The 56,684-nt window shown below is 66.7% G+C and carries 51 protein-coding genes (1 of these 51 running past the window's edge); 25 read left to right on the top strand and 26 right to left on the bottom strand.

The features are described 5' to 3' along the window. From fabG to CAL25_RS04730, 6 genes are all read right to left on the bottom strand, one after another. Positions 1-428, bottom strand: partial view of a 3-oxoacyl-ACP reductase FabG gene (gene fabG / locus CAL25_RS04755; protein WP_094798809.1) — the 5' portion only. Its footprint begins 325 nt before the window's first position; only the first 428 of its 753 coding nucleotides appear in the window; the start codon lies at positions 426-428; its stop codon lies beyond the left edge, outside the window. Position 429: 1 nt separating this feature from the next. Next, positions 430-1,365: an ACP S-malonyltransferase gene (fabD, locus tag CAL25_RS04750; protein ID WP_094798808.1), complete on the bottom strand. Its 936-nt coding sequence runs from the start codon at positions 1,363-1,365 to the stop codon at positions 430-432. 104 nt (positions 1,366-1,469) lie between these two features. Beyond that, positions 1,470-2,456, bottom strand: coding sequence for a beta-ketoacyl-ACP synthase III (locus CAL25_RS04745; RefSeq protein ID WP_094798807.1), 987 nt, complete (start codon positions 2,454-2,456; stop codon positions 1,470-1,472). Next, positions 2,456-3,499, bottom strand: coding sequence for a phosphate acyltransferase PlsX (plsX, locus tag CAL25_RS04740; protein ID WP_094798806.1), 1,044 nt, complete (start codon positions 3,497-3,499; stop codon positions 2,456-2,458). Before plsX ends, CAL25_RS04745 begins: the two co-directional genes overlap by 1 nt. A 60-nt stretch (positions 3,500-3,559) precedes the next feature. Continuing rightward, positions 3,560-3,742, bottom strand: coding sequence for a 50S ribosomal protein L32 (gene rpmF, locus CAL25_RS04735; RefSeq protein WP_094798805.1), 183 nt, complete (start codon positions 3,740-3,742; stop codon positions 3,560-3,562). Positions 3,743-3,794: 52 nt separating this feature from the next. Further along, a complete protein-coding gene (locus CAL25_RS04730) occupies positions 3,795-4,355 on the bottom strand; it encodes a YceD family protein (RefSeq protein ID WP_249278957.1) in 561 nt (186 codons plus the stop codon). A 342-nt stretch (positions 4,356-4,697) separates the two neighbouring features. Here CAL25_RS04730 and CAL25_RS04725 point away from each other — a divergent pair, with 342 nt between their 5' ends. The 3 genes from CAL25_RS04725 to CAL25_RS04715 are packed head-to-tail and all read left to right on the top strand — an operon-like array spanning position 4,698 to position 6,837. After that, positions 4,698-5,330 carry a Maf family nucleotide pyrophosphatase gene (locus CAL25_RS04725; protein ID WP_094798803.1) on the top strand — a complete coding sequence of 211 codons (633 nt, stop codon included), beginning with the start codon at positions 4,698-4,700 and terminating at the stop codon, positions 5,328-5,330. Continuing rightward, entirely contained in the window at positions 5,327-6,040 is a 714-nt protein-coding gene (locus tag CAL25_RS04720; RefSeq protein WP_094798802.1) for an SAM-dependent methyltransferase, read from the top strand. Before CAL25_RS04725 ends, CAL25_RS04720 begins: the two co-directional genes overlap by 4 nt. Continuing rightward, complete coding sequence (locus tag CAL25_RS04715) at positions 6,037-6,837, top strand: N-acetylmuramoyl-L-alanine amidase (RefSeq protein ID WP_249278952.1); 801 nt, start codon at positions 6,037-6,039, stop codon at positions 6,835-6,837. The genes CAL25_RS04720 and CAL25_RS04715 overlap by 4 nt, the downstream gene beginning before the upstream one ends. Positions 6,838-6,861: 24 nt before the next feature. Here CAL25_RS04715 and msrQ read toward each other — a convergent pair whose 3' ends face one another. From msrQ to CAL25_RS04695, 4 genes are all read right to left on the bottom strand, one after another. Beyond that, a complete protein-coding gene (gene msrQ, locus CAL25_RS04710; protein WP_094798800.1) occupies positions 6,862-7,506 on the bottom strand; it encodes a protein-methionine-sulfoxide reductase heme-binding subunit MsrQ in 645 nt (214 codons plus the stop codon). A 22-nt stretch (positions 7,507-7,528) separates the two neighbouring features. Then, the gene (gene msrP, locus CAL25_RS04705) at positions 7,529-8,473 is read right to left on the bottom strand and encodes a protein-methionine-sulfoxide reductase catalytic subunit MsrP (RefSeq protein WP_094798799.1); all 945 of its coding nucleotides are present in this window, start codon (positions 8,471-8,473) and stop codon (positions 7,529-7,531) included. A 244-nt stretch (positions 8,474-8,717) separates the two neighbouring features. Beyond that, positions 8,718-9,380, bottom strand: a complete 663-nt coding sequence (locus CAL25_RS04700) for an HAD family hydrolase (protein WP_094798798.1) — start codon at positions 9,378-9,380, stop codon at positions 8,718-8,720. A gap of 1 nt (position 9,381) precedes the next feature. Next, positions 9,382-10,341 carry an RluA family pseudouridine synthase gene (locus CAL25_RS04695; RefSeq protein WP_094798797.1) on the bottom strand — a complete coding sequence of 320 codons (960 nt, stop codon included), beginning with the start codon at positions 10,339-10,341 and terminating at the stop codon, positions 9,382-9,384. A 591-nt stretch (positions 10,342-10,932) separates the two neighbouring features. On the opposite strand from CAL25_RS04695, the gene CAL25_RS04690 reads away from it, so the two are divergent. Continuing rightward, positions 10,933-13,977, top strand: coding sequence for an Rne/Rng family ribonuclease (locus CAL25_RS04690; protein ID WP_094798796.1), 3,045 nt, complete (start codon positions 10,933-10,935; stop codon positions 13,975-13,977). A gap of 185 nt (positions 13,978-14,162) precedes the next feature. Here CAL25_RS04690 and CAL25_RS04685 read toward each other — a convergent pair whose 3' ends face one another. From CAL25_RS04685 to argE, 5 genes are all read right to left on the bottom strand, one after another. Beyond that, complete coding sequence (locus CAL25_RS04685) at positions 14,163-14,708, bottom strand: acyloxyacyl hydrolase (RefSeq protein WP_094798795.1); 546 nt, start codon at positions 14,706-14,708, stop codon at positions 14,163-14,165. A gap of 249 nt (positions 14,709-14,957) precedes the next feature. After that, positions 14,958-15,836, bottom strand: coding sequence for an acetyl-CoA carboxylase, carboxyltransferase subunit beta (gene accD / locus CAL25_RS04680; RefSeq protein ID WP_094798794.1), 879 nt, complete (start codon positions 15,834-15,836; stop codon positions 14,958-14,960). 29 nt (positions 15,837-15,865) lie between these two features. Next, a complete protein-coding gene (gene trpA / locus CAL25_RS04675) occupies positions 15,866-16,726 on the bottom strand; it encodes a tryptophan synthase subunit alpha (RefSeq protein ID WP_094798793.1) in 861 nt (286 codons plus the stop codon). Positions 16,727-16,736: 10 nt separating this feature from the next. Beyond that, the gene (gene trpB / locus CAL25_RS04670; protein ID WP_094798893.1) at positions 16,737-17,936 is read right to left on the bottom strand and encodes a tryptophan synthase subunit beta; all 1,200 of its coding nucleotides are present in this window, start codon (positions 17,934-17,936) and stop codon (positions 16,737-16,739) included. A 162-nt stretch (positions 17,937-18,098) separates the two neighbouring features. Continuing rightward, on the bottom strand, positions 18,099-19,247 hold the full coding sequence (argE, locus tag CAL25_RS04665) for an acetylornithine deacetylase (RefSeq protein ID WP_094798792.1): 1,149 nt from the start codon (positions 19,245-19,247) through the stop codon (positions 18,099-18,101). 120 nt (positions 19,248-19,367) lie between these two features. On the opposite strand from argE, the gene CAL25_RS04660 reads away from it, so the two are divergent. Further along, a complete protein-coding gene (locus tag CAL25_RS04660) occupies positions 19,368-20,657 on the top strand; it encodes an MFS transporter (RefSeq protein ID WP_094798791.1) in 1,290 nt (429 codons plus the stop codon). A gap of 67 nt (positions 20,658-20,724) precedes the next feature. Here CAL25_RS04660 and CAL25_RS04655 read toward each other — a convergent pair whose 3' ends face one another. Beyond that, the gene (locus CAL25_RS04655) at positions 20,725-22,992 is read right to left on the bottom strand and encodes a RelA/SpoT family protein (protein ID WP_094798790.1); all 2,268 of its coding nucleotides are present in this window, start codon (positions 22,990-22,992) and stop codon (positions 20,725-20,727) included. Positions 22,993-23,090: 98 nt separating this feature from the next. Between CAL25_RS04655 and CAL25_RS04650 the strand changes: the two genes are divergently transcribed. Together CAL25_RS04650 and CAL25_RS04645 are read left to right on the top strand one after the other, a co-directional pair. Continuing rightward, positions 23,091-23,924 carry a zinc-dependent peptidase gene (locus CAL25_RS04650; protein ID WP_094798789.1) on the top strand — a complete coding sequence of 278 codons (834 nt, stop codon included), beginning with the start codon at positions 23,091-23,093 and terminating at the stop codon, positions 23,922-23,924. After that, complete coding sequence (locus CAL25_RS04645) at positions 23,921-24,442, top strand: NAD(P)H-dependent oxidoreductase (protein WP_094798788.1); 522 nt, start codon at positions 23,921-23,923, stop codon at positions 24,440-24,442. The genes CAL25_RS04650 and CAL25_RS04645 overlap by 4 nt, the downstream gene beginning before the upstream one ends. Before the next feature lie 64 nt (positions 24,443-24,506). Here CAL25_RS04645 and CAL25_RS04640 read toward each other — a convergent pair whose 3' ends face one another. Both CAL25_RS04640 and pncB read right to left on the bottom strand, forming a co-directional pair. Continuing rightward, positions 24,507-24,860 carry a RidA family protein gene (locus CAL25_RS04640; RefSeq protein WP_094798787.1) on the bottom strand — a complete coding sequence of 118 codons (354 nt, stop codon included), beginning with the start codon at positions 24,858-24,860 and terminating at the stop codon, positions 24,507-24,509. Positions 24,861-24,909: 49 nt separating this feature from the next. Then, positions 24,910-26,085 (bottom strand): nicotinate phosphoribosyltransferase, encoded by a 1,176-nt coding sequence (pncB, locus tag CAL25_RS04635; RefSeq protein ID WP_094798786.1) that lies wholly within the window; start codon positions 26,083-26,085, stop codon positions 24,910-24,912. A gap of 180 nt (positions 26,086-26,265) precedes the next feature. On the opposite strand from pncB, the gene fdxA reads away from it, so the two are divergent. The 13 genes from fdxA (at position 26,266) to CAL25_RS04570 (ending at position 39,650) form a co-directional block, all read left to right on the top strand. After that, positions 26,266-26,589, top strand: a complete 324-nt coding sequence (fdxA, locus tag CAL25_RS04630; RefSeq protein WP_094798785.1) for a ferredoxin FdxA — start codon at positions 26,266-26,268, stop codon at positions 26,587-26,589. A 91-nt stretch (positions 26,590-26,680) separates the two neighbouring features. Then, positions 26,681-27,478 carry a ferredoxin--NADP reductase gene (locus CAL25_RS04625; RefSeq protein WP_094798784.1) on the top strand — a complete coding sequence of 266 codons (798 nt, stop codon included), beginning with the start codon at positions 26,681-26,683 and terminating at the stop codon, positions 27,476-27,478. A gap of 145 nt (positions 27,479-27,623) precedes the next feature. Then, complete coding sequence (locus CAL25_RS04620) at positions 27,624-28,850, top strand: polyhydroxyalkanoate depolymerase (protein WP_094798783.1); 1,227 nt, start codon at positions 27,624-27,626, stop codon at positions 28,848-28,850. Positions 28,851-28,897: 47 nt separating this feature from the next. After that, positions 28,898-29,539, top strand: a complete 642-nt coding sequence (gene rsxB, locus CAL25_RS04615; RefSeq protein WP_094798782.1) for an electron transport complex subunit RsxB — start codon at positions 28,898-28,900, stop codon at positions 29,537-29,539. Positions 29,540-29,555: 16 nt separating this feature from the next. After that, positions 29,556-30,191: an endonuclease III gene (gene nth / locus CAL25_RS04610; RefSeq protein ID WP_094798781.1), complete on the top strand. Its 636-nt coding sequence runs from the start codon at positions 29,556-29,558 to the stop codon at positions 30,189-30,191. A 321-nt stretch (positions 30,192-30,512) separates the two neighbouring features. Next, positions 30,513-31,286 (top strand): ABC transporter ATP-binding protein, encoded by a 774-nt coding sequence (locus tag CAL25_RS04605; protein WP_094798780.1) that lies wholly within the window; start codon positions 30,513-30,515, stop codon positions 31,284-31,286. Then, positions 31,283-31,996, top strand: coding sequence for an ABC transporter ATP-binding protein (locus CAL25_RS04600; protein ID WP_094798779.1), 714 nt, complete (start codon positions 31,283-31,285; stop codon positions 31,994-31,996). The genes CAL25_RS04605 and CAL25_RS04600 overlap by 4 nt, the downstream gene beginning before the upstream one ends. Before the next feature lie 58 nt (positions 31,997-32,054). Continuing rightward, positions 32,055-33,269, top strand: a complete 1,215-nt coding sequence (locus CAL25_RS04595; RefSeq protein WP_094798778.1) for an ABC transporter substrate-binding protein — start codon at positions 32,055-32,057, stop codon at positions 33,267-33,269. Between the two features lie 84 nt (positions 33,270-33,353). After that, the gene (locus CAL25_RS04590) at positions 33,354-34,241 is read left to right on the top strand and encodes a branched-chain amino acid ABC transporter permease (RefSeq protein ID WP_094798777.1); all 888 of its coding nucleotides are present in this window, start codon (positions 33,354-33,356) and stop codon (positions 34,239-34,241) included. Next, the gene (locus CAL25_RS04585; protein WP_094798776.1) at positions 34,238-35,221 is read left to right on the top strand and encodes a branched-chain amino acid ABC transporter permease; all 984 of its coding nucleotides are present in this window, start codon (positions 34,238-34,240) and stop codon (positions 35,219-35,221) included. The genes CAL25_RS04590 and CAL25_RS04585 overlap by 4 nt, the downstream gene beginning before the upstream one ends. Positions 35,222-35,399: 178 nt before the next feature. After that, complete coding sequence (locus CAL25_RS04580) at positions 35,400-36,410, top strand: ABC transporter substrate-binding protein (RefSeq protein WP_432759225.1); 1,011 nt, start codon at positions 35,400-35,402, stop codon at positions 36,408-36,410. A 164-nt stretch (positions 36,411-36,574) separates the two neighbouring features. Beyond that, on the top strand, positions 36,575-37,420 hold the full coding sequence (locus tag CAL25_RS04575; protein ID WP_094798775.1) for a branched-chain amino acid aminotransferase: 846 nt from the start codon (positions 36,575-36,577) through the stop codon (positions 37,418-37,420). A gap of 100 nt (positions 37,421-37,520) precedes the next feature. Then, a complete protein-coding gene (locus CAL25_RS04570; RefSeq protein WP_094798774.1) occupies positions 37,521-39,650 on the top strand; it encodes a phosphocholine-specific phospholipase C in 2,130 nt (709 codons plus the stop codon). A 64-nt stretch (positions 39,651-39,714) separates the two neighbouring features. Here the strand turns inward: CAL25_RS04570 and CAL25_RS04565 are convergent, their stop codons facing one another. The 4 genes from CAL25_RS04565 to CAL25_RS04550 form a co-directional block, all read right to left on the bottom strand. Beyond that, positions 39,715-40,467: an ABC transporter ATP-binding protein gene (locus tag CAL25_RS04565; protein WP_094798773.1), complete on the bottom strand. Its 753-nt coding sequence runs from the start codon at positions 40,465-40,467 to the stop codon at positions 39,715-39,717. After that, complete coding sequence (locus tag CAL25_RS04560; RefSeq protein WP_094798891.1) at positions 40,464-42,302, bottom strand: branched-chain amino acid ABC transporter ATP-binding protein/permease; 1,839 nt, start codon at positions 42,300-42,302, stop codon at positions 40,464-40,466. Before CAL25_RS04560 ends, CAL25_RS04565 begins: the two co-directional genes overlap by 4 nt. A gap of 11 nt (positions 42,303-42,313) precedes the next feature. Then, positions 42,314-43,351, bottom strand: a complete 1,038-nt coding sequence (locus tag CAL25_RS04555) for a branched-chain amino acid ABC transporter permease (RefSeq protein WP_094798772.1) — start codon at positions 43,349-43,351, stop codon at positions 42,314-42,316. A gap of 159 nt (positions 43,352-43,510) precedes the next feature. Next, a complete protein-coding gene (locus CAL25_RS04550; protein WP_094798771.1) occupies positions 43,511-44,674 on the bottom strand; it encodes an ABC transporter substrate-binding protein in 1,164 nt (387 codons plus the stop codon). A 349-nt stretch (positions 44,675-45,023) separates the two neighbouring features. Here CAL25_RS04550 and msrB point away from each other — a divergent pair, with 349 nt between their 5' ends. From msrB to CAL25_RS04530, 4 genes are read left to right on the top strand one after another with little or no spacing between them, the layout of a single operon-like run. Continuing rightward, a complete protein-coding gene (gene msrB / locus CAL25_RS04545) occupies positions 45,024-45,425 on the top strand; it encodes a peptide-methionine (R)-S-oxide reductase MsrB (RefSeq protein ID WP_094798770.1) in 402 nt (133 codons plus the stop codon). Next, positions 45,422-46,012, top strand: a complete 591-nt coding sequence (locus CAL25_RS04540) for a septation protein A (RefSeq protein WP_094798769.1) — start codon at positions 45,422-45,424, stop codon at positions 46,010-46,012. Before msrB ends, CAL25_RS04540 begins: the two co-directional genes overlap by 4 nt. A 4-nt stretch (positions 46,013-46,016) precedes the next feature. Further along, the gene (locus CAL25_RS04535; protein WP_094798768.1) at positions 46,017-46,325 is read left to right on the top strand and encodes a BolA family protein; all 309 of its coding nucleotides are present in this window, start codon (positions 46,017-46,019) and stop codon (positions 46,323-46,325) included. 16 nt (positions 46,326-46,341) lie between these two features. Continuing rightward, positions 46,342-47,118, top strand: coding sequence for a peptidylprolyl isomerase (locus CAL25_RS04530; RefSeq protein ID WP_094798767.1), 777 nt, complete (start codon positions 46,342-46,344; stop codon positions 47,116-47,118). A gap of 141 nt (positions 47,119-47,259) precedes the next feature. Here CAL25_RS04530 and ligA read toward each other — a convergent pair whose 3' ends face one another. Genes ligA through smc form a run of 3 tightly spaced genes read right to left on the bottom strand, consistent with a single transcriptional unit; the run spans position 47,260 to position 54,064 of the window. Beyond that, entirely contained in the window at positions 47,260-49,362 is a 2,103-nt protein-coding gene (gene ligA, locus CAL25_RS04525) for an NAD-dependent DNA ligase LigA (protein ID WP_094798766.1), read from the bottom strand. Next, positions 49,362-50,489 (bottom strand): cell division protein ZipA C-terminal FtsZ-binding domain-containing protein, encoded by a 1,128-nt coding sequence (locus tag CAL25_RS04520; RefSeq protein WP_094798765.1) that lies wholly within the window; start codon positions 50,487-50,489, stop codon positions 49,362-49,364. The genes ligA and CAL25_RS04520 overlap by 1 nt, the downstream gene beginning before the upstream one ends. A gap of 44 nt (positions 50,490-50,533) precedes the next feature. Beyond that, positions 50,534-54,064, bottom strand: coding sequence for a chromosome segregation protein SMC (smc, locus tag CAL25_RS04515; RefSeq protein WP_094798764.1), 3,531 nt, complete (start codon positions 54,062-54,064; stop codon positions 50,534-50,536). Between the two features lie 255 nt (positions 54,065-54,319). Here smc and lplT point away from each other — a divergent pair, with 255 nt between their 5' ends. Next, positions 54,320-55,636, top strand: a complete 1,317-nt coding sequence (gene lplT, locus CAL25_RS04510; RefSeq protein WP_094798763.1) for a lysophospholipid transporter LplT — start codon at positions 54,320-54,322, stop codon at positions 55,634-55,636. Between the two features lie 221 nt (positions 55,637-55,857). On the opposite strand, the gene CAL25_RS04505 is transcribed toward lplT, so the two are convergent. Beyond that, positions 55,858-56,637 carry a uracil-DNA glycosylase gene (locus CAL25_RS04505; protein WP_349290545.1) on the bottom strand — a complete coding sequence of 260 codons (780 nt, stop codon included), beginning with the start codon at positions 56,635-56,637 and terminating at the stop codon, positions 55,858-55,860. Positions 56,638-56,684 lie beyond the last annotated feature (47 nt).

Raw genomic sequence — 56,684 nt, 5'->3', positions numbered from 1 at the left:
GTCACGTTGATGATGCGGCCCCAGCGGGCCTTCATCATGCCGCGCAGCACGGCGCGCGACAGACGGAATACGGCCGCGAGGTTGGTGTCGATCACGGCGTCCCAGTCGTCGTCTTTCATGCGCATGGCGAGCGTGTCACGCGTGATGCCGGCGTTGTTGACGAGGATGTGCGGGCCGCCGCCCTCTTTGCCCAGCGTCTCGATGAGCGCTTCGGCAGCCTTGGTATCGGTCACGTCGAGCACCACACCGCGGCCGCCCAGCGGAGCCAGCGCTTCGTTGATGGTCTGCGCGCCGGCCTCGGACGTGGCCGTGCCGACGACGGTGGCGCCGCGTGCCGCCAGCTCGGCGGCGATGGCCTTGCCGATACCGCGCGTCGCGCCGGTCACCAGGGCAATCTTGCCCTCGAGTTCGTTCGAGTGTTTTTCCATGTCAGTTTCCGTGCACCACCGCGAGGGCGGCTTCCAGGGAGGCGGGATCGGTGATGGCCAGGCCCGTGAGCTCGCCGTCGATGCGCTTGGTCAGGCCGGTAAGCACTTTGCCGGGACCGCATTCGATCACATGCGTGATGCCCTGCGCCTTCATGGCCTGGAGGGTTTCGACCCAACGCACAGCATGCCATGCCTGGCGCACCAGCGCATCCCGGATCGCGTCCGGCGTATCCACGGTCGCGACATCCACGTTGTTGATGAGGGGCACCTGCGGGGCCACGACGTCGATGTCGGCGAGCGCGGCGGCCAACACCTCGGCGGCGGGCTGCAGCAGGCTGGAGTGGAACGGCGCCGAGACCGGCAGCAGCAGCGCGCGCTTGGCGCCGGCGGCCTTCGCGGCCTCGCAGGCACGCTCGACGGCGGCCTTGTGGCCCGCGATCACGACCTGAGCCGGTGCGTTGAAATTCACGGCTTCCACGATTTCGCCCTGAGCGGCTTCGGCGCAGGCGGCACGCACCGCGTCGTCGTCCAGGCCCAGGATGGCGGCCATGGCGCCGGTACCGACCGGCACGGCGGCCTGCATGGCGTCGGCGCGCACGCGCACCAGGCGCACGGCGTCTTCGAGCGCCAGCGCGCCAGCGGCCGTCAAGGCGGTGTATTCGCCGAGGCTGTGGCCGGCGACCAGCGCCGGCATCGGGCCACCGGCGGCACGCCACGCGGCGAAGCAGGCCATGCCCGCCGTCAGCATCGCGGGTTGCGTGTTGGTGGTGAGATTGAGCTGGTCGGCGGGACCCTGCTGGATCAGCGCGGCGAGGTCCTGACCCAGCGCGGCATTGGCACGCGCGAGCACATCGGCGACGGCGGCGTTACCTGCCCACGCATCGAGCATGCCGACCGCTTGGGAACCCTGACCGGGAAATACGAAAGCGACTTTCATGGATGTCCGTGATTTATGTTCGTTTCAATCGGGGCGTGTGACGCCCGGTTGCGGCGGACAGCGGGACACCGCTCGGGCGCCCCGCTCGCGCGGACGATCTGAACCTACATTCGGGCGAGCACAGAGCCCCAGGTGAAGCCACCGCCCACGCCCTGCATCAGCACGTGCTGGCCGGGTTTGATGCGGCCATCGCGGCGCGCCAGATCGAGCGCAAGCGGCACGCTGGCCGCCGACGTATTGGCGTGCTGATCGACCGAGATGACCACGCGGTCCGTGGAGATCTCGAGCTTCTTGGCAAGGAAATTGAGGATGCGCACGTTGGCCTGGTGCGGGACCAGCCAATCGAGCTGGTCGACGCCGATGCCGGCTTCCGCGCACACGGCGCGTGCCGAACGATCGAGCACCGTGACGGCCTGCTTGAAGACGGCCTGGCCATCCATGCGCAGGAACGGATCGCCCGTGACTTCGCCGTAGGCCACATTGCCCGCGGCACAGAGAATCTTGGTCTGGCTGCCGTCCGCATGCAGATGCGCGGCCAGAATACCGGGTTCGTCAGAGGCCTTGAGGACCACGGCACCCGCGCCGTCGCCGAACAACACGCAGGTGGCGCGGTCGTTCCAGTCGAGGATGCGGGAAAACACTTCGGCGCCGATCACTAGCGCGTTGCGCGCACGACCGGCACGCACGAAGCTGTCGGCGGTGGTCAGCGCGTAGACGAAGCCGGAGCAGACGGCCTGCACGTCGAACGCGGCGCCACCCTTCGCGCCGAGATTGGCCTGCACCAGGCAGGCCGTGCTCGGAAACACGAAATCGGGCGTGGAGGTCGCGACGATGATGAGGTCGAGGTCGGCGGCTTCGATGCCGGCGTCGGCGAGCGCGCGGCGCGCAGCCTCGGTGGCGAGCTGGCTCGTCGTCACGCCGCGTTCGGCGAGATGGCGCTGGCGGATGCCCGTGCGCTCGACGATCCACTCATCGGAAGTGACGATGCCACGCTCGGCCAGCTCGGCGGCCAGGGCATCGTTGGAGACGACGCGTTCGGGCAGAAACGAACCCGAGCCCGCGATCACGGAGTATTTCATGGACTTATCCATCAGGCATTGCCTCCTGCCGCATCACGCAACTGCACGCGCTCATTGATCTGCGCGACGGTCTGAGCCGTGCGCTCGAGCAGCTTGCTGACCACGGCTTCGCGTGCGCGTTGCAGCGCGAAACCATAGGAATACGCGTCGGCCGAGCCGTGGCTCTTGATGACCACGCCGCGCAGGCCCAGCAAGGCCGCGCCGTTGTAGCGCCGGTTGTCGACGCGGCGACGCAGGCGGTTGAGCACCGGCGTGGCCACGGCGCCGACCAGCAGCGTCACGATGTTGCGCTTGAATTCTTCGCGGATCACGCTGGAGAGCATCTTGGCCAGGCCTTCGACGGACTTCAGCACCACGTTGCCGACAAAGCCATCGCAAACGACGACGTCGACCGTGCCCTTGAAAATATCGTTGCCTTCCACGTTGCCGTGGAAGTTCAGCGGACTCGCGCGCAACAGCTCGGCCGCTTCCTTGACCACTTCGTTGCCCTTGATGACCTCTTCACCGATGTTGAGCAACCCCACGGTGGGGTTCTCGCGGTGATCGACGGCCTGCGCCAGCGCGGCACCCATGATGGCGAATTGCATCAGGTGCTCGGCGGTACAGTCGACGTTGGCCCCCAGATCGAGCACCGTGGTGGCGCGGCCGGTCTGGTTGGGAATGGAGGTGGCGATCGCCGGGCGGTCGATGCCGTCCAGCGTCTTGAGTACGTAGCGCGAAATCGCCATCCAGGCGCCGGTATTGCCGGCCGACACGCAGGCGTCGGCGCGGCCATCCTTGACGGCCTGAGCCGCCTGGCGCATGGAAGAATCTTTTTTGCGACGTAGCGCGACCTCGACCGGGTCGTCCATCGAGACGACCTCGGAGGCCGGTACGATTTCGAGGCGGTCGCGCGGCACCGAGCGTTGCTCGGCCAGCGCAGCCTCGATGGCATCGGGCAGTCCGACCAGCAGCAACCGGGTATCCGGGAACTGCCGGGCGAACTCGATCGCGGCCGGTATCGTAACGGGCAGACCGAAGTCCCCGCCCATGCAGTCTATGGCGATGCGTATCACGGGTGCCAGATCAGCGTCGAGCTGAGACGGTCTACCGGTTTACGAGAGACGACGCGTGACTTATTCGTCAGCCTTGGTCTTCAGGACCTTGCGACCACGATAGAAGCCGTTGGGGCTGATGTGGTGACGCAGGTGCGATTCGCCCGTGTTGGGCTCGATGGCCGTCGGGGGATTCGTCAGGAAATCGTGCGAGCGGTGCATACCGCGCTTGGACGGGGACTTCTTGTTTTGTTGAACAGCCATGATGACTCCTAGAAACGGGCCGCATTGTACGCGAATGCGGCACGAGTTGATCTCAATTCTTGCGCTTCAGTTGTTCCAACACCGCAAACGGTGATGGACGCTTGACTTCGGGCGACTCGACTTCTTCGTCCGAAACGGCCTCCTGCCCTGGGCAGACCTCGTGCCGGGGCACGTAGGGAATGCTCAGGATGAGTTCATCCTCGATCTGGGCCAACAGATCGAAGCGATGCGAACCCACCACCTTTTCGGGTAGTCTGGCCGCGGCCTCAAAATCTTCGTCCTGCTCATCGAGGTCGCCGAGGTCGTCTTCGAGATCGTCCTCGGATGCCACGAGTTGCAGCACGACGGTGGAATCCACCGAATACACAAAGGGTGCATTGCAGCGCTGGCACACCAGAATCGGCGCGGCTTGCACATGCAATTGCAGTAGCGGCTGACCGCCGATCACCGCGCCAGAACGGCTGGTGCCTTTTCCTTGCTCGCCCTGCACGGACCAACGGACCATGCCGGCGCCGCTCTCATCCGGCCGGGCCTGCTCGGGCAGACCCTCGACAAACCGGTCGAGCCGCACAATGGGGACTTCCCCGTGCGCGTGCCCACGCTGGTTTGCCATGGCGATGGCATCGATGCGGCGCACATCGAATCGCGGGTCATCCGAGGTTGCGCTCGACTTTCCCGTATTCGCCTTATCGTTCATGAGCTTCCTGCATCGAATGCGTGATGATTTTTGCGCACAATCCGCCGGGGCTGGGTTGGCACCTGGGGGGGACCTGGGGGGACCTGAAAAGGTCCCCGGGTTGGTACCCGGGTTGGTGCCCAGGCCGGTACCCAGGTTGGTACTCAGATTGCTACCCGGGTTGCTACCCAAAAGCGGAGCCTGCCCGCTGCCTCGCACAGCAAAATGCCGCAAAACGTTAGATAATACCGTGACTTACAGCCTACCGTCAAACTTGGCATGCCCGTCACACAGTCTGCAACAGCCGATTCGCCTCCCGCCCAAACCCGCCTGATCCTCGCATCGAGCTCGCGCTACCGCCGCGAGCTGCTGGCGCGCCTGCGCCTGCCGTTCGAGAGCATTTCGCCCGATGTGGACGAAACGCCACAACCGGGCGAAGCGCCCGCGGCGCTGGCACTGCGCCTGTCGGAAGCCAAGGCGCGCGTGATTGCAGCCCGGCACCCCGATGCGCTGGTCATCGGATCCGACCAGGTCGCCACCATCGACGGCAGCCCGATCGGCAAACCGGGCGATTTTGCCCGCGCCCACGCCCAGCTGACCCAGCTATCGGGCCGCGAGGTGGAGTTTCACAGTGCGATGGCCGTGACCGACGGCACGCGCACCGAGCGTGTCGATGTGGTCACGCGCTGCCGCTTTCGCGTGCTCACGCCGGCCGCGATCACCGCTTATCTGCACGCCGAAGAGCCCTACGATACCGCGGGCAGCGCCAAGGCGGAAAGCCTGGGGATCGCCCTGATGGATCGCATCGAGAGCGACGACCCGACCGCCATCATCGGCCTGCCGCTGATTGCCCTCACCCGCATCCTGGCCGGCTTCGGCTGGGATCCGCTCGACCGCGCGGGGCAGGCATGAGCGGCGCCCTGCACCTGATCCCGGTGGGTCTGGGCGAGTCGCCCGTCGAACGCTGGCTGCCGGCGGACGCCCGGGCACTGGCCGGCAAGCTCGACCTCTACATCGCCGAAAACGCCAAGACGGCGCGCGCCTTCCTGAAGCTGATCGGCACGGAGCGCCCGCTCCAGGAGATCACCATCCATACCCTGAGCGACAAGGCCGACGCGCGCCAGATCGAAACCTGGCTCGAGCCGCTGCGCGAGGGGCGCGATATCGGACTGGTGTCGGAGGCGGGCTGCCCCGCGGTGGCCGACCCCGGCGCCAAGGTGGTGGCCGTGGCCCACCGCCTCGGCCTGCCGGTGCGCCCCTGGGTCGGCCCCTCCTCGATCCTGCTCGGCCTGATGGCGAGCGGGCTCGACGGGCAGCGCTTCGCGTTCCACGGCTACGCCCCCGTGGATCCGGCCGAGCGGGCCAAACAATTGCGCGCATGGGAACAACACTCGGCCAAAAACGATCAGACCCAGATGCTGATCGAAACCCCTTATCGCAACGCCGCCATGTTCGGCACCCTGCTCTCCGCGCTGCGCGGCGACACGCGCCTGTGCGTGGCGCGCGCCCTGACCACCGCCCAGGAATGGGTCATGACCCGCACCGTGGCGCAATGGAAGCAGAGCCCGCCTCCCGACCTCGACAAACAGCCGACGCTGTTTCTGTTCCTGGCGGCCAAATGACGGGCGCGGCACGCTTCGGCGCGGCGGCGCTCGCCCTCCTGGCCCTGGCGGGCTGCGCCAGCCGGGGTCCGGCGGGGCTCGATCTGGACACTTCCGTCACCGCGCAAGGCCAGAGCAGCCGCGCACGCTATGTGGTCCTGCATTACACGACGTCCGACGACGCCCGGTCGCTGCACATCCTGTCCACCGCGAAGGTCAGCTCGCATTACCTCGTGGCCGAGGCCCCGGCGGGCAAGGTCTATCGCCTGGTCGACGAGAATCGGGCGGCCTGGCACGCGGGCGCCAGCGCCTGGTATGCCCAGCGCTCGTTGAACTTCACGTCGATAGGCATCGAGGTCGTGAACCCCGGCTTCACCGAGGGGCCGGGCGGCGAGCGTGTCTGGCATCCATATCAGCCGCGGCAGATCCAGACACTCGTCACCCTGCTGCAGGATGTCATCCGGCGTCATGGCATCGCGCCCGAGAACGTGGTGGGCCACAGCGACATCGCCCCGCAGCGCAAGCTCGATCCCGGCCCGCTCTTTCCGTGGCGCCAACTCGCGCAAGCCGGCATCGGCCGCTGGTACGACGAGGCCGGGGCCGCGCAGCACCTGGCCCGCATGCAGACGACGGGCCTGCCCGACGTGGCGTGGTTTCAGCAACAGCTGGCGCGCCTGGGCTACGACACGCCGCAGCACGGCCAGCTCGACCGGGCGACCATCAACGTGCTGGCGGCATTTCAGATGCACTATCGCCCCGCCACCCACGACGGCCAGCCCGACATCGAAACCGCGGCCATCATGCTCGCCATGCCCTGACGGGTGCGGCGGCACCGCGGCCGCTCAGGCCGGGCTCGGCCGGCGCCGCCACCACGCGACGACGCGCCAGCCCAGCAGCACGGCGAGCACGCCGGCGTAGATGAGCGGCTCGCGCAGATCGTTCTTGCCGGCCTTGTGCCACCAGTAGTGCAGGATGGCCAGCAGGCCGATCACGTACACCGCACGATGCAGCGTCTGCCAGCGCTTGCCGAGGCGCCGCATCGCGGCCTGCGTGGAGGTGAGCGCAAGCAGGCTCATCAGCACGAAAGCGGCGAATCCCACGGCGATGAACGGCCGCTGCCCGAGGTCCTGCAGCATCGCGGCGGGATCCAGCCCGCGATCCCACCACACCCAGGTACAGAAATGCAGGCTCGCATAGAAAAACGCGAACAGCCCGCACATGCGGCGCAGCCGCACCAGGGCCGGCTGGCCCAGCAGGCGCCGCAGCGGCGTGATCGCCAGCGTGACCAGCAGGCAGACGAGCGTCCAGGTGCCGGAGGATCGCGTCAGGAACTCGACGGGATTGGCGGTGAGACCATCGTTGAACCCCAGCCAGATCCAGCGCAGAAACGGCATCAGGCCCAGCAGGAACAGAACGGGCTTGAAGCGCGCGATGGCGCGCGCCGACCAGGCGGGATGCGGCGCGGGCGCCGCGGGTGCGCGACTCACGCCCGTACTCCGGTAAACAGCATCAGTAGTTCGCCTTCAGATCCATGCCCTGGTAGAGCGACGCCACCTGGTCCGCGTAGCCATTGAAGGCCAGGGTCTTGCGCTTGGGCGTGAACAGACCGTCCTCGCCGATGCGCCGCTCCGTGGCCTGGCTCCAGCGCGGATGCGGCACGTCGGGGTTCACATTGGCATAGAAGCCGTACTCCTGCGGGGCGGCCTTCATCCACGAGCTGACCGGCTGCTTCTCGACCAGACGGATCGCCACCAGGGACTTGGCCGACTTGAAGCCGTACTTCCAGGGGACGGCCAACCTCAAGGGCGCCCCGTTCTGCTTGGGCAGCACCTTGCCGTACAGGCCGAACACCAGCATGGTCAGCGGATGCATGGCCTCGTCGATGCGCAGCGCCTCGACATAGGGCCAGTCGAGCACCGCCGAGCGCACGCCGGGCATGTTTTCGCGCTGCACCACACTGACGAACTCGACGTACTTGGCCTTGCTGGTCGGCTGGACCTGCTTGAGCACCTCGGCCACCGAATAACCGACCCACGGGATCACCATGGACCAGCCCTCGACACAACGCAGCCGATAGACGCGGTCTTCCATGGGCGCGAGCTTGAGCAGCGTGTCGATGTCGAACGTCGCCGGCTTCTCGACCTCGCCCTCGACCTTGACCGTCCAGGGCCGCACCTGCAGCTTGCCTGCATTGGCGGCCGGATCGCTCTTGTCGAGGCCGAACTCGTAGTAGTTGTTGTAGGTGGTGACGTCCTTGATGGGCGTCTGCTTTTCCATCACCGAGAAGGGCGACGCCCGGCCCGGCAGGGCGTCGCCCTCGGCGCGCGCCCAGGCCGGCAGGCTCAGGGCCGCGGCGGCGGCGCCGGTGCGCAGCATCCACTCTCTGCGGGACTGCCAGACGGATTCGGGGGTGATTTCGGAGGGCAGGACATCGCCCGGCTTGCGTACGAACATGCGTTTCTCCCGAGAACGCGACGCTCGCGGCACATGACGCGCCGCGCAGCATCCAATACAGGATAGACGGAACCGCCCAGCGATTTATTCCCGTTTCTCCCGCAACGTTCAGACAGGACGGGCACGGCGGCGTTCCCGGCACGGCGGGAACGCGGAGGCGGCCTGATGTCGACGCGCCGACTCGGGGCGCTATGCCGGCGCGCCCATCCGGGGCGCTATGCCGGCGCCCGCCGACCCGGGGGCCTTATGCCGGCGCGCCGACCCGGGGCTTGAGCCAGGCCGACATGGCGGCCACGCTGTCGACCACGGCCTGCGGGGCGCAGCCCTCCAGATCGCTGATCGGATGGGCACCGTACGAGACGCCCAGCCCGTGCACGCCCGCGTTGACGGCCATCTGAAGATCATGGGAGGTATCCCCGATCATAAGCATGTCGGCGGGCTCGGCGACGAGCTCGCGCATCAGCTGGTGCAACATCTCGGGATGCGGCTTGCTGAAGGTCTCGTCGGCGGTGCGGGTGGCATCGAACATATGACGCAGACCGGTCGCGGCCAGCACGCGGTCCAGGCCCACCCGGCTCTTGCCGGTGGCGACGGCCAGACGCACATTCTGGTTGGCCAGGTCGGTCAGCAGCTCGCGCGCGCCGTCGAACAGACGCAGCTCGGGGTCGCGCAACAGGTAATGAATGCGGTAGCGCTCCAGAAACCGCGGCAGTAGGGCCGGGGTGAGCTCGGGGACGGCACGGCGAAGCGCGCTCTCGAGCGAGAGCCCGATCACCCAGCTCGCCGCCGAAGCGGTGGGCACGGGCAGGTCCAGATCGCGACAGGCGTTCTGGATGGCGGCTACGATGCTGTGGGTCGAATCCATCAGCGTGCCATCCCAATCGAACACCACGAGGGAATAGGCCATGTCAGGCGGTCTCCAGTTGCTGCAACAGCTTTTGGCAGGCGGCCGGCAGCTCGGCCGTCAACCTGAGGGTTTCGCCCGTCAGGGGATGGGCGATCGTCAATTGGTGTGCATGCAGAAACATGCGGTTAAAGCCCATGCGCGCGAACCGGGCGCGGGTTTCATCCGGCCCGTATTTATCGTCGCCCACGATCGGAAAGCCGCTGCCGGCCAGATGCACGCGGATCTGGTGGGTGCGACCGGTGCGCAGCTCGGCGTCGACCAGGCTGTAGCCGCCGAACCGCTGCCTGAGGCTCACGATCGTATGGGCAAACTGGCCGTCGGGGTCGACGCGCACGCGGCGCTCGCCGCTCTGGGTGGTCCATTTGGTGAGACCCAGCTTGATGTGCTGGCGGTCGTTGACCCAATCGCCCTCGACCAGCGCGTAATAGTGCTTGTTGCCCTTGCCCTCGCGCAGCATGGCGTGCAGGGCCAGCAGCGCGCTGCGCTTTTTGGCGACCATCAGCAGCCCGGAGGTCTCGCGGTCGAGGCGATGCACCAGCTCCAGAAAGCGGGCCTCCGGGCGCGCCGCGCGCAGCTGCTCGATCACGCCGAACGACACGCCGCTTCCGCCATGGACGGCAACGCCCGCGGGCTTGTCGATCACCAGCAGGGCGTCGTCTTCGAACACGACCGGAAACTCTGAAGCAGGAACGGGCTTGGGCGCGCCGGGGTCGGGCAGCCGCAGCGGCGGCACGCGCACGATGTCGCCCGCCTGGACCCGGTATTCGGCTTGAATACGTCCCTTATTTACGCGAACCTCGCCGCCACGGATGGCTCTGTAGATATGACTTTTGGGGACACCCTTGCACAAACGCAGCAAGAAATTGTCGATCCGCTGGCCGGCCTGCTCGGCATCGACCTCGACCAGGCGCACCTGGGGAACAGCAGGGGAACTTTGTTTGCGCATTGCGGAAAGCGGCATATAATCGGGACAGCCTGAAGGGGCTGAACTGAGGGGGCTGACCTGCGAGAGCTGTACCAGCCGTCTGGCGTTGAGATGCGGATGTTGTTTGGAATCGCTTGAATGAATTCATTTCAAGCTTTAAAAATTCCAGCGATCCACGCGTCTCCGTCGGGCGCGTAGGCCAACATTGTACCGCCTGCTCGTTCAGCTCCGGGGTCTCTTGGTCGCCGGCTCGACCGAGTCCTGCCGGACGGTGGTGTGGCACGCTTTGCCCGCCTTCCTGGTATGACCGTCGCAAGTCGCAAGCGGCTCTGAAGCACCGCAAGAATCGTCGCTAATATTTATACGCACCAGGTGCGCGCAGGACATCCCGCCGCACCTGACGTTCACAGCAATCTTTTCGTCAACCACAATTCAGTGAAGCTGACCCCCCTGCTGAAAGAACCCCGTGCCGCACACCGGCACGACGTGCCCGCCTGACCCGCGGCGGATACGCCTGGGCGCAGCCCAGGTACGGTCCGCATTCTTCTTGCCGCTTCAGTCCGCAGCCCGAGTGACCCGAGGTCACGCGCCGATATCGGCGCGTCATGACAACGGAGAAACCCTCTCATGAAGCGCATGCTGTTTAACGCGACGCACCAGGAAGAACTGCGCGTCGCGATCGTCGATGGGCAAAAGCTCATCGACCTCGACATCGAAACCGCCGGCCGCGAACAGCGCAAAGGCAACATCTACAAAGGCGTCATTACCCGCATCGAGCCTGGTCTCGAAGCCTGCTTCGTCAACTACGGCGAAGATCGCCACGGCTTTCTGCCCTTCAAGGAAGTCGCCCGCACCTACTTCAAGGAAGGCGTGGACGTGCGCACGGCGCGCATCCAGGACGCCCTGCGCGAAGGCCAGGAGCTGATCGTCCAGGTCGAAAAAGAAGAACGTGGCAACAAGGGCGCCGCCCTGACCACCTTCATCTCGCTCGCCGGCCGTTATCTGGTCCTGATGCCCAACAACCCCCGTGGCGGTGGCGTTTCGCGCCGCGTCGAGGGCGAGGACCGCCAGGAACTGCGCGACACGATGGAACAGCTCGACGTGCCCCAGGGCATGAGCATCATCGCGCGCACGGCCGGCATCGGCCGCAACGTCGAAGAGCTGCAATGGGACCTGTCCTATCTGATGCAGCTCTGGAGCGCCATCGATGTCGCCGCCCGCGACAACGCCGCCCCGATCCTGATCTACCTCGAGTCCAGCCTGGTCATCCGGGCCATCCGCGACTACTTCTCGCCCGAAATCGGCGAGATCCTGATCGATACCGACGAGATCGCCGATCAGGCCACCGCCTTCATGGCCGTGGTGATGCCGGACAACGTCCAGCGCGTGAAGCGCTATCGCGACGACATCCCGCTGTTCTCGCGCTTCCAGATCGAACACCAGATCGAAACCGCGTACTCCCGTACCGTGCAACTGCCCTCGGGCGGCGCGGTCGTCATCGACCACACCGAAGCCCTCGTGGCGGTGGACGTCAACTCGGCACGTTCCACCCGTGGCGCCGACATCGAGGAAACCGCCCTGCGGACCAACCTCGAAGCCGCCGACGAAGTGGCCCGCCAGCTGCGCCTGCGCGACCTGGGCGGTCTGATCGTGATCGACTTCATCGACATGGAGGACAGCAAGAACCAGCGCGCCGTCGAACAGCGCCTGCGTGATGCCCTGCATTTCGACCGTGCCCGCGTCCAGATGGGCAAGATCTCGCGCTTCGGCCTGATGGAACTGTCGCGCCAGCGCCTGCGTCCGGCCCTGAACGAAGGCTCGCACATCACCTGCCCGCGCTGCACCGGCACCGGCGTGATCCGCGATGCCGAATCGAGCGCGCTGCAAGTCCTGCGCCTGCTCCAGGAAGAAGCCATGAAGGAAAACACCGCGGCGGTGCACGCCCAGGTGCCGGTCGACGTGGCCACCTTCCTGCTGAACGAAAAGCGCGCCGACATCGCCAAGATGGAAGCCCGCCTGAAGGTCAATCTGGTGCTGATCCCCAACAAGCACCTCGAGACCCCGCATCACCACATCGAGCGCCTGCGCCACGACGATCCCCGCCTGGAAGACACCAAGACCAGCTTCGAGCTGGCCGAGGCCCCGGCGACCGAAGTCGCCTGGCAGCCCAGCGAAAACGAAGTGAAGTCGCGTCCGGAAGCGCTGGTCAAGGGCATCACGCCCTCGCAGCCCGCTCCGGTGTCGACGCCGACGCCCGCCACCGCCGCACCGGCCCCGGCCGCCGGCTCGGGTCTGGGCTGGTTCAAGCGCCTGACCAACTGGCTGACCGGTGGCGGCGACGCCAAGCCGGCTCCGGCCGCCGAAGAAACCCCGGCCAAGCGCAACAGCGGTGGCCGCGGCAAGCGCGCCCATGATGGCCAGGAGCGCCGTGGCGAACGTCATGGCTCCGACCGCAACCGCAATCGTCGCGGCAATGCCGAAGGCGAAGCGGCAGAAGGCGGTCGCCATCAGGTCCGTGGTGGCCGTCGTGGTGAAGAACGCGCCGAACGCGGTGCCGAACGCGGCGAGCGTCCTGCTCGCGGCGAACGCCAGGCTGACGGCCGCGCCGAGCGCGACGCCCAGCAGGCCGCCGCCGTCCAGCAGAACCGCAACGAACGCGCCGACCGCCCGGCTCAGCCCGAGCTCAACGAAGACGGCACGCCGGCACGCAGCGGCCGCAACCGCCGTGGCCGTGGCCGCAACCGTCGCGAAGAAGGCGCCAGCGACGCGCCGATGAGCGAGCAGGAAAGCATGGTCGCCGCCCTGGCGGAAAGCGTGGCGCAGGCCCTGCCGGCCAGCACCCCCGCTGCCGCCCCGGTGGCGCCGGCTGCCCAGCCCGCTGAAGCCGCCACGGATGCCGATACCGGCGTGGATGCGATCGACGGCACCGACACCGGTGAAGCCGGTGCGGATCCGGAACGCAAGCGCCGCCGCCGCCGCAGCCGCCGTGGCCGCCGCAGCCAGGAAGACGGTACCGTGCTGAACGCCGATGGTCAGGCCGAAGACGGCGATGCCGCCGACGACGCCGCAGAAGCCCCGTTCGTGGCGCCGCAACACCCCGAAGCCACCGAAGGCGCACCGGTCACCCCGGCGCCGTCGCAGGCCGTGACCCCGGTCTCGGCACCGGTCCAGGAAGCCCCCGCCGCGGCGCCGCAAGCGCCCGTCCAGGTGGCAGCCGCCGAGGAAGCACCTGCTGCTCCCGCGCCGGTCGAGCCGGTCAAGGTCGAGGCCCCGGCCGACGCCCTGGCCGCACAGCCGGCCAGCAGCGCAGCCGCCGAACCGGCCGCGCCGGCTCCGGCGCCCGTGACGCCGCCCGCGGCGCCGGTCGAAGCGGCCCCCGCCGCTGCGGCACCGGTCGCTCCGGCTGCTCCGGCACCGGCTGCTCCGGCTGCTCCGGCACAGGCTGCCCCGGCTGCCCCGGCTGCCGCCCCGATCGTCGTTCGCGGCGAGCAGGCGCTGAACGCCGTGGTCAACGCCGCCGGCCTGACCTGGGTCCAGACCAACCCGGAACGCCACGCGCAAACGCAGCAAAGCATCGCTGCCACCCAGACGCCCGTGCGCCTGGGCCGTGAGCGCAAGCCGGTGGCTGCCGTCTCGAACGAACCCCTGGTTCAGGTCGAAACGCAGCACTGATGCGACGGCGGGCTTCCCGCCTCGCCTCTCACCGCGGCAGCGCCGCAGCGAAACCGCCCTCTTCGGAGGGCGGTTTTTCATGGGCCGCCCGAATTCGCCGTGGCGTCACCGCGGCGCGCGGCCAATAAAAAACCCGCCTCGCGGCGGGTCGGTACTGAAGCGCCGGCGCACGGGCCGGCGGGGCTTCAGAACTGGTACACGTACGTCAGCTGCGCGACGTCCAGGCCCGGGTTCGGGCGCTTGATGCCGGCATTCGAGAAATGCGAATAGCGCAGGCCGATGCGGTTGTTCTTGTTGATCAGGAAGCCCAGGCCGATGTGATCACCGAACTGGAAGGCGGTGCTGATCTTCTCGTCGGCAAAGTGCGTCGAGCTGAACACCGTGGCGCCGATACCGGCTTCGATGAAGAAGCGCTCGCCGGTCCACCAGCGGAACATCGGGATCGCGTTGGCCTGCCACACATGGCCGGGGTTGCGCGAGCCGTTGGCCTGCCAGTACGACACGCCGAGTTCGGGCGTCAGATCGAGGCGACCCCAGTTGCCACCAAACTCGTACGACCAGACCGAGGGGGTTTCGTAGTTGAGGGTCAGGCGCTTGTAGTGATCGCCGATGCCGAGGTGCAGACCCACACCTCCTTGCGTGCCCTGCTGTTGAGCCTGGGCCACGCCACACGTTGCAAGCAGCGCACCGATCACGGCAGCCAGGACATTTTTCTTGTATTTGCCTTGCATGAGAGAGAACTCCAATCTGATCAGGAAGCAACACAACTGACATTATCAGAAAAGAGCTCATAGGAACGGTCTGATTGTGTACGCCGCGCAACACCTCAAACACAAAATCGTGTGGTAGCTGGAGCAATCAAATCCATTATCCGCAAGGGTGGAATAATCCGCGGCCGCGAGCGCGCGCGAACGGGTTCGAGGCCCAAAGAAAACGGGCCGCGATAGCGGCCCGTTCGGGTCAAGCGAGAGGGGCTGCGATCAGGCCGCGGCCACCACGTCGGCCGACTGGTTGCTCAGCAAGGCCAGCAGACGCGCGATCTCTTCGCGCAACTGGCGGCGATCGATCACCATGTCGATCGCGCCCTTCTGCAGCAGGAACTCGGCGCGCTGGAAGCCCTCGGGCAGCTTCTCGCGCACGGTCTGTTCGATCACGCGCGGACCGGCAAAACCGATCAGCGCCTTGGGCTCGGCAATCACGACATCGCCCATGAAGGCGAAACTGGCGGACACGCCGCCCATGGTCGGATCGGTCAGCACGCTGATGAACGGCAGGCCCTCGGCCGCGAGGCGGGTCAGCATCGCGTTGGTCTTGGCCATCTGCATCAACGACAGCAGGCTCTCCTGCATCCGCGCGCCGCCCGAGGCCGCCACGCAGATGAAGGGGGTTTTGTGCTCGAGCGCGGCCTGAACGCCACGCGCGAAGCGCTCACCCACGACCGAGCCCATCGAGCCGCCCATGAATTCGAATTCGAAGCAGGCCAGCACCGTGGGCACGCCGCGAATCGCGCCGCTCATGACGATCAGCGCGTCGGTTTCACCGGTTTGCTTGGTGGCTTCGGCCAGACGCTCGGGATACTTGCGGGTGTCCTTGAACTTGAGCGAGTCGACCGAACGCGTGGTCTGACCGATCTCGACCCGGCCTTCGACGTCGAGCAGCGAATCGATGCGCGCGCGCGATCCGATACGCATGTGGTGATCGCACTTCGGGCAGACGTGCAGGTTGGCGGCGAGGTCTTCGCTGTACAACACCGATTCGCAGGATGGGCACTTCACCCACAGGCCTTCCGGCACGCGACGCTGGCCGCTGTCGCTGGTTTTATTGATGCGAGGCGGCAGGAGTTTTTCGATCCAGCTCATTATGGGTTCCCGTGGGGTGACGCGCCCGGTCAGGCCGGCGCGTTGATTCGTTTGACTTGATCCAGCGCCTGCCGGATCGTGGAGAGCCAGTCGCCGGCGGCCTTGACGGCGGCGTCGGCCTGCTGCGCGGCCGGCGCTTGCGCGACAGCCTGCTCCATGGTTTCGATCAGCTTGCTGCCGATCACGACCGCGTCGGCGTGTTCGGCGATGCGAGCCGCACTCTCGGCGTCGCGGATGCCGAAGCCCACGCCCACCGGAATGCTGACGTGGCGGCGGATCAGCGCGAGCCGCGCCGCCACATCGTCGGTATTGAGACTGCCCGCCCCCGTCACGCCCTTGAGCGAGACGTAGTAGACGTAGCCACGGGCGACCTGCGCGATTTTCTGGATGCGCGCGTCGGTGGACGTGGGGGCCAGCAGGAAAATCGGCGCCACGCCCGCGCGGTCGAGCATGACGGCAAAGGCGTCGACCTCTTCGGGCGGATAGTCGACCACCAGCACGCCGTCGACACCGGCGTCGTGGGCGCGCTGCGCGAAGGCCTCCTGGCCCATGCGCTCGATCGGATTCGCGTAGCCCATCAGCACGACCGGCGTTTCGGTGTCGTCGCGGCGGAACTCGGCCACGAGCTCCAGCACGCGGGTCAGGCCCACGCCCTGCGCGATCGCGCGCTCGGCGGCGCGCTGGATCACCGGACCATCGGCCATCGGATCGGAAAACGGCACGCCCAGCTCGATCACATCGGCGCCCGCGCGCACCAGTGCGTGCATCAGCGGCACCGTGGCGGCCGGCGAAGGATCGCCGGCGGCGATATAGGGAATGAGCGCCGAAGCGCGCCCGGCGGCGGACACGCGGGCGAACGCCGCGGAAATGCGTTGGTTGTCGCTAGTCATGGCGCGGGTATCAGAGTTCGATGCCGGCGCGCTCGGCGACGGTGTGCATGTCTTTGTCGCCCCGGCCGGACAGATTGACCAGGATCACCTTATCGGAGGACAGCGTGGGGGCCATCTTCACGGCTTGAGCGATGGCGTGCGCGGACTCCAGCGCGGGCATGATGCCCTCGATGCGGCAGCAGTCGTGGAAGGCGGCGAGTGCTTCGTCGTCGGTGATACCGACGTAGCGCGCACGGCCGGCGTCCTTGAGCCAGGCATGCTCGGGGCCCACGCCGGGATAATCCAGGCCGGCCGACACCGAGTGGGTTTCCTGGACCTGGCCATCGGCATCCTGCATCACGTAGGTGCGGTTGCCGTGCAGCACGCCCACCTGACCCGCGGCCAGCGAGGCGGCGTGACGGCCGCTTTCCATGCCTTCGCCCGCGGCCTCGACACCGATCAGCTCGGTGCCTTCGTACGGGATGTAGGGGTGGAAGATGCCCATGGCGTTGGAGCCGCCGCCCACCGCCGCCACCACGTAATCGGGCTGGCGGCCAATGGCTTCGGGCATCTGCACCAGGCATTCGTTGCCGATCACGGTCTGGAAGTCACGCACCATGCGGGGGTACGGGTCCGGACCGGCCACGGTGCCGATGATGTAGAACGTGTTTTCGATGTTGGTGACCCAGTCGCGCATCGCTTCGTTGAGCGCGTCCTTGAGGGTGCGCGAGCCGGAGTTGACCGGCACGACGGTGGCGCCCAGGAGCTTCATGCGATAGACGTTGGAGGCCTGACGGCGGACGTCTTCGCTGCCCATGTAGACCACGCACTCCATGCCGTAGCGGGCCGCGACCGTGGCGGTGGCCACGCCGTGCTGGCCCGCGCCGGTCTCGGCGATCACGCGCGGCTTGCCCATGCGGCGGGCGAGCAGCGCCTGGCCGATGCAGTTATTGACCTTGTGCGCGCCGGTGTGATTCAGATCCTCGCGCTTGAACCAGATCTGGGCACCGCCCAGACGTTCGGACCAGCGGCGGGCGTGATACACCGGACTGGGACGGCCCACGAAATGCTTCAGCTCGTAGTTGAAGGTCTCGAGGAACGCCGGGTCCTGGCGGCTGGCCTCATAGGCCGCGCGCAGCTCGTCCAGGGCGTGCATCAGCGTTTCCGCCACGAACACGCCGCCATAGGGGCCGAAGTGGCCTTGAGGATCTGGAAGGTCGTAAGGTTTCACAAACATCTCGCTTTCGCGGCGTTCCGGCAAGGGAAACGCCATCAAGTCGCCCAGGGGGGTCTTGCCGTGCAAGGCTGACCGGCGGCTGCCGGTCAGCAACCCGTCATTTTACCCGAGGCGGGGCATTCCTGCCCCACCCCGCCGGGCCGGACGGGCGTCGCGTCAGAGCGACTGACCCAGACGACGCAGGAATCGCTCGCAATCGGCCATCTGGTCGATCGCGACGAACTCGTCGGGCTTGTGGGCCTGCTCGATATGGCCCGGACCGCAGACCACCGTCGGAATGCCGATGCCCTGGAACAGGCCCGCCTCGGTGCCGTAGGCCACCTTGCGGGTGACGCGATCCTCGGTGAGCACGCGCACGAGTTGCGTGATCGCGGCCTCTTCGGAGGCATCCAGGCCGGGCGCGGCGGCGCCGGTCTCGATATCGATCCGCGCGCCGGCGAACTCGGCCTGCATGCGCGGCAGCAGCTCGTCGTCGACGTAGCGCTGCACCCGGGCCTGGATCTCGTCGGCCGGCATGCCCGGCAGATTGCGGAACTCATAGGAGAACTCGCACAGCTCGGGGATGGTGTTGACCGCGATGCCGCCCTTGATCTGGTTGGTGGTCATCGTGGAGAACGGCACGTCGTAGTGCTGGTCGTACGGACCCTGGGCCTTGAACGAATCGGCCACGTCGCGGATGTGACAGATCAGGCGGGCGGCGTATTCGATGGCATTGCAGCCGCGCGGGGTGAGCGAGGAATGCGCGGCCTTGCCGTGCACCTTGCAGCGGAACAGGTTGATGCCTTTGTGCGCCACCACGACCTGCATGCCGGTGGGCTCGCCCACCACGCAGCCTTCGGGCCGGATCCCGCGATCGTGCAGGTCGGCGATCATGTACGGCGCGCCGGCGCAGCCGACCTCTTCGTCGTACGAAAACGCCAGGTGGATGGGCTTCTTGCGCGGCATGGCCAGAAACTCGGGCACCAGCGCGAGCGAGGCGGCGATGAAGCCCTTCATGTCGCAGGCGCCACGACCGTACAGCTTGCCATCGGCCTCGGTGAGCTTGAACGGGTCGGTGCGCCAGTCCTGGCCGTCGACCGGCACGACGTCGGTGTGACCCGACAGCACGATCCCGCCCTGCTCGCCCTCGCTGCCCGGCAAGGTGGCGAACAGATTGGCCTTGTTGCCTTCGGGGTTATGCACCAGCCAGGCCTGCACGCCCTGCTTCTGCAACCAGTCGCGCGCGGTTTCGATCAGCGCCAGATTCGAGTTGCGGCTGGTGGTGTCGAAGCCCACCAGAGTCTCTAGCCAGGTACGCGTATTCATCTCAAAAACCCTTGGGGTAAAGATATAAGTTTAGGCCACCGGACCGCCGCGGACAAAAAGCGTTCGAAATTAGGCCTAAAATTCCGCCCTTCTTTTTCACTCAACCCAAGGGGATTCCCCGTGCAGCACCGCGCCGTACCCACCCGCAACATCGTGGCTGCCGTCATCGGCAACGCGTTGGAGTGGTATGACTTTCTCGTCTTCGCGTTCATGACGCCCATCATCGCGAAGCTGTTCTTCCCGGTGGACCCCAACGTTCCCGGCAGCGAGCTCAACTCGATCCTGATGACCACCGCCATCTTCGGCGTCGGCTTCTTCATGCGTCCGGTCGGGGGCATCCTGCTCGGCCTGTACGGCGACCGCAAGGGCCGCAAGGCCGCCATGGTGATGGTCACCTCGCTGATGGCCGTGTCGATCGCGCTGATCACCGTGGCCCCCACCTATCACGCCGCCGGCATCCTGGCCCCGATCTTCATCCTGATCGCGCGCCTGCTGCAGGGCTTCTCGGCCGGTGGCGAGTTCGGTACCTCGACCGCGCTGCTGATCGAGATGGCGCCCAAGCACCGCCGCGGTTTCTACGGTTCGTGGCAGATGGCCGGCCAGATGCTGGCCCTGCTGATCGGCGCCGCCTTCGGCACCCTGATCACCGAAGTCTTCACGACCGAGCAGATCGAAGCCTGGGCCTGGCGCCTGCCGTTCGCCTTCGGTCTGGCGATCGTGCCGCTGGCCATCTACATCCGCCGCAACGTCGACGAAACCGACGCGTTCAAGGAAATGCAGAGCGAGCAGGCCGCCGGCACCGTCGAGCGCCTGACCCTGGGCCAGATGATCGCCCAGCACACCCGCGAAACGATGATCGGCGTGGGCCTGGTCGTGACCGCCACGGTGTCGATCTACATCACCTTCACGTATCTGGTCACCTACTCGACCAAGATCCTGATGCTGCCCATGACGCAGACCTTCATGGTGCAGATGGCCGGCGCCGCGCTGATGGTGCTGCTGACGCCGTTCATGGGCGCCTGGTCCGACCGCGTCGGCCGCCGCCCGCTCGTGATCGGTTCGCTGATCGGCTACCTGCTGGTACTGTATCCGCTGTATGCCTGGCTGACGTCGGCGCCGTCGATCGAGCGCCTGCTGGTGGTGCAGCTCGTGGTCTGCCTGTTCGTGTCGGCATTCTTCGGCGTGTTCAGCACCGTGATGGCGGAGCTGTTCCCGCCGCGCGTGCGTTCGGTGGGCCTGTCGCTCGCGTATAACGTGGCCGTGATGATCTTCGGCGGCTTCGCCCAGTTCATCGTGACCTGGCTCATCAAGACGACCGAGTCGCCCATGGCGCCCGCGTACTACGTGATGTTCGGCGTCACGCTGGGCCTGATCGCGTCGTTCTTCATCGACGACAAAAAGGCGCATTGATTGCGCTGAAGTAAAAAAGCCATCCCTCGGGATGGCTTTTTTATTGGGCGCGGCGGATGCGACCAGATCAGCGTCGTGCCGCGGACGACACGCCCTGCACCTCGGCCAGCGCGTCGAGCGCCTTGCCGAGACTCTCGCCCCCGCGCACCTCGACCGTGAACACCATGTGCGCGAGCGACTGACGGCTCTGCGTGTTGACGCCCACGACATTGAGCCGCAGGCGCGCGAACACTTCGGAGAGATCGCGCAACAGCCCCGGGCGGTCGTGCGCCCGCACGCTGATGTCGACGGGATAGAAGGAATCCTTGGTTTCGCCCCACGCCACCTCGATGACGCGCTCGGGTTCGCGCTCGGCCAGGGCCTTGAAGCTGTGGCAATCCGAGCGGTGGATCGACACACCCCGCCCCCGCGTGACGAAGCCCGCGATCAGGTCGGGCGGCGCCGGACGGCAGCAGCGCGCCAGTTGCGTCAGCAACGATCCCACGCCCACCACCAGCACGCCGCTCTTGCCGGTTTTTTCGGCGCTCTCGTTGCTGGGTGCATGGCGGAAGGCCACCGGCGCCTCGGCGGGCGCGGCGGCCGGCGCCTGGAACACGCTGTCGATCTGGCGCAGGCTGAATTCTTCTTTGGCCGCGGCCACATAGAGATCGTCGGCCCGCGCAAAGCCGAGGTTCTGGGCCAGCTGCTCGAGATTGACGGCGGTTTTGCCGAGCCGCTGCAGCTCTTTTTCGACCAGGGCCTGGCCCTGCGTGATGCGCTGCGCCAGCTCGATCGCGTTGAACCACATGCGCACCTTGGAGCGCGCCCGCGGGCTCGCCAGGTAGCCCAGCTGCGGATTGAGCCAGTCGCGCGAGGGACCGCCCGACTTGGCGGAAATGATCTCCACGGTCTGGCCGGTGGCCAGCTGCGTATGCAGCGGGACCATCTGCCCATCGACGCGAGCGCCGCGGCAGCGGTGCCCCAGATCGGTGTGCAGGTGATAGGCGAAGTCGACCGGCGTGGCGCCGGTGGGAAGCTCGATCACGCGGGCCTGCGGCGTGAGCACATAGATCCGGTCGTCGTCGGGACGCGTGGCGGCCTTGGGGGCTGCCGGGGCGGACCCGGCGTTGGCCGGCGCGGCGCCACCGCCCTCGTCGACCGCCTCGACATCGCTGTTCCAGGCGAGCAGCTGACGCATCCAGGACAGCTGCCGGTCGTAGTCGCTCGACGCGGAAACCTGACCGCCGCGGGCGCCCGCTTCTTTGTAGCGCCAATGCGCCGCCATGCCGTACTCGGCGAACTGATGCATCTCGTGCGTACGGATCTGCACCTCGAACGGGCGTCCGTCATCGTCGGCCACGACGGTGTGCAGTGAGCGGTAGCCATTGGGCTTGGGCCGCGAGATGTAGTCGTCGAACTCGTCGGTGACCGGCGTCCACATTTCGTGGACCAGGCCCAACGCGGTGTAGCAGTCGCGCACGTCGTCGACGATGACGCGCAGGGCGCGCAGGTCGTACATCTCGCTGAAGTCGAGCCGCTTGACCCGCATCTTGTTCCAGATGCTGTAGATGTGCTTGGGCCGGCCGCTCACTTCGGCGTTGATGCCGGCCGCCCGCAGCGCCTGCTGCATGCGTTCGATCGCGCCGGCGATGAACGCCTCGCGCTCGACCCGCTTTTCTTCGAGCAGGCGCGCGATCTGTTTGTAGCGATCCGCATCCAGGAAACGGAAGGCGAGGTCTTCCATTTCCCATTTGATCTGCCAGATGCCAAGCCGGTTGGCGAGCGGGGTGTACAGATCGAGGGTCTCGCGCGCGAACTCTGCCGGGCACGGTGTCTTGGATTCGGCGTACCAGCGCAGGGTCTGCAAGCGCGACGCGAGGCGCATCAGCACGATGCGCAGGTCGGCGGCCATCGCCAGCAGCATCTTGCGCTGCATTTCTTTTTGCGAGCCCGATCCGGCCGCGCTGTCGCTGGCCTGGCGGGCCACGATGCCCAGGCGCAGCAGCGCGCGGGCGCCCTGCACCAGCCGGGCGATCTCGGCCCCGAACGCCGTGGCGATGGGATCGTTGCGCAGCGCGGGGGCTGGCGCGTTGAGATCGGAGGGCAGCACCGCCAGCACGGCGGCGGCGCGGGTGGCCGCGTCGGTCTGGAGCGAGGCCAGGATGCGCACCACGCCCGCGGCGTGATTGCTCAGCGGCTCGCCGGTCGGCATGGACTGGCCATCGATCTGAGGCCAGGCCCAGGCCACGACCTGGTCGAGTCCCGCCTGCGCGGCGGCGTCCAGGCCGTCGCCAGCCTGCTGGCGCCAGGTCGCGTCGAAAGGCGTGAGCGTGATGGGTTCGAGCGTGGCGGACATCGCGGCAGAAACGGCGGACAACAGGGGTCGATGGAATTCCCTACACTCTACACTAGCCGAGGGGCGACAGACCGGCCGCCCGACAAGGACGCAAAGCAATGCTGAGATGGTTGGTGGGCCGTGGGGCGGCCGATACAAAAGTACAGGAAATGCAGGCCCGCATTCCGCCGGCGCTGTGGGACGAGGTGGTCGCGGGCTATCCCTTCGTGGCGGCGCTCGGCGCCGAAGAACGCGAGGCCCTGCAGCAGCGCGTGGCCTGGATTCTGGCCAGCAAAAACATCAACGGTGCGGGCGGTCTGGAGCCCGACGACCGGATGCGGCTCGCGATCGCCACGCAGGCCGCGCTGCCCATCCTGCATCTGTCGCCCACCCTCTACGAGGGCTGGGACGAGATCATTGTGTACCCGGCCGGGTTCGCCATTCCCCGCACGATGCAGGACGCCGACGGCGTGGTGCACGAGTTCGTCGAAGACGCCGCGGGCGAAGCCTGGGAGGGCGGCCCGGTCGTGCTGTCCTGGAGCGACGTCAGCAATACCGATGGCGCCTTCAACGTGGTGATTCACGAATTCGCCCACAAGCTCGATCTGGCGGCGGGCGACGCCGATGGCATGCCCAGCCTGCATGCGCACCCCGAACTGAAGGCGCGCCAGTGGCGCGAGATCCTCGAAGACAGCCTCGAACGCTTCCAGGCCGCCGTCGACGCGGTCGAGGCCAGCATCCCGGCCGATGTCGACCCCGAGAGCGAGGCGGCCGACTACTGGTATGCGCAGCTGCCGCTGGATGCCTACGCGGCCACCGACGAGGCCGAATTCTTCGCGGTCAGCTCGGAGCACTTCTTCGCCGACCCCGAGCCGCTCGCGACCGCCCTGCCCGCCTGGTACGAACTGCTGCGCAGCTACTACCGCCAGGACACGCTGGCGCGCCTCGCATGAAACGCCTGCTGATCGTCTGGCACAGCCGCACCGGCTGCGCGCGCCAGATGAGCGAGGCGCTGGCGCAGGGCGCCCGCGCGGCGGCGACCGCGCTGGATCTGGGCCAGGCGCTCGAGGTACGCAGCCTCGCCGCCGCCGAGGCGCACGCGCGGGACGTCCTGGACGCCGACGGCTATCTCTTCTGCGCGCCTGAAAATCTCGGCTCGCTCACCGGCGCCATGAAGGAGTTCTTCGATCAGGCTTATTACGCGGTGCTGGATCAGGTGGCGGGCCGCCCGTGCGGCCTGGCCATCGCGGCGGGCAGCGATGGCGCGGGCGCGCAGCGGCAGATGGAAAGAATCTGCACGGGATGGCGGCTGAACCTCATCGGCGCCCCCGTCGTCGTGCGCAACGGCGCCCAGACCGCGGAACAGATCCTCGCACCCAAGACGCTCGGCAGCGCCGACGCGGACTGTTGCCACGAGCTCGGCGGCCTGGTGGCCGCCACGCTGCTGCTGGGCGAAGAGAGCGAGGCCTGAGCGGCGCCTGATGCGCACAAAAAAGCCGCGGCACGCCGCGGCTTTTTCGTGGGCGCCAGGCGCCTTAGCCGATCGCGGCCGTCACGACGATCTCGACCTTGAAGTCGGGATTGGCCAGACGGGCCTCGACGGTGGCGCGGGGGGGCGAATTGCCAGCGGCAACCCATGCGTCCCAGGCCTTGTTCATGCCATCGAATTCCTTGATGTTGGCCACGAAAATCTGGGCCATCAGGATCTTGGTCTTGTCGGTACCGGCCTCGGCCAGCAGACGATCGATGGTCGCCAGCACCTGCTGCGTCTGGCCGGTGATGTCGGCCGTGGCATCGTCGGGCACCTGGCCGGCCAGGTACGCCACGCCGTTATAGACGGCCATGTCGGACAGGCGCTTTTCCACGTTGTAGCGCTTGATACTGCTCATGTGATTCCCCTAATGGAACGGTGGTCGAGACAAATCGGAAAAGCCGGGCTTACGCCGGCGGCAACTGGAAAACTTGGCGCAGATAGGCGAGATAGGCCGGATCGTCGCACATGGTTTTTTCGGGCGCGTCGGAGACCTTCGCCACCGGCTGGCCGTTGCATCGGACCATCTTCATCACGATCTGAAGCGGCTCGTGGCCGAGATCGTTGGTGAGATTGGTACCGATACCGAACGACACGCGGCAGCGGCCGGCGAATTGGCGCGCCAGTTCGATCGCGCGCGGGAAGGTCAGCGAATCGGAGAATACCAGCGTCTTGGTGCGCGGGTCGACGCGGTTCTTGCGATAGTGTTCGAGCAGGCGCTCGCCCCACTTGAAGGGGTCGCCGGAATCGTGCCGGGCGCCATCGAACAGCTTGCAGAAGTACATATCGAAGTCGCGCAGAAAGGCATCCATGCCATAGACATCGGACAGCGCGATGCCGAGGTCGCCGCGATATTCCTTGGCCCAGACCTCGAGCGCGAACACCTGCGAATCACGCAGCCGCGGCCCCAGCGCCTGGCAGGCCTGCAGATACTCGTGACCCATCGTGCCCAGCGGCAGCACGTCGTGTTGCTTGGCCAGCAGCACGTTGCTCGTGCCGGCGAAGTGCACGCCCATCTGGCTCTTCATGGTCTGCACGACCTCTTCGTGCCAGCGCTTGGAGAAGCGCCGGCGCGTGCCGTATTCGGCGACGCGGAAGTCGGCGAGCGCGGGATCGTCGAGCACCAGATGCATTTTCTTCTGGAGACGCTCGCGGCCCTCGGCCCAATCGGGATTCTTGCGCGTGTTGCGGAAATAGACCTCGTTGACGATCGCCAGCACGGGGATCTCGAACAGGATCGTGTGCAGCCACGGCCCCTGCACGCTGATGTCGATCTCACCCGGGCCCTCGCCTTCGCTGATGGTGATGCAGCGCTCGGGCAGATGAAAGAGCCCGAGGAAATCGACGAAGTCGCTCTTGATGAAGCGCAGGCTACGCAGATACTCGAGCTCTTCGTCGGTGAATCGCAGCTGGCACAGCGCGTGCACCTCGGCGCGGATCTCATCCAGATAGGGCCGCAGATCGACGCCGGTGTTTCGGCATTTATAGCGGTATTCGACCTGGGCAGCCGGAAAATGATGCAGAACGACCTGCATCATGCTGAATTTGTACAGGTCGGTGTCGAGCAGCGAAGTGATTATCATGATCGCGCGGTGGAATTTCGGGCAACCATAGCACAGCCGCCCCCGCTTCCGCCGGCCCCGCCACTACCGCAGCCAGGGTTATGATCCCGGTCCTGCCGCGCATTGGGTAAAATCCGACCCCAAGGATATCGAACCCGTTCGCAGAATCAGCTCGCCCGCCCGCATCCGGAGTTTTTTAGAATGACCCACGTTGTTACCGAAAACTGTATCAAGTGCAAGTACACCGACTGCGTCGACGTATGTCCGGTGGACTGTTTTCGTGAGGGTCCGAACTTCCTGGTGATCGACCCCGACGAGTGCATCGACTGCGCGGTCTGCATCCCCGAGTGCCCGGCCAACGCGATTTATGCCGAAGAAGACGTGCCCCAGGATCAGATGAAATTCATCGCCCTGAACGCCGAGCTGTCGCCCGAATTCGCCAGCATCAGCCGGGCCAAGAAGCCCCTGCCCGATGCCGACGAATGGAACGGCGTGGCCGACAAGCTGCAGCACCTGGAGCGCTGACCACGCGAGCGGCGGCGACCCGCCGCCGTGACTGTTTTCCCCTGTTTACCGGCCCGTGCGCGGCTCCTTGCGTGTCCACTGGCCCGAGCCCATGACCGATACCAAGTACACGCGCCAGACCATCATCGACGTCCGCACCTGGGTGCCGGGCAAGCTGTTTTCGGTGCACGCCACCCGGGATCCGGCGTTCGCCTTCCAGGCCGGGCAGTTCGCCCGCGTGGGATTGCCGGCCGCCGACGCGCCCGATGCCGAGCCCACGATCTGGCGCGCGTATTCGATGGTGTCGGCGCCGCACGAAGCCCATCTCGAGTTCTATTCGATCGTCGTGCCCGAGGGCGAATTCAGCCCGCGCATGGCCGAGCTGCGCGCCGGCGACGCGCTCTACGTCGAGAAAAAGCCCTACGGTTTTCTGACGCTCGAGCGTTTTACGCCGGGCGGCACCCTGTGGCTGCTGGCCTCGGGCACGGGCCTGTCGGCCTACCTGTCGATCCTGCGCGATCCGGCCACCTGGAAAGCGTTCGACCGCATCGTGCTGGTGCACGGCGTGCGAACCGCACAGGAGCTGGCCTATCGCGCCGAGATCGAGAGCTGGCGCACGCATCCCGACTACGCGGCGTACTTCGCCGAGGATCCGCGCAAGCTGGTGTATCTGCCCATCGCCACGCGCGAGGCGCTCCCGGGCATGCCGCAGGCGCGCCTCACGACGCTGATCGCCGATGGCGGCCTCGAAACCCTGGCCGGTGAAACCCTCGATCCCGAACGCGCGAAGATCATGCTCTGCGGCAATCCCGAGATGCTGACCGACGCACGCAAATTGCTGGGAGAGCGTGGGTTCGCACCGGGCCGGCGTGGCATTCCGGGCAACCTCGCCGTCGAAAATTATTGGTGACGCGCTCGCGTCACGCGCCGGGTCGCTTTTTCGCAACAAGAAGTGTCCGAGGAGCGGTCCATTCTGACGCCCCATCAGACAATTTCGCAATATCGTTCCCACCCGGCGCAATAATAGGCCGACCTGATCTCTGGACTTAGGCACGATGCTGTATCAATTGCACGAAATGCAGCGGGCGTTCCTGCGACCGCTGGTGGCGTTCTCCGACGCCGGCTCGCAGCTCTTCTCGAGCCCCTACAGCCCGCTCGCCTATATGCCCATGTCGCGCCAGCTCGCGGCCGGTTACGAGCTCATGCACCGCATCGGCAAGGAATACCAGAAGCCGGCGTGGGGACTGCCCGAGACCGAGATCGACGGCAAGCCGGTGCGCGTGGTCGAGGCCGTGGCCGTCGACAAGCCCTTCTGTCGCCTCGTGCACTTCCAGCGCGATGCGCGCCTGGTCGCCAAGCGCAAGGACCCGCGCGTGCTGCTGGTGGCGCCGCTCTCCGGACACCATGCGACGCTGCTGCGCGATACCGTGCGCGCGCTGCTGCCCGCGCACGACGTGTATGTCACCGACTGGGTCGATGCCCGGATGGTGCCGCTGTCGGCCGGCCCGTTCCATCTCGACGACTACGTCACGTACATCCAGGAGTTCATTCGCGAACTCGGTCCCGACGTGCACGTGATTTCGGTGTGCCAGCCGACCGTGCCGGTGCTGGCCGCGATTTCGCTGCTGGCCTCGGCCAACGATCCCATGCAGCCTCGCAGCATGGTGATGATGGGCGGCCCGATCGATCCGCGCGAATCGCCCACGCAGGTCAACCGCCTGGCCACTACCAAATCGTACGACTGGTTCGAGAGCCAGTTGATCCATGCCGTGCCGCCCGCATATCCCGGCGCCGGCCGCAAGGTCTATCCCGGCTTTCTGCAACACGCGGGATTCATGGCGATGAACCCGGACCGCCACCTCAAGTCGCACTACGAGTTCTATCTCGATCTGCTGCGTGGCGATGACAGCGACGCCGAGGCGCATCGCCGCTTCTACGACGAATACAACGCCGTGCTCGATATGCCGGCCGAGTTTTATCTCGACACCATCCGCGTGGTGTTCCAGGAGTCGCGCCTGCCCGAAGGCACCTGGGAGATCGGCGGTCAGCTCGTGCGTCCGGCCGACATCCGCAAGACCGCGCTGCTCACCGTGGAAGGCGAGCTCGACGATATCTCCGGCCAGGGCCAGACACGCGCCGCCATCAAGCTGTGCTCCGGCATTCCCGCCGCGCGCAAGACGCATTACACGGCCACGGGCGCGGGTCATTACGGCATTTTTTCGGGCCGCCGGTGGCGCGAACTGATCTGTCCTAAAATCGCGGCATTCATCCGCGCATCCTGATCGGGCGCCCCTTTCTGAAGCGGGCCTCTGGCCCGCTTTTTATTTTTATGTCCTGTACCACGCTTGCTGACCGTATCGATGCCCTGCTCCCCCAGACGCAGTGCACGAAATGCGGCTATGACGGTTGCCGGCCCTATGCCGATGCGCTGGCCAGCGGCGCGGCGCAGATCAACCGTTGTCCGCCCGGTGGCCAGGAAGGCGTTGCAGCGCTGGCGCAGCTGCTCGACCAGCCCGAATTGCCGCTGGACACCACCCATGGTCTGCCCGGCCCCCTGTTGGTCGCGCGTGTCGACGAGGCCCATTGCATCGGCTGTACCCTCTGCATCCGCGCCTGTCCGGTGGATGCGATCGTGGGCGCCAACAAACGCATGCACACCGTGGTGCCCGACCTCTGTACGGGCTGCGATCTCTGCGTGGCCCCCTGTCCGGTCGACTGTATCGACATGGTGCCGGCCGACCGCGCCTGGACCGCGGCGGACGCCGAACAGGCGCGGTCGCGCCACCAGCATCGGGCCGCCAGACAGCAGCGCGCCGCGGCGGTCAATGCGGGGCTGATGGCCGAACCCGAGGCGCCCGCCGTGGTGAGCGCCGCCCCCGACGAAGACGAAGCGGCACGCAAGCGCGACGCCATCGCCAGCGCGCTCGCGCGAGCCCGCGCCCGCCGCGACGGCGTCCGACGCGACAGCTAACGCCCGGTCCACGACGATGAACGCACAGAAGCGCCGCGAGATTTTTGCCCGCCTGCAGGCAGCCAATCCGCACCCCACCACCGAGCTCGAGTACGAGACGCCGTTCCAGTTGTTGATCGCGGTGCTGCTCTCGGCACAGGCGACCGACAAGTCGGTCAACATCGCCACGCGCAAGTTCTTCCCGCAGTTCGGCACGCCCGAAAAAATGCTGGCGCTCGGTGTCGAAGGCCTTACCGATTACATCAAGACGATCGGGCTGTTCCGCACCAAAGCCAAGAATGCGATCGAAACCTGCCGGCTGCTGATCGAGCGCCACGGCGGCGAGGTGCCGCGCACCCGCGAGGCGCTCGAGGCGCTGCCGGGTGTCGGCCGCAAGACCGCCAACGTCGTGCTCAATACGGCGTTCGGCATGCCCACCATCGCCGTCGACACGCACATTTTTCGCGTGTCGAATCGCACCGGCGTCGCGCCGGGCAAGAACGTGCTGGAGGTCGAGCTCAAGCTCGAGAAAGTGATCCCGGCCGAGTACAAACAGGACTCGCATCACTGGCTGATCCTGCACGGCCGCTACATCTGCGTGGCACGCAAGCCCAAGTGCCCACAGTGCGGAATTTCCGACCTCTGCGAATATCGTCCGAAGACACCGGCCTGAGCGGCCGCATGCGTCCGCTCAGGCGCCCGATGCACACTCGACACGCCGGCCGCTCGCCGGCGTTTTTCTTGCGGCGTGATATGCCCCCGCGCGCCGCGGCGAACGCGAACGGACGACCGCGGCGCTCGCGTTTACGTTGCGCCGCAAGGTTGGCGTAAACCCCATCCGGCATGTGGTTTTCCCCATGAAAGCACGCAGATTGTCGGGCAACCGACAAAGCGCGATGCCGCACTGCAAGACCTATGAAAAACCCTCATGGCATTTTGGGGGGCAGGTGCGCATACTCGCCGCAACTCTTAGAAAAAGCGCGGGTGCAGCGTCATGGACGATACGATCCTGGAGACAAAAGGGTTGACCAAGGAGTTCCGCGGCTTTGTGGCCGTCAATGGGGTCAATCTGCGCGTCAAGCGTGGCAGCATTCATGCATTGATCGGCCCCAATGGTGCCGGCAAGACCACGTGCTTCAACCTGCTGACCAAGTTCCTCGCGCCCAGCTCGGGCACGATCACTTTCAACGGCAAAGACATCACTCGCGAACGGCCCGCACAGATCGCGCGCCGCGGCGTGATCCGTTCGTTCCAGATTTCCGCCGTCTTCCCGCACCTGACCGTGCTCGAGAACGTGCGCATCGGATTGCAGCGCAAGACCGGCATGTCGTTTCACTTCTGGCGCAGCGAGAAGGGCCTGGAACGACTCAACCGGCCCGCGCTCGATCTGCTCGAGCAAGTCGATCTGGGCGGCTTTGCCAACGAGCTCACGGTCAACCTGCCCTACGGCCGCAAGCGCGCGCTTGAGATCGCGACCACGCTGGCGATGGAGCCCGAGCTGATGCTGCTCGACGAGCCCACGCAGGGCATGGGCCACGAAGACGTCGACCGGGTCACGCAGCTCATCAAGCGCGTGAGCAGCGGCCGCACCATCCTCATGGTCGAGCACAACATGAATGTCGTCTCGTCGATCGCCGACACCATCACGGTGCTGGCGCGCGGCGCGGTCCTGGCCGAAGGCCCCTACGCGGAGGTCTCGCGCCATCCCGCGGTGATGGAGGCCTACATGGGCACGACCGACGGCGAACTCCAAGGAGCACATGCATGAGCACCCCCGCGCTTGAAATCTCGGGCCTGCAGGCCTGGTACGGGGAATCGCACATCCTGCATGGCGTCAACATGCAGGTGGCGCAAGGCGAAGTCGTGACCCTGCTCGGTCGCAACGGCGCGGGTCGTACCACGACCCTGCGCGCCATCCTCGGCCTCACGGGCAGCCGCAAGGGGTCGGTGCGTATTCACGGCACCGAAGCCATCGAGCTGCCCACCTTCCGCATCGCGCATCTCGGCGTGGGCTACTGCCCCGAAGAACGCGGCATCTTCGCCAGCCTGTCGTGCGAAGAAAACCTGCTGCTGCCGCCCCCGGTCGGCGGCGCGCTCGGCGGCGGCATGTCGCTGGCCGAGATCTACGACATGTTTCCCAATCTGCACGAGCGCCGCAATTCGCCCGGCACCCGGCTCTCGGGCGGCGAGCAGCAGATGCTGGCGGTGGCGCGCATCCTGCGTACCGGCGCCAACCTGCTGCTGCTCGACGAGATCTCCGAAGGCCTCGCGCCGGTGATCGTTCAGGCGCTGGGCCGCATGATCACGGCCCTCAAGGCGCGCGGCTACACCATCGTGATGGTCGAACAGAACTTCCGCTTCGCCGCGCCGCTGGCCGATCGTTTCTACGTGATGGAGCACGGACAGATCGTCGAGACCTTCGGCGCCGCCGAGCTCGCACAGAAGCAGGACACGCTCAACGAATTGCTGGGCGTCTAAAAAAAGCCTGTCACCCGCCGGCGCCGCCGGCATTCCACACAGGAAGAGGAGTCATCCCATGAAGTTGCACCACATCACTGCTGCACTGGCCGTGGCCGGCCTGGGATTTGCCGGGCTACCCGCCCACGCGCAAGGCATCTCGGACGACGTCGTCCGCATCGGCTTCATCACCGACATGTCCGGGGTCTACTCCGACATCGACGGCAAGGCCGGCGTCGAAGCGATCCGCATGGCCATCGAAGACGCGGGCGGCAATATCAACGGCAAGAAGATCGAGCTGGTTTCGGCCGATCACCAGAACAAGGCCGACGTCGCCTCCGCACGCGCGCGCGAATGGTTCGACCAGCAAAAGATCGACGTGCTGATCGGCGGCACCAACTCCGCCACCAGCCTCGCGATGGCCGCCGTGGCCGCCGAAAAGAAAAAGCCCTTCATCGCGATCGGCGCCGGCGCCTCCGACCTGACCAACGCGCAGTGCTCGCCCTATACCGTGCACTATGCCTACGACACCGTCGCGCTCGCGCGCGGCACCGGCTCCGCCGTGGTGAAAGACGGTGGCAAGAGCTGGTTCTTCCTGACCGCCGACTACGCCTTCGGCCATGCGCTGGAGCGCGATACGGCCAACGTCGTCAAGACCTCGGGCGGCGAAGTGAAGGGCCAGGTCCGCGCACCGCTGGGCGCGGCCGACTTCTCCTCGTTCCTGCTGCAGGCTCAGGCCTCCAAGGCGCAGATCCTTGGCCTGGCCAACGCGGGCGGCGACACCATCAACTCGATCAAGGCCGCCAACGAATTCGGCGTCACCAGCAGCATGAAAATGGCTGGCTTGCTGGTCTTCATCAACGACATCCACTCGCTCGGTCTCGAAGCCACGAAGGGCATGTACCTCACCGATGGCTGGTACTGGGATCAATCCGACGCTTCGCGCGCCTGGTCCAAGAAGTTCGAAGCCAAGGTCGGCCGCAAGCCCTCCATGCTGCAGGCCGGCGACTACTCCTCGGTGGCGTTCTATCTGAGTGGCGTGAAGGCCACCGGCACCGATGACGGCGACGCCATGATGAAGTGGATGAAGTCGAACAAGATCAACGACTTCTTCGCTCAGGGTGGCTACGTGCGCGAAGACGGCCGCATGGTGCACGACATGTACCTGATGCAGGTCAAGACGCCGGCCGAGTCGAAGGGCCCGTGGGACTACTACAAGGTCGTGGCAACGCTGCCCGGCGACGAGGTCTACACCAAGCTCTCCGAGTCCACCTGCAAGCTGGTCAAGAAGTAATACCCGCAAGTCCGTCGCGGCGCGTCCGGATCCGGACGCGCCGTCCGCCACGTCTGCTTCCGTGTTCCGCAGGACTTCTTCAAGATGACTGATATCTTCGGCATCCCGATACAGGCATTGCTAGGGCAACTGCTGCTCGGTCTCGTCAACGGTTCGTTCTACGCCATGCTGTCCCTGGGGCTGGCGGTGATTTTCGGCCTGCTCAACGTCATCAATTTCGCGCACGGCGCGTTGTACATGCTGGGCGCGTTCCTCGCCTGGATGGGGTTGAACTACCTCGGGCTGAACTACTGGGTCATGCTGATCCTGGCGCCCCTGCTGGTCGGCCTGTTCGGCATCGTGATCGAACGGCTGCTGCTGCGCCACCTGTACAAGCTCGACCACCTCTACGGTCTGCTGCTCACCTTCGGTCTCACGCTGCTCATGGAAGGCGTGTTCCGCAGCTTCTTCGGCGTGTCGGGCCAGCCCTATCCCACGCCCGAGGCCCTGCGCGGCGCCACCAATCTCGGCTTCATGATCCTGCCCAATTACCGGGGCTGGGTGGTGGCGGCCAGTATCGTGGTCTGTCTGGCCACCTGGTATGTGATCGAGCGCACACGGCTGGGCGCGCTGCTGCGCGCAGGCACCGAGAACCCGCGTCTGGTCGAAGCGTTCGGCGTGAACGTGCCGCGCATGATCACGCTGACCTACGGTTTCGGTGTCGCGCTGGCCGGCTTTGCCGGCGTGCTCGCCGCGCCGGTGTTGCAGATCTCGCCGCTGATGGGGTCCAACCTCATCATCGTGGTGTTCGCCGTGGTCGTGATCGGCGGCATGGGCTCGATCATGGGCGCCATCGTCACCGGGCTGGGCCTGGGCGTGATCGAGGGCCTCACCAAGGTGTTCTGGCCCGAGGCCTCCAACACCGTCGTGTTCATCATCATGGCCATCGTGCTCCTGCTGCGTCCGGCCGGGCTGTTCGGAAAAGAAAAATGAATCGTCAACTGCTGGGCTATGTCGTATTGGCCGTCGTGGTCGCCGCTCTGCCGTTTGCCGGCGTCTATCCGATCTTCGCCATGAAGGTCATGTGCTACGCCTTGTTCGCATGCGCCTTCAACCTGCTGCTGGGCTACACCGGCCTGCTGTCGTTCGGTCACGCTGCCTTCCTGGGCAGCGCGGCCTACGCCGCCGGCCACGCGCTCAAGGTATGGGGCTGGCCGACCGAGCTGGGCCTGCTGTTCGGCATGGTGGTGGCGGGCGCGCTCGGCCTGCTGATGGGCGCCATCGCGATCCGCCGCAGCGGCATCTACTTCGCGATGATCACGCTGGCGCTGGCGCAGATGGTGTACTTCTTCTTTCTGCAGGCGCGATTCACGGGCGGCGAAGACGGCCTGCAAGGCGTGCCGCGCGGCACCCTGCTGGGCTTCATCGATCTGTCCAAGGACCTGAACCTCTACTACCTCGTGATGGCGATCTTCGTGATCGGCTTCTTCATCATCTGGCGCACGGTGCACTCGCCGTTCGGCCAGGTGCTGCAGGCGATCCGCGAAAACGAACCGCGCGCGGTGTCGCTGGGCTATGACGTCGATCGCTTCAAGCTGCTCGCCTTCGTGTTGTCGGCGGGCATCGCCGGTCTGGCGGGCGCGACCAAGACGCTGGTGTTCGTGTCGGCCACGCTGTCCGACGCCACCTGGCAGATGTCCGGCCTGGTGATTCTCATGACGCTGATCGGCGGCCTGGGCACGCTCACCGGCCCAATCCTCGGCGCCTTCATCGTGGTGCTGCTCGAGAACAAGGTCGGCGACTTCGGCCAGTTCCTGAGCAGCGTGACCGGCGTCGAATGGTTCCAGCGCCTGGGCGAATCGGTCACGATCGTGATCGGCCTGATCTTCGTCGTGTGCGTGCTGGCGTTCCGCCGCGGCATCGTCGGCGAGATCGGCGCGCTTATCGAACGCCGCCGCGCCGCGCGCGCCTGAGCCGGCCCGCGGCCAGGGCCGCGCCGATCGGCATGACATGCAACACCCCGCGGGGCAGCCACAGGCTGCCCCGTTTGCATGAAACCGGCCCGATCCGCCGCCAAATTTGACGGCAGCGGATTCGTAACAGCCCCGCGCCGTCTTACAATGACGACATCCCATTCGGCAGGTAACGACTGTGCGCAAAAAACTGTACGTCCCCGTCCTCGGTGCCCTGGCATTGGCCTGCGCCCTGGCCGCTCCGGCGGCGCAAGCGGCCCCCACCTGCGAGATCGACCGCCCGGTCCGCTTCAGCGGTCTGAACTGGGAGTCGAATCTGGTCCTGGCCGGCATCGAGCGCTTCGTGGTCGAACACGGCTATGGCTGCAAGACCTCGGTCGAGATCGGCGAAACGCTGCCCATGCTGGCCGCGCTGCAGCGGGGCGACGTGGATGTCACCCCCGAGGTCTGGCCCGGCCAGATCGAAAGCGCCTGGAAGAAGGCGACCGACAGCGGCCGCGTGATCGGCGTGGGCCATGTGTACGACGCCGGTGAAGGCTGGTACGTGCCGCGCTACACCGTGGAGCGTCACCCCGAACTCAAGCAGGCGGCGGACCTGGCGCGCTTCAAGGAGGTCTTCGCCGACCCCGAAGAGCCCAACCGCGGCCGCATCTATGGCTGCCCCGCCGGCTGGGCCTGCGGCACGCTGAACGACAACCTGCTGCGCGCGCTCAAGCTCGAGAAGGACTACACGATGTTCGCGCCCGGCTCGGGTGCCGCGCAAAAGGCGGCCATCGTGTCGGCCTACAAGCGCAAGCGTGACATCGTCTTTTACTACTGGACCCCGACCGCGCTAGTCGGCGCGCTCGATCTGGTCAAGCTGGAGCTGCCGGCCTTCGATCAGCAGGCCTACACCTGCATGACCGACCCGAAATGCGCCAACCCGGTCGCCACCGAATTCAAGCCTAACCCGGTGGTGACGGGGCTGAATGCCGACTTCGCCAAACAGGCGCCGCAACTGGCCGCGTTCTTCACCAAGCTGAGCGTGCCCGACGAGGCCATCGACGCGACCCTGGGCTGGCTCGAAAACGAAGGCAAGGAGCCCGAAGAGGCGGCGCAGTATTTCCTGCGGCAGTACGGCACGGTCTGGCGCGGCTGGGTGCCGGCCGACGTCGCCACGCGCGTACAGGCGGCCCTCGACAAGCAATAAACCCGTTCCCGGCCCGCGCCGCGCCTTCCTCCGGGAAGCCGGCTCGACGGACCGGGGACCCCTATCCCGGCGCGGCAGCGCGCCCCCGATGATTACGGCGCCCTGGCGCGCCTCATCTGCCACCGCGCCGCCGCGCGCCCTGGCGATCAAACAAAGGAAGTCACATGGATGCCCTCTTCTGGCACGATGGCCAGTGGACCACCGAGAACCCCAAGCTGCTCGGCCCCGCCGATCACGCGTTCTGGATGGCCAGCATGGTTTTCGACGGTGCGCGCGCGTTTCGCGGCCTGACGCCCGATCTCGACCTGCACTGCCAGCGCGTCGTGCGCTCGGCCGAAAAAATGCTGATGAAGCCGCAACTCTCGGCCGACGAGATCCAGGCCCTGTGCCTGGAGGCCGTCTCGCGCTTCCCGGCGGGCTCCGAGCTGTACATCAAGCCCATGTTCTATTGCGCCGACGGCTTCCTCCTGCCCGACGCCGACAAGACGCAGTTCGTGCTGCACGTCTTCAAGGTGCCGATGCCCGGCACGCAAGGCTTCTCGGCGTGTTTCTCGAGCTATGTGCGGTCCTGGCCCAACATGGCGCCCACCGACGCCAAGGCCTCGTGCCTGTATCCGAATGGCCAGCGCGCCATCACCGAAGCCGCCGCCAAGGGCTTCGACAACGCCATCATGCTCGACGGCGCCGGCCATGTGGCCGAGTTCGCGTCCAGCAACTTCTGGCTCGCCAAAGACGGCAAGGTCGTCACGCCGATCGATAACGGCACCTTCCTGAACGGCATCACGCGCAAGCGCGTGCTGGGTCTGCTGCGCGCCGATGGTGTCGAGGTCGAGGAGCGCTCGATCACGCGCGCCGACGTCGAGCAGGCCGACGAAGTGTTCTCCACCGGCAACTACGGCAAGGTGGTGCACGTGAACCGCGTCGAAGACCGAGCCCTGCCGTATGGCCCGTTCGCGCAGCGCGCGCACCGCCTGTACATGGAATACGCTGAACAGACCGGCAAGCGCTGAGCGATCCGCCCAGCCACGCCCTTCGGGGCGCAGTGAACCGCCCTCGCTGCGTCCCGCTCCCCTTCCCTACCCGCGCCGCCCCCTCCCGCCTGCCGACACCATGAGCACTCGCCGTGACTTCCTGCGAGGTGCCGCCCTGACCGGCGGCGCCTTCGCGCTTCTCCCCGCGGTCATCCGCGACGCGCTCGCCATCGCCCCGGATCGCCGCACCGGCACGCTGCGCGACGTCGAGCACGTCGTGATCTTCATGCAGGAGAACCGCTCGTTCGATCATTACTTCGGCGCGCTCTCAGGCGTACGTGGCTTCGGCGATCGCTTTCCGATTCCGGTGCAGGACCAGGCGGGGCTGAGCGGCGCCACGGTGTGGCACCAGCTCAACGACATCGATCCGGAGAACCCGCGCGTCGTCCCGCCCTTCCCGCTGGACACGCAGTCCATGTTCGAGCTGATGCGCGTGGCGGGCACGCCGCACACCTGGTCGAACGCGCAGGACGCGTGGGACAAGGGCCGGCTGAACCGCTGGCCCGTGGCCAAGCGCGAGCATTCGATGGCGTACTTCACGGAACAGGACATCCCGTTCCAATACGCCCTGGCGCGCGCCTTCACGATCTGCGACGCCTATCACTGCTCGTTTACCGGCGGCACCAACACCAACCGCCTGTTCGCCTGGACCGGCACCAACGACCCGCACGGCCGCAGCAATGGCCCCGCGGTCGGCAATGCCTATAACAAGCTCAAGGGCGGCGATCCGGCGGGCGGCTATACCTGGACGACCTACCCGGAGCGCCTGAGCGCGGCGGGCGTGAGCTGGCGCATCTACCAGGACATGAAGGACAACTACTCCCTCAATCCCCTGGCCGGCTTCCGCCAGTACCGCGCCGCCCACCGCGGCGAGGCCGGCGCCCGTGCCGAGCTCGCGCGCGACGCGCTCACCACCTACAGCCTGGCCCGGCTGCGCGAAGACGTGGAAAAGGATCGCCTGCCCCAGGTGTCGTGGATCTGCGCGACCAAGGCGGGCTCCGAGCACCCGAGTCCGTCCAGCCCGGCCCAGGGGGCCGACTACACCGCCCGCGTGCTGCAGGCGCTCACGGCCAATCCCGCCGTGTGGAGCAAGACGGTCCTGCTGCTGATGTTCGACGAGAACGACGGCTTCTTCGACCACATGCCCCCGCCGGCGCCGCCCTCGTACGAAGGCGAAGGCGCGAACGCCGTGCTGGCCGGCGGCTCCACCGTCGACACGCATGACGAGTACCACCGCGTGCTGCGCCACGACGAGAGCGACGACCTGCCGCAATACCTGCAAGGCGCATACGGTCTGGGCCAGCGCGTGCCCATGTACATCATCTCGCCCTGGACGCGCGGCGGCTGGGTCAACTCGCAGGTCTTCGATCACACCTCGATCCTGCGCTTTCTCGAACAGCGCTTCGGCGTGGTCGAGTCCAACATCTCGCCCTGGCGCCGCGCCGTGTGCGGCGATCTCACCTCGGCCTTCGACTTTGCGCAGGCGCCGATCCCCACGGTCGACACCCTGCCCGAGACCACGTTGCAGGCGGCGCGCGCCGCCGGCCTGCCCGGCACGACGCTGCCGCTGCGCCCGCTCGACGTCGTTCCCGCCGAGCAGCCGGCGGGAACGCGTCCGTCGCGCGCGCTGCCCTACGTGCTCGAGACGCACGGCCAGGCCCTGGCCGACACGCTGGAGCTGTCGTTCGTGAACCGGGGTACGGCCGGCGCCGTATTCCACGTCTACGACCGTCTGCATCTCGACCGCGTGCCGCGCCGCTACACCGTCGAGGCCGGCAAGCGGCTTCGCGACCAATGGCTCACGAACGACGACGCCGGCCTCTACGATCTCTGGCTGCTGGGCCCCAACGGTTATCACCGCCAGTTTCGTGGCCGCGCGGATCCCGCCCAGCCCGAGGTCAGCCTGCGCTATCAACCGCAGGCGGGCACGCTCTCGCTCACGCTGCACAATCCCGGCACGGTGCCGAATACCTTCCTGATCGACGACAGCGTTTATGGCGCGCAGGCGCCGCGCAACGAGCTGGTGGCCGGCCAGAGCCGCCTCGAGATCACCATCGATCTGAAGGCGCAGGGCCATTGGTACGACCTGCGCATCAGCGCCGTCGACCGCCCCGAATGGGGCCGGCGCTTCGCCGGGCGCATGGAGACGGGCGCCCCCTCGACCTCCGATCCGGCGATGGGCGGCCCCATCGTGACGCAGCAGGCATAAAAAAAGGCGAGGATACGAATCCTCGCCTTTTTTCTTGCCGGCCTCGAGCGCGCCGCGGCCCGCCTCAGCCTTCCTGGTGCTTGCCCAGGCCGAGATAGCTCTCGATCACGCGCGGATTGCCGGCGAGCTCGCGCGCCGGTCCGTGCAGAATGATCTCGCCGGTCTCGAGCACGTAGCCATAATCGGCCACCTGCAAGGCCGCGCGCGCATTCTGCTCGACCAGCAGGATGGCCACGCCGGTCTCGCGCAGGCGCGCGATGATGTGGAAGATCTCGCGCACGATGCGCGGGGCCAGACCGAGGCTGGGCTCGTCCAGCATCAGCAACGTGGGCTTGGCCATGAGCGCGCGCCCCACGGCCAGCATCTGGCGCTCGCCGCCGGACAAGGTGCCGGCCTGTTGCGCGCGCCGCTCGCGCAGCCGCGGAAACAGATCGAACACTTCGTCGAGCGTGGTGCGCCAGCCGCTTTCGCGTGCGCGGTAGCGGCGAAAGCCACCGAGCAGCAGGTTGTCTTCGACCGACATGCTGCCGAACAGCTCGCGCCGTTCGGGCACGAGCGACATGCCCGCGGCCACGCGACGCTCGACCTGCCAGCCGGAGACGTCGTTGCCCGCATATTGCACCTGACCGGCGGCATGGCCCGTCTGGGGCAGCGAACCCATCACCGCATTGAGCATGGTGGACTTGCCGGCGCCATTGGCGCCGATGACCGTCACGATGCTGCCGGCCGGCACGGTCAGTGCGGCGCCGGTGAGCGCCCCCACCTTGCCGTAGCGGGCCGACAGATCGCGGACTTCGAGAACGGGCGCCTGGCTCATTGCACACCTCCGGCGGCCACGGGCTTGCCCTGATCGGCCTCGGGCAGATCGTCGTCGATGCCGCCGAGATAGGCCTCGAGCACGGCCGGGTTCTGCTGCACTTCGGCCGGCACGCCTTCGGCCAGCTTGGTGCCGAAATCCATCACGACCAGGTGATTGGTCAAACGCATCACAAAATCCATATCGTGTTCCACCAGCAGGATGCTCAGCCCTTCGGCGCGCAATTGCTCCAGCACCTGTGCCAGTTCCTGCTTTTCTTTGTAGCGCAGCCCCGCCGCCGGCTCGTCGAGCAACAGCAGCACCGGATCGCAGGCCAGCGCGCGCGCGATCTCCAGGATGCGTTGCTGGCCCAGCGCCAGATTGCCGGCCTGTTCGTAGAGATAATCGCCCAGTCCCACGCGCTGCAGCTGGCGCGCGGCCTCGTGCAGCAGCTGGGCCTCGCGGGCACGGTCGCTGTGCAGCGCGCCGGACAGCACGCCCACGTCGGAGCGCATGTGCGCGCCCAGCGCCACGTTTTCGAGCACCGACATGGTCGGCAGCAGCTGCACGTGCTGGAAGGTGCGGCCCACGCCCATCTGCGCGATGGCCCGCGCGGAGCGGCCGTCGGTGCGTTCGCCCAGGAAGCGGACCTGGCCGCGCGTCACGGGCAGCACACCGCTGATGAGGTTGAAGGTCGTGCTCTTGCCGGCGCCGTTGGGGCCGATGAGACCCATGATCTCGCCTGCGCGGACCTTGAACGTGATGTCGTTCACCGCGACCAGACCGCCGAACTCCTTGCGAATCGCGTCGACCTCGAGCACCAGCTCACCCGCCGCAGGACGCGTGCGCTGCGGCAGCGCCGGCGCCTCGGGCGGCGGCGCCAGGCTGCGGCGCGAGCCGGCGGTGCCGGTCAGGCGCGACCACCAGCCGGCCAGGATGGGCCAGAGCCCGTTGCTGGCGTATTGCAGCATCAGGATCATCAGCACGCCGAACACAACGAGTTCGACGTTGGTGTTGGTATCGATCACAAGCGGGAGCAGGTTCTGCAGCTGATCCTTGAGACCCAGGATCACGGCCGAACCGAGCAAGGCGCCCCAGACGTGGCTCGCGCCGCCCACCACCGCCATGAACAGGTATTCGATACCGTAGTTCAGGCCGAACGGGCTGGGGCTGACCGCGCGCTGCATGTGCGCGTAGAGCCAGCCCGACACGCAGGCCAGGATCGCCGCCCACACGAAGATGATGATCTTGTAGCTACCCGTGTTCACGCCCATCGACTCGGCCATGCCGGCGCCGCTCTTGAGCGCGCGGATCGCACGGCCGGGCCGCGAATCCAGCAGGTTGTGCGTGGCCCACAAGGCCAGCAGCACGAAGATCCAGATCAGGAAATAGATATGGCGTCCGCTGGCCAGCGAGAATCCGAACACGCTGATCGGCTCGATGCCGGCGATGCCGTCATGCTTGCCGAGGAAATCCAGATTGCCGAACAGGTAATACAGCGACAGGCCCCACGCGATCGTGCCCAGCGGCAGATAGTGCCCCGAGAGACGCAGCGTGATAAGCCCGAGGAAGAACGCCACGCCCGCGGTGATGAGCAGGCCCACCACCAGCGCGAGCCATGGCGACGCGCCGTATTGCGTGGTGAGATAGGCCGTGGTGTAGGCGCCCAGGCCCACGAAGGCGGCCTGCCCGAACGAGGTGAGTCCGCCCACGCCGGTGAGCAGCACCAGACCGAGCGCCACGAGGCTGGCCAGACCGATGTAATTGAGCTGGGTGATCCAGAACTCGGGAGTCGCGCCCACCAGGGGCAGCGCCGCGAGCACGACGATAAAGACGAGAGGCAGAATTCGATTCATATTCATGATGCTCACTCCTCATCGTCCACATGACGGTGGGAGAACGAACGCCACACGAGCACGGGAATGATCAGCGTGAACACGATCACTTCTTTGTAGGCACTGGCCCAGAACGACGAGAAGGCTTCGAGCACACCCACCAGCAGCGCACCCGCGGCGGCGACCGGGTAGCTCGCGAGACCGCCGATGATGGCGCCCACGAAGCCCTTCAGACCGATCAGGAAGCCCGTGTCGTAGTACACAGTGGTGATGGGCGCGATCAACATGCCCGACATCGCGCCGATGGCGACCGCGAGCGTGAAGGTCAGGCTGCCCGACATGGTGGTGCTGATGCCCACCAGGCGAGCGCCGCGGCGATTGACGGCGGTGGCGCGCAGCGCCCGGCCATACAGCGTCTTGCCGAAGAACAGCCACAGCGCCACGATCAGCAGCGCGCAGGTCCCGACCACGAACAGGCTCTGGCCCGACCACGTGGCAAAGCCCAGATCGATCTGACCGCCCACGAAGGCCGGCGTGCGCCAGCCTTCGGCGCCGAAGAACACCAGCGCGAGGCCCATGAGGGCGAAGTGCACGGCGACCGACACGATGAGCAGCACCAGCACGGTGGCCTCGGCCAGCGGCTGATAGACGATGCGATACACCATCGGCCCCATCGGGATGACCAGCAGCAGCGTCAGCAGCATGTTGAGCCACAGCGACGTGCCCTGACCGGCATACGAAGTCGTGATCCACAACAGCACGAGCGGCAGCGCGACACAGGTGGCGAGCACCTTGGGCAGCCCGGACCAGATGCCCGTGCGCAGTCCGCGCACCAGCTCCAGCAGCAACACCACGAGGCCCAGCAGCGGCAGCAGATAGACCGTGCCCGGCACGCGGCCGTCGACCAGCATCGCGAGCGTCAGCGCGCCGAATGCAACGAACTCGCCTTGTGGAATGAAGATGACGCGCGTAACGGCGAAAACCAGCACCAAGGCCATGCCCAGCAAGGCATAGATGGCGCCGTTGACGATGCCGTCTTGCAGCAGAATCAGCGCAATTGTGGAATCCATCGAACAACTACCTTATGGTTCTTGGTGTCCCGACCCCGTCCAGGACACGGCAATACGACGCACCGGCCCCGAGAGGCCGGCGCGAGGTGCTACAGGGAAGCGCGATACTACGCCATCAAAGCGTCGCTACGGCACCGCGCGTCCCGCAATGCCTGACGATCAGAGACCGGGCTGGTACACCCACTTGCCGCCCTCGACCTTCACGATCACGCGCGAGCGCTGATCGAAACCGGCGTGGTCGGTGGGGCTCATGTTGAACACGCCCTGCGACACGGCGAGGTCCTTCACGCCTTCGAGGGCGTCACGCATGGCGGCGCGGAACTCGGGCGTGCCGGGCTTGGCGCCCGACTTGAGCGCGACCGGCAGCGCAGCCACGACCAGTTGGCCGGCATCCCACATGTGGCCGCCGAACGTGTTGGTCGAGCCGGCGCCGTGCGCCTTTTCGTAGGTTTCGACGTAGGCGAGTGCCGACTTCTTGACCGGGTTGCTGTCGGGCAGTTGCGCGGCGACCAGCAGCGGACCGGCCGGCAGCAGCATGCCGTCGCAATCCTTGCCGCACACGCGCAGCACGTCGTTGTTGGCGGCGCCGTGCGTCTGGTAGATCTGGCCCGGGTAGTTGCGGGCGCGCAGTTCCTTCTGCGGCAGGGCCGACGGCGTGCCGGCGCCCGCGATCAGGATGGCGTCGGGCTTTGCGCCCACCAGCTTCAGGACCTGACCGGTCACGCTGGTGTCGGTGCGGCCGTACTTCTCGACGGCGGTGACCTTGATGCCGGCCTTCTCGGCGGCGGCTTGCATCACCGCGAGCCAGCCATCGCCGTAGGCGTCGGCAAAGCCGATGAAGCCCAGGGTCTTGATGTTGGCCTTGACCATGGCGTCGGCCAGCGCGCCGGCCATCAGCGCGTCGTTTTGCGGCGTCTTGAAGACCCAGCGGCGCTTCTCGTCGACGGGCTCGACGATCTTGGCGCTGGCGGCCACGCTGATCATCGGCACCTTGGCTTCGGCGGCCACGTCGACCATGGCGAGCGAACCGGGGGTGACCGAGGTGCCGATCAGCACATCGACCTTGTCATCGGAAACGAGCTTGCGCGAATTCTTGACGGCTTGCGTGGTGTCGGTGGCGTCGTCGAGCACGATCCAGTCGATCTTCTGGCCGGCGACTTCCTTGGGCAGCAGTGCCACGGTGTTGCGCTCGGGGATACCGAGCGAGGCAGCCGGGCCGGTGGACGAAACCGTCACGCCGACCTTGACCTGCGCCTGGGCGCCGAACGACAGACCCAGGGCGAGAGCGGCCGCGACCGCGGACAAGCCGAATTGCTTGCGCATGATTTTTGTCTCCTGTGTTGGCTCTTGTGTGAACTCCGGGGATGGAGTGCGAGCCTGTTTAAAGTTATACAGAAAAAAGAATTATAGGGTTAAAAGAGTATCAAATTGACGGCGCTCCTCTCACCCAGTATCTACCCTAACACTTTGATGCAGCCGTCAAGCAAATGCATTCGATAATGGCGAATTCTTACCGTAACGCCAGAAGACGTCTCTAAGGGGAAACCCCGGTTAGCACCAGGGCTAGTGCTCAGACGCCCGCTCAATCTCGATTAAGATGAGGCCCTCGCGAATCCGAACGGGCGCGCCCCGGCGGATCGAACCAAATCGACAGGGGACACTCTAAGAAGCTATGGATAAAGTCCGCAAAACCGACGCCGAATGGCGCGTCCAGCTCACGCCGATGGAATTCGCGGTGGCCCGCGAAAAAGGCACCGAACGCGCCTTCACCGGCCGCTACTGGGACACCTTCACCCCCGGCATCTATCGCTGTGTCGGCTGTGGCACGCCGCTGTTCGCCTCCGACACGAAGTTCGACGCCGGCTGTGGCTGGCCCAGCTACTTCGAGCCGATCGACCCCGCCCGCGTGCGCGAAGAAACCGACACGACGCACGGCATGGTGCGCACCGAAGTGCTGTGCAACATCTGCGACTCGCACCTCGGCCATGTGTTCCCCGACGGCCCCGAACCCACCGGCCTGCGCTACTGCATCAACTCGGTCTCGCTCAAATTCGAACCGCAGGGCGACGAATGAAGAAGTTTTTGTTCGACCTGTTTCCGCTGCTGCTGTTCTTCATTGCGTACCGGTATGCCGACATCTATTTCGCCACCAAGGTCGCGATCGCGGCCTCGGTGCTGCAGATCGCGTGGCTGAAGATCCGCGGCAAGCCGATCGACGCGATGAACTGGGTGAGCCTGATCGTGATCGCGGTCTTCGGCGGCCTGACCATCTATCTGCACAGCGACACCTTCATCAAATGGAAGCCCACGGTCCTGTACTGGCTGTTCGGCGGCGCCCTGCTCTTTTCGCGTTACGTGCTCAAGCGCAACCTGCTCGAGAAGTTCATGGGCAAGCAGATCACGCTCAAGTCCGCGCACGTCTGGGACAAGCTCAATCTGATGTGGGCGGCGTTCTTCGCGGTCGCCGGCGCGCTCAACCTGTACGTCGCCTTCTCGGGCGCGTTCACCGAAGAGCAGTGGGTGAGCTTCAAGGCGTTCGGCCTGCTCATCATGACCTTGCTGTTCGTCGTGGGCCAATCGTTCTGGCTCGGCCGGCACCTGGTCGAGCCCGCCGAAACCGCCGGCCAGACGCCGGCCATCGACAACGACAAGCCGCGCTGATTCCATGACCTCCGATACCTCCCAGACCCCGCTCGATCCGCTGGATCCGCTCGACCGACTCGAGATCATCCGGGCCCGCCTCGCGCCGCTGGCGCCGTTGCGGCTGGACATCGAAGACGAGTCGCACCTGCACGCCGGTCATGCCGGCGCGAAGGGCGGCGCGGCCCATTATCGCGTCGTCATCGTGTCCGACCAGTTCACCGGTTTGCGCCCCGTGGCGCGCCATCGGCTGGTGTATGATCGTCTGCAAGATCTCATGCCCTTTCCCATACATGCGCTGGCACTCGATGCCCAGGCACCCTCTTCCAAGTAAACCCCAAAGGAAATACATGAAACGCATCGTCATGCTGGCCGCGGCCTGCGTCATCGCCGTGCCCGCTTTTGCCCAAAACGTGGCCACGGTCAACGGCAAGGCCATCCCGCAGGAAAACCTCGACGAATTCGTCAAGCTGCTGGTGAGCCAGGGTGCCACCGACTCGCCCCAGCTGCGCGAGCAGGTCAAGCAAGAGATGATCAACCGCCAGGTATTCGTCCAGGCCGCCGAACAGCAAGGCATCGCCAAGAAGTCCGACGTCAAGACCGAGATCGAACTCGCTCGTCAGGGCATCCTGGTTCGCGCCCTGATGGCCGACTACCTGGCAAAGCACCCGGTCACGGATGCCCAGGTCAAGGCCGAGTACGACAACGTCAAGAAAGAGCAGGCCGGCAAGAACGAATACAAGGTTCGCCACATCCTGGTCGAAGACGAAAAGACCGCCAACGACCTGCTGGCTCAGCTCAAGAGCAAGAAGGGCAAGTTCGAAGATCTGGCCAAGAAAAACTCCAAGGATCCCGGCAGCGCCGAGCGCGGCGGCGATCTGGGTTGGGCACCTCCCACCAACTACGTTGCCCCCTTCGCCGAAGCGGTCACCAAGCTGAAGAAGGGCCAACTGGTCGACAAGCCGGTGCAAACCCAGTTCGGCTGGCACGTCATCCAGGTCGAAGATACCCGCCCGGTCGAGTTCCCGCCGATGGATCAGGTGCGCCCGCAGATCGAAGAGATGCTGCGCCAGCAAACCCTGGCCAACTACCAGAAAGAACTGCGTGAAAAGGCCAAGGTGCAGTAAGCCCCTCGCCCTCACGCAAAAACGCCCGCGATCTTCGGATCGCGGGCGTTTTTGTTTGTGCGGACGCGGCATGTTCGGGCGCCGATGTCTCAGCGGCAGTGACAGCGGCGGAGCCACCCCGGCCCGCCGATCACGGATGCATCAGGCCATCCCCAGCAGCGCCTTCAAGCCGTCTTCATCGAGGATCGCCACGCCCAGCTCCTGGGCCTTGGTGAGCTTGCTGCCCGCGTCGTCGCCGGCCACGACATAGGCCGTTTTCTTGGACACCGAACCGCTCACCTTGCCACCCGCCGCCTGGATGTGACGCGTGGCCTCCTCGCGCGTCCAGGTCGGCATGGTGCCGGTCAGGACGAAGGTCTTGCCCGCGAGCTCGGTGCCTTCGGGGGCCGCCTCCGCCTCGGGATGCACGCCCTTCTCGGCCAGCGCCGCGATGATCTCGCGATTGTGCGGCTCGGCAAAGAAACGATGGATCGAACCCGCCACGACCGGGCCGACGTCCGGCACGGCCAGCAAGGCCTCTTCGTCGGCATCCATGATGCGTTGGATATCGCCGAAATGCCGCGCGATATCGCGCGCCGTGGTCTCGCCCACGTGCCGGATGCCCAGCGCGAACAGCAGGCGGCCGAGCGCCGGCTTGCGCGCGGCCTGGATGGCCGCCACCAGATTCTCGGCGGACTTCTGGCCCATGCGGTCCAGGGTCGCGAGCTTGATGGCATTCAGGCCGTACAGGTCGGCAAGCGACTTGACCCAGCCGTTGTCCACGAGCTGATCGACGACCTTCTCGCCCAGCCCTTCGATGTCGAGCGCCTTGCGCCCCGCGGCGTGCAGCAGGGTCTGCTTGCGCTGCGCGCCGCAGAACAGCCCGCCTGTGCAACGCGCGATGGCCTCGTCCTCGAGCTTCTCGATGGCCGAGCCGCAGACGGGACAGGCTTTGGGCATCACGAAAAGCGCCGCGCCTTCGGGACGTTTTTCGAGGACAGGACCGACCACTTCGGGAATCACATCACCGGCACGCCGCACGACGACCGTATCGCCGATGCGCACGTCCTTGCGGCGAATCTCGTCTTCGTTGTGCAGCGTGGCGTTGGTGACCGTGACGCCGCCGACGAACACGGGCTTGAGCCGGGCGACCGGCGTGATGGCGCCCGTGCGTCCCACCTGCACCTCGATGTCGAGCAACTCGGTGGTGGCCTCTTCGGCCGGAAACTTGTGCGCCAGCGCCCAGCGAGGCGCGCGCGAGACGAAGCCGAGCACGCGCTGGGCCGGCAGCGAATCGACCTTGTAGACCACCCCGTCGATGTCGTAGGGCAGATCGGCGCGCAGCGCGCCGATGCGTTCGTAGAACGCCATCAGGCCCGCGGCGCCCTCGGCCTTGTGGTTGTACCTGACGTTGACGGGCAGCCCCAGGCTCGCCAGCCAGTCCAGCATCTCGCCGTGGGTATCGTGCGGCAGCGTCGACACCTCGCGCGCCGCCCCCGGCACCGGCTCGTCGAACCGATCGCTGGTGGTACGGGCCAGGCCCTGGACCTCGCCCCAGCTGTAGGCGAAGAAGCGCAGCGGCCGCTGTGCGGTGATGCGCGGATCGAGCTGACGCAGACTGCCGGCCGCGGCGTTGCGCGGATTCACGAAGACCTTCTCGCCGCGCGCCGCCTGCCGGGTGTTGAGCTTTTCGAACTCGGCGCGATTCATCAAGACCTCGCCCCGCACCTCGAGCACGCGCGGCACGTCGCCCTTCAGCTTGAGCGGAATGGCCTTGATCGTGCGGATGTTGGCGGTGACGTCTTCGCCGGTCTGGCCGTCGCCTCGCGTCGCGGCCTGCACCAGCACGCCGTCTTCGTAGCGCAGGCTGATGGCCAGGCCGTCGAGCTTGAGCTCACAGAAATAGCGCGGCGCCTCGGCGGGACCCAGCAGGCCCGCGCCACGCAGCGTGTCGCTCACGCGTTTGTCGAAATCGGTGACGTCGTCTTCGGCGAAGGCGTTGCCCAGCGAGAGCATGGGCACCGCATGACGCACACTGCCGAACTCGGCCAGCGGCGCGGCGCCGACCCGCTGCGTGGGCGAATCCGGCGTGACGAGCTCAGGGTGCTCGTCTTCGAGCGCCTGCAGCTCGCGCATCAGCGCGTCGTACTCGGCGTCGGTGATCGAGGGCTCGTCGTGGACGTAATAACGGACGTTGTGCTGTTCGATCTCGGCGCGCAGGCGCGCCGCCGCCTCGGCGGGCGGGGGGGACGACGCCTTGCTCATTACGCAAAGACCCGTTGCGAGCGCTCGCTGCCGGCCGGCAGGCCGGCCTCGTCGAGCTGCGCGAACAGCACCTGCAGGCGTTCGTCGATGACCTTGTCGGCCCCTTCGATCAGCCCGCGGCCGGAATCGTCGACCAGCTCTGCGCGCAGACGCGCGGCCAGATCACGGCCCACGTCGACCATGCGGCCGAAGGCGCGCGGATCGGCGGGGCTGCACGGCACGTCGAGCAGCAGCGTGAGGCGTTCGATGCCGCCCATGCCGGCGTCGAACGGCGCGCCGTCGGTACGCGAGAGGGTGAAGCGCACGGCACCGGTATCGGTCAGCCACGCCAGGCGCGGGCCATCCGAGGCAAAGCCCAGCTCACGCGCGACGTTCATGACTTCGGCGGCCGGCTGGGCCGTGCCGAGCAACAGCGTCAGGCCGACCTGGGTATCCAGCGCGGCGCAGGCGGCGTCGAGGCGCCCGGCCTGTTCGACCACCTGTTGCTGATCGGGGCCCTCGATGGTCGCCTCGAAGCGTTCGGCCAGATCCTGGGCGCGCGCCCAGGCCTGCGACCACTCGATGGCGGTCAGCGGGCCGCTGCGATTGGCGAGCAGCACGGCCAGCTGCAGCGAGGCGTAGGATTCGTCGCCGTGGATGCGGGCACGATGGCGGCCGCGATCGGTGCCGGCGAAGACACGCACCGGTTTGCGACCGATCTGGCGCAAGGACTGGGTGTACGGCAGCAGATCGGCGCCGCGCACGGGTTCGGCGAAGTGGATCTCGATGACCACTTCGCAGGCGGGATCGGGTTCTTCCGCGTCGTCGCGCTCCGGCTCGGCGGCCGCCTGCGCGGCACTGGCGTGCACGGCGCCCGCCGCCACCGCGCCGGCGGGCATGCCGCCCGGCGCCGCGGACGCGCTATCGCCGACGCCCATGCCGGGCTCGCGGCGCTGCGCCGGCGTGGGCGCGGCGTGCGCGCGCGCCGGCGGCGTTTCGCCCGCGCCCAGGAGCGGATCCTGTTCGGTCGAAGGAAAATGCACCTGCATCTTGCGGCGCACGCGGCGGTCCTGCCACCAGTTGAATCCCAGCACCAGCAGGATGAGCAGCACGCCCAGGGCAATCAACCCGATCTGCAAATCACTCATGTATCAATCCCACGCCCGGTTGGGGCGCCTTTCGTTCAGTCGGTTTATGCGGCTTCGGCGGCCATCTGCACGGCCGAATCGATGTCTACGGCAACGATACGCGAAACGCCCTGCTCCTGCATCGTCACACCCACCAGTTGCTTGGCCATCTGCATCGCGATCTTATTGTGCGAGATGAACAGGAACTGCGTCTGGTCGCTCATGTTGCGCACCAGATTGGCATAACGCTCGGTATTGGCGTCGTCCAGCGGCGCGTCCACCTCGTCGAGCAGGCAGAACGGCGCCGGGTTGAGCTTGAACAGCGCGAACACCAGCGCGGTCGCGGTGAGCGCCTTTTCGCCACCGGACAGCAGATGAATCGTGCTGTTGCGTTTGCCCGGCGGCTGAGCCATCACCTGCACGCCCGCGTCGAGGATCTCGTCGCCGGTCATGGTGAGTTTGGCTTCGCCGCCGCCAAATAGTTTCGGGAACAGCTCGCCGAAGTGGCCGTTCACGGTATTGAAGGTTTCCTGCAGCAGCTCGCGCGTTTCGCGGTCGATCTTGCGGATCGCGTCTTCGAGCGTCTCGATCGCGGTGAGCAGGTCTTCCTGCTGCGAATCGAGGAAGGTCTTGCGTTCGCGCGAGGTGCTCAGCTCGTCGAGCGCGGCCAGGTTGACCGAGCCCAGCGCGTCGATCTGGCGCGAGATGCGGCCCACCTCGGACTGCAGCCAGTTGGCGCGGCGCCATTCGTCCGGCAGCGTCGAGAGCTCCTGGGCAAGCGTGTCGCGATCGACTTCGCGGGCGTTCAGTTGCTCGGTGAACTGCTCTTCGGCCAGGCGCGCGGCCTGTTCCTGCAGCTGCAGCTCGGTGATACGGGCACGCAGCGGTTCGATGTTGCGCTCTTGGGCCAGACGGTCTTCGTCGGCGCCGCGCAGCAGCGCCGCCAGATTGTCGAGCTCCTGGCGCGCGCGCGTCAGGGCTTCCTCGCGTTCGGCGCGCGCTTCGAGCGCGTCCTGGAGGCCGGCCTGGGTCGCGGACGCATCGAGGTCGACGAGCTCGCCTTCGAGCTGCTGCAGCTCGACGGTGGCGCGCTGGCTTTGATCGGCGGCGAGCTGGCGGTTGCGCTGCAGATCGGTGATGCGCACCTGCACGCCGCGCTCGGCGAACTCGGCCTCTTGCGCCGCGCGTTCGAGCTCGCGCAGGCGGGTGCGGGCCGCCTCGGCCTGCGCCGCCAGGCCTTCGCCGTCGATTTCGGCGTCGGCGAAGCGGGATTGATGTTCGGCCAGCTCGGCGTCGAGCGTTTCGAAACGCGCCTCGGCGTCTTCGCGGGTGGCGCGCAGGTCTTCTTCCTGGACGGCCAGCTCTTCGAGGTCCTGGCGCAGCCGCGTGGCGCGCTCACCGGACTGCTCGGCCTGCTGCTGCAGGCGGGAATGCTCGAGCTGGATGTCGTGCACGCGGCGGGTGACCTCGGCGACGCGCTGGCGCGCCGGCGCGAGCGCCTGGCTCACCTGCTGCCAGGCGGCCTCGGCCCGCGCCACGTTGCCCAGCGCCTGATCGGCGATGAGCTGCTGGGCCTTGATCTCGCGCTGCAGGTTTTCGATTTCCTGTTGGCGTGCCAACAGGCCCGCCTGCTCGGAATCGGGCGCATAGAAGCGCACGCTGTGCGCGTCGATCAGATGGCCCGCGCGCACCACATAGGCGCTGCCCTCGGGCAGCGTCGAGCGCCCGTTGAGCGCCTGGGTCACGTCGGTGGCGGTATAGATGCCGCGCAGCCAGTCGTTGAGCAGCGTGCGCAGATCGGGATCGGTGATGCGCAGCAGGCTCGCCAGCGGGGTCAGGCCCGCCGGCGCGGCCGGCGCCGGACCCGCGGCCGGGGTCTGGTAGAAGGCCAGACGCGCGGGCGGCGCGTCGTCGGCGAAGGCTCGCGCCCAGTCGAGGTTGCGAACCTCGAGCGCCGCCATGCGTTCGCGCAGCGCGGCCTCGAGCGCGGGCTCCCAGCCCGGTTCGATGTGCAGCTTCTGCCACAGGCGGCCCAGGCCCGCGAGCTCGTGCTTGGCGAGCCAGGGCTCGAGCGCGCCCTGCTTCTGGACGTCTTCCTGAAGCTTGACCAGCGCCGCCAGCCGCGCTTCCAGGCGCGCGAGCGCCTGGGCGTCCTGCTGAGCGGACGACTGGGCCCGGCTGCGCTCGGCGTCGGCTTCGGGCACACGGCCTTCGAGCTCGGCGAGCTCGGCCTGAGCCGTCTCGAGCTGCTCTTCGCCCGCATAGCGGGCGCCGGCCAGCTCTTCGAGCTTTTGCGGATCGGGCGTGTGCAGTTCACGCAGATCCTGCTGCAGGCGCTCGCGGCGCTGCTCCAGGACCTGCAGTTGGCGATCGGACTCGCGTTGGGTCTGGGCGGCCAGCGCGAGGTTTTGTTCGACGCGGGCCAGCGCGGCGCGCATCTCGTCGCGGCCGCTGGCGGCCTCGCGCACCCGTGCCTCGATGGCGGGCAGCGTGGCCTGCGCCTCTTCGGCCACCGCGCGCGCCTCTTCGGTGCGGGCGGCGCCGGTGGCGAGGTCGTCCTCGGCCTGGGCGATCTGTTCGGTGCAGTGTTCCTGCTGCGCGTTCCATTCGTCGATCTGCGCCAGCAACTGCTCGCGGCGTGCGGTCAGGCGGTTGCGCGAGTCCACCACGTGGCGGATCTCGGCCTCCAGCCGGCTGACCTGGGCGTTGGCCTCGTAGAGCTGGCCCTGGGCCGCATGCACGGCGTCGCTCGCGGCGTAGTGGGCCTGGCGCCGGGATTCGAGCGCTGCCTCACCGGAACGCAGACCGGCGATGGCGGCTTCCAGATTGTTCTGGGCCTGCGCCATCTCCTGGGTTTTTTTGTCGCGCTCGATGCGCGCGCCGGATTCTTTCAGGAACCACAGCGCGAATTGCTTTTTCTCGCCGTCGGCCTGCAGCTCGCGGTACTGGCGCGCCACTTCGGCCTGGGCCTCGAGCTTCTCGAGCTGGCTGTTCAGCTCGCGCAGGATGTCTTCGACGCGGGTGAGGTTTTCGCGCGTGTCGGACAGGCGGTTTTCGGTCTCGCGGCGGCGCTCTTTATAGCGCGACACCCCGGCCGCCTCTTCGAGGAACACCCGCAACTCTTCGGGACGCGCCTCGATCAGGCGGTTGATCATGCCCTGGCCGATGATGGCGTAGCCACGCGCGCCCAGGCCGGTGCCCAGGAAGATGTCGTGGATGTCGCGCCGGCGCACCTGCTGGTTGTTGACGTAGTAGCTGCTGGTGCCGTCGCGCGTCAGGACGCGGCGCACGGCGATTTCGGCGTAGGTGCTCCACTGCCCGGCCGCCCGGCCTTCGCTGTTGTCGAACACCATCTCGACCGACGCCCGGGCCGCCGGCTTGCGGTTGCCCGAGCCGTTGAAGATGACGTCCTGCATGGATTCGCCGCGCAGCTCGGAGGCCTTGGCCTCGCCCAGCACCCAGCGTACGGCGTCGATGATGTTCGACTTGCCGCAACCGTTCGGCCCCACGACCCCCACCAACTGGCTGGGCACGGGGATGACGGTAGGATCGACGAAGGACTTGAAGCCGGCGAGTTTGAGCTGGGTAAGGCGCACAGTACGGTGACGGACCGGGTAGGTTGAACGAAGAGGCGTTGAACGGACCTGCCGCGCAAATTGGCAAACCGGCCTCGAAAGGCCGGTCTGGATATGGGTCGTATGATACCCCAGCCGCGTCGGCGGCATGACCAACGGCGCTCGAGAGCGCCATTGCGTCTCCACCGGGCGTGAGCGGACGCTATACTCCCTGACAAATTTGGCGATCAGTCCCAAATCCATACAACGCCGGCACCGGCACCAGCGGGGATATTCTTGAAACGCGGGTTTTATCTGGTCATGGCCGCTCAGGCCTTCTCGTCGATGGCAGACAACGCATTGTTCATTGCAGCAATCGCGTTGATACTGGAACTGAGTGGACCCGACTGGATGGCGCCGATGATGAAATGGTCATTCGCGCTCGCCTACGTGGTGCTGGCGGCCTTCGTCGGCGCCTTCGCGGATTCCTACCCCAAGGGCCGGGTGATGTTCGTCACCAACGCGCTCAAGGTCGCCGGCTGTCTGCTGATGTTCTCGTACGCCAGCATCGGCGTGCCCCACGAATACCAGATCTACCTCGTCGTCGGCGCCTACGCCCTCGTCGGCATCGGCGCGGCCGCTTACTCGCCGGCCAAATATGGCATCGTCACCGAGATGCTGCCGCCCCATATGCTGGTCAAGGGCAACAGCTGGATCGAAGGCCTGACCGTGCTGTCCATCATCATCGGCACGGTGCTGGGTGGCGCGCTGATTTCGCCCAAGGTGTCGCAGCTGCTGCTGTCGCATCCGACGATCGGCACGCTGGTGCACACGCCGGCCGAAGCGGCCATCCTGGTGATCGCGGTGGTCTACCTGCTGGCCGCGCTGTGCAATCTGATGATCCCCAACACGCACGTGCGCTATCCGCCGCAACAGAAAAACCCCATCAAGCTGATCCGCACGTTCGGCGGCTACGTCCGGGTGCTGTGGCGTGACAAGCTGGGCCAGATTTCCCTGGCCGTCACCACCCTTTTCTGGGGTGCCGGCGCCACGCTGCAACTGATCGTGATCGAGTGGGGCCGCAGCCACCTGGGCTATCGCCTCGACCAGGCCTCCATCCTGATGGGCGTGGCCGCGCTGGGCACCGTGATCGGTTCGATTCTCGCCGGCCGTATTCCGCTGCGCCGCGCGCTGAGCGTGCTGCCGGTGGGCGCGGGCATGGGCCTGGTGGTGCTGCTGATGCCGCTGGTCTATTCGCCCTGGAGCGTCTATCTGCTGCTGCTCATCACGGGCGGCCTGGCCGGCTTCTTCGTGGTGCCCATGAATGCCCTGCTCCAGCATCGCGGCCATGTGCTGCTGTCCGCCGGACACTCCATCGCCGTGCAGAACTTCAACGAGCAGCTCAACATCCTGCTGATGGTCGCGATGTACACGCTGATGCTCTGGCTCAACATGCCCATCAATGCCGTGATCGTCGTGTTCGGCCTGCTGGTGACCGTGCTGATGCTGGTTTTCATGCGCTGGAGCCGCCGCAACCTGGCCCGCGACCCCGAGCTGCAGGAGCAGATCGGCCAGGAAGGCCACGGCCAGGCGCTCGATTCCGTGCGGCACTGAGCGCCAGGCAAGCCACCACTTCTTCAACAGAATCAATGCATTGGCGCCCCCTCGGGGCCGCCAATGTCATTCAGGCCCGTGCGATCGCGATACGGACACGAGGCCAGTCCCGCGGTCACGCCGGGGCGCTCGGGGGGGCAGGCGCGAACGGGCGAGGCGGCCGGGGCGGCCGGGCCGTCAGGCGCGAGCGGCCGGAGTCATCGACCCGCCCCCGCCCTGCCTCAGGGCTGGACCGCGAGCTGCAAATCCTGCCAAGCGCGCGCCTTCTCGACCGGACTGCGCAGCAGATAGGCGGGGTGATAACTCACCACCAGCGGGATCTCGACGCCTTCGTCGGTCTTGAGGGTATGAACCCGGCCCCGCAGGCTGCCGATGGTGGCTTCCGTCCCGAGCAGGGTCTGCGCGGCGAAGCGGCCCAGCACCAGGATGCGCTCCGGCTTGAGCAGCGCGATCTGGCGCATCAGGTACGGACTGCAGGCGGCCACTTCTTCGGGCTTGGGATTGCGGTTGCCGGGCGGACGGCACTTGATCACGTTGGCGATGAACACGTCCTGCTCACGGCTCATGCCCACCGACGCCAGCATCGCATCGAGCAATTGCCCCGAACGGCCGACGAACGGCAGCCCCTGGCGATCTTCTTGTTCGCCCGGGGCTTCGCCCACCACGAGCCAGCGCACCTGCTGCTGAGCGCCGGTGCCGAACACCGCGTGCTTGCGGCCCTCGCACAGACCACAGGCCGTGCAGGCGGACACCAGACCTTCGAGCTCGGCGAAGTCGGCGCGGCCGGCGCGGGCCGCCACCTCGCGGGCACGCTCGGCCGGGGTCGGCTCCGCCTCTTTCGAGCTGGCTTCGACGGGCGCCGGTTTGGGCGGCGGACCGCTGCGCACGGGAATGCGCGGTCGCTCGGTAGCGGACGCCGCGGCGCCAGCGGCGGGCGCGGGTGCCACGGCAACGGAGGCGGCAGCGTCCGGCGCGGCCTCGGCCTCGGGCGGCACCACGATCGGCGCACCGGCGCCCGGCGCGTCGGCGCCCGGCGCACCGGCGCCCG

The sequence above is a fragment of the Bordetella genomosp. 5 genome (assembly GCF_002261315.1).
Taxonomy (GTDB): Bacteria; Pseudomonadota; Gammaproteobacteria; order Burkholderiales; family Burkholderiaceae_B; genus Bordetella.
The sequence above is the reverse complement of the archived record's forward strand: the minus strand, read 5'-3'. Positions and strand labels throughout refer to the sequence as shown.

What these genes read in the sequence shown, in the direction of transcription:
- CAL25_RS04530 (WP_094798767.1), top strand. Translation starts at nt 46,342, where the DNA reads ATGAAACGCATCGTCATGCTGGCCGCGGCCTGCGTCATCGCCGTGCCC.
- CAL25_RS04650 (WP_094798789.1), top strand. Translation starts at nt 23,091, where the DNA reads ATGCTGAGATGGTTGGTGGGCCGTGGGGCGGCCGATACAAAAGTACAG.
- fdxA (WP_094798785.1), top strand. Translation starts at nt 26,266, where the DNA reads ATGACCCACGTTGTTACCGAAAACTGTATCAAGTGCAAGTACACCGAC.
- msrB (WP_094798770.1), top strand. Translation starts at nt 45,024, where the DNA reads ATGGATAAAGTCCGCAAAACCGACGCCGAATGGCGCGTCCAGCTCACG.
- CAL25_RS04695 (WP_094798797.1), bottom strand. Translation starts at nt 10,341, where the DNA reads ATGCCGCTTTCCGCAATGCGCAAACAAAGTTCCCCTGCTGTTCCCCAG.
- CAL25_RS04565 (WP_094798773.1), bottom strand. Translation starts at nt 40,467, where the DNA reads ATGAGCCAGGCGCCCGTTCTCGAAGTCCGCGATCTGTCGGCCCGCTAC.
- CAL25_RS04725 (WP_094798803.1), top strand. Translation starts at nt 4,698, where the DNA reads ATGCCCGTCACACAGTCTGCAACAGCCGATTCGCCTCCCGCCCAAACC.
- CAL25_RS04645 (WP_094798788.1), top strand. Translation starts at nt 23,921, where the DNA reads ATGAAACGCCTGCTGATCGTCTGGCACAGCCGCACCGGCTGCGCGCGC.
- CAL25_RS04745 (WP_094798807.1), bottom strand. Translation starts at nt 2,456, where the DNA reads ATGGATAAGTCCATGAAATACTCCGTGATCGCGGGCTCGGGTTCGTTT.
- CAL25_RS04585 (WP_094798776.1), top strand. Translation starts at nt 34,238, where the DNA reads ATGAATCGTCAACTGCTGGGCTATGTCGTATTGGCCGTCGTGGTCGCC.
- CAL25_RS04550 (WP_094798771.1), bottom strand. Translation starts at nt 44,674, where the DNA reads ATGCGCAAGCAATTCGGCTTGTCCGCGGTCGCGGCCGCTCTCGCCCTG.
- rpmF (WP_094798805.1), bottom strand. Translation starts at nt 3,742, where the DNA reads ATGGCTGTTCAACAAAACAAGAAGTCCCCGTCCAAGCGCGGTATGCAC.
- CAL25_RS04605 (WP_094798780.1), top strand. Translation starts at nt 30,513, where the DNA reads ATGGACGATACGATCCTGGAGACAAAAGGGTTGACCAAGGAGTTCCGC.
- CAL25_RS04720 (WP_094798802.1), top strand. Translation starts at nt 5,327, where the DNA reads ATGAGCGGCGCCCTGCACCTGATCCCGGTGGGTCTGGGCGAGTCGCCC.
- CAL25_RS04540 (WP_094798769.1), top strand. Translation starts at nt 45,422, where the DNA reads ATGAAGAAGTTTTTGTTCGACCTGTTTCCGCTGCTGCTGTTCTTCATT.
- CAL25_RS04730 (WP_249278957.1), bottom strand. Translation starts at nt 4,355, where the DNA reads ATGGCAAACCAGCGTGGGCACGCGCACGGGGAAGTCCCCATTGTGCGG.
- pncB (WP_094798786.1), bottom strand. Translation starts at nt 26,085, where the DNA reads ATGATAATCACTTCGCTGCTCGACACCGACCTGTACAAATTCAGCATG.
- CAL25_RS04595 (WP_094798778.1), top strand. Translation starts at nt 32,055, where the DNA reads ATGAAGTTGCACCACATCACTGCTGCACTGGCCGTGGCCGGCCTGGGA.
- CAL25_RS04535 (WP_094798768.1), top strand. Translation starts at nt 46,017, where the DNA reads ATGACCTCCGATACCTCCCAGACCCCGCTCGATCCGCTGGATCCGCTC.
- msrP (WP_094798799.1), bottom strand. Translation starts at nt 8,473, where the DNA reads ATGTTCGTACGCAAGCCGGGCGATGTCCTGCCCTCCGAAATCACCCCC.
- CAL25_RS04700 (WP_094798798.1), bottom strand. Translation starts at nt 9,380, where the DNA reads ATGGCCTATTCCCTCGTGGTGTTCGATTGGGATGGCACGCTGATGGAT.
- CAL25_RS04590 (WP_094798777.1), top strand. Translation starts at nt 33,354, where the DNA reads ATGACTGATATCTTCGGCATCCCGATACAGGCATTGCTAGGGCAACTG.
- CAL25_RS04555 (WP_094798772.1), bottom strand. Translation starts at nt 43,351, where the DNA reads ATGGATTCCACAATTGCGCTGATTCTGCTGCAAGACGGCATCGTCAAC.
- CAL25_RS04600 (WP_094798779.1), top strand. Translation starts at nt 31,283, where the DNA reads ATGAGCACCCCCGCGCTTGAAATCTCGGGCCTGCAGGCCTGGTACGGG.
- CAL25_RS04570 (WP_094798774.1), top strand. Translation starts at nt 37,521, where the DNA reads ATGAGCACTCGCCGTGACTTCCTGCGAGGTGCCGCCCTGACCGGCGGC.
- trpA (WP_094798793.1), bottom strand. Translation starts at nt 16,726, where the DNA reads ATGACTAGCGACAACCAACGCATTTCCGCGGCGTTCGCCCGCGTGTCC.
- CAL25_RS04620 (WP_094798783.1), top strand. Translation starts at nt 27,624, where the DNA reads ATGCTGTATCAATTGCACGAAATGCAGCGGGCGTTCCTGCGACCGCTG.
- CAL25_RS04655 (WP_094798790.1), bottom strand. Translation starts at nt 22,992, where the DNA reads ATGTCCGCCACGCTCGAACCCATCACGCTCACGCCTTTCGACGCGACC.
- CAL25_RS04690 (WP_094798796.1), top strand. Translation starts at nt 10,933, where the DNA reads ATGAAGCGCATGCTGTTTAACGCGACGCACCAGGAAGAACTGCGCGTC.
- ligA (WP_094798766.1), bottom strand. Translation starts at nt 49,362, where the DNA reads ATGAGCAAGGCGTCGTCCCCCCCGCCCGCCGAGGCGGCGGCGCGCCTG.
- CAL25_RS04575 (WP_094798775.1), top strand. Translation starts at nt 36,575, where the DNA reads ATGGATGCCCTCTTCTGGCACGATGGCCAGTGGACCACCGAGAACCCC.
- argE (WP_094798792.1), bottom strand. Translation starts at nt 19,247, where the DNA reads ATGAATACGCGTACCTGGCTAGAGACTCTGGTGGGCTTCGACACCACC.
- CAL25_RS04625 (WP_094798784.1), top strand. Translation starts at nt 26,681, where the DNA reads ATGACCGATACCAAGTACACGCGCCAGACCATCATCGACGTCCGCACC.
- CAL25_RS04685 (WP_094798795.1), bottom strand. Translation starts at nt 14,708, where the DNA reads ATGCAAGGCAAATACAAGAAAAATGTCCTGGCTGCCGTGATCGGTGCG.
- fabD (WP_094798808.1), bottom strand. Translation starts at nt 1,365, where the DNA reads ATGAAAGTCGCTTTCGTATTTCCCGGTCAGGGTTCCCAAGCGGTCGGC.
- CAL25_RS04520 (WP_094798765.1), bottom strand. Translation starts at nt 50,489, where the DNA reads ATGAGTGATTTGCAGATCGGGTTGATTGCCCTGGGCGTGCTGCTCATC.
- nth (WP_094798781.1), top strand. Translation starts at nt 29,556, where the DNA reads ATGAACGCACAGAAGCGCCGCGAGATTTTTGCCCGCCTGCAGGCAGCC.
- rsxB (WP_094798782.1), top strand. Translation starts at nt 28,898, where the DNA reads ATGTCCTGTACCACGCTTGCTGACCGTATCGATGCCCTGCTCCCCCAG.
- accD (WP_094798794.1), bottom strand. Translation starts at nt 15,836, where the DNA reads ATGAGCTGGATCGAAAAACTCCTGCCGCCTCGCATCAATAAAACCAGC.
- CAL25_RS04715 (WP_249278952.1), top strand. Translation starts at nt 6,037, where the DNA reads ATGACGGGCGCGGCACGCTTCGGCGCGGCGGCGCTCGCCCTCCTGGCC.
- CAL25_RS04560 (WP_094798891.1), bottom strand. Translation starts at nt 42,302, where the DNA reads ATGAATCGAATTCTGCCTCTCGTCTTTATCGTCGTGCTCGCGGCGCTG.
- CAL25_RS04640 (WP_094798787.1), bottom strand. Translation starts at nt 24,860, where the DNA reads ATGAGCAGTATCAAGCGCTACAACGTGGAAAAGCGCCTGTCCGACATG.